Source organism: Mesorhizobium bavaricum, assembly GCF_056781655.1.
This window is the reverse complement of sequence record NZ_CM165566.1, coordinates 681468-737348: the sequence shown is the minus strand read 5'-3', so window position 1 is coordinate 737348 and position 55881 is coordinate 681468. Positions and strand designations below refer to the sequence as shown.

Sequence of the window (55881 nt, the reverse complement as noted above, 5' to 3'; positions counted from 1 at the left end):
GCGCTGCGCGCGGCGCTCGAACGCGACCCGCGCCAGCCGGACGCGGTTCCCTCCACCAAGGGATCGTTGAAGGGGTAAGTTATGGCCATCTATGTCGTGATGGAGCCACCCGGCCGCGGCGAGAAGGTCGACGCAACGCGCTTTGTCCGCGATGGCTTCGCCTGGCTGGGTTTTCTGGTGCCGCCACTATGGTTCGCCTGGCATCGGCTGTGGATCGAGGCGGGGCTCGCCTTCGTCATTATGGGCCTGCTTTCGATGCTTGGCGAAAAGCTCGGCCTTGGGCTGGCCGGCTCGCTGTTGTCGCTGCTCGTCTCACTTTATGTTGGGTTGGAGGGGCAGGGGTTGCGAATCGCGGCGCTCCGCCGGCGCGGTTGGCATGAATGGGGCGTGGTCGAGGCCGGCAGCCTCGACGAGGCCGACATACGCTATGCGTTGGAAGCCGAGGCGCTTCCCGATCATGCCGCACCGGCGCCGCGGATCGTCCCGGATGCGGCCCTCGCACGGCCCTCGCAGCCGGGCATGGCGCTGGGGCTGACCCACATTCCGGGAAGACCCTGACATGCGGGTTGCGATCATCGATTACGGTTCGGGCAATCTACGCTCGGCCACCAAGGCCTTCGAGCGCGCCGCGCGCGAAGCCGGCATATCCGCTGAAATCGACCTGACCGCCGACGCGGAACGGGTCCGCAGCGCCGACCGCATCGTCCTGCCGGGTGTCGGCGCCTATGCCGACTGCGCGGCCGGCTTGCATGCCGTCGACGGCATGTGGGAAGCGGTGGAAGAAGTCGCCAACGTCAAGGGTCGGCCTTTCCTGGGCATCTGTGTCGGCATGCAACTTATGTCCGAGCGCGGCCTGGAAAAGACCGTTACCGACGGCTTTGGCTGGATCGCCGGCGACGTCAAGGAGATCACGCCGGCAGATCCGGCGCTCAAGATCCCGCAGATCGGCTGGAACACGATCGAACTCAAGCGTGAGCATCCACTGTTTTCCGGCATCCCGACCGGGCCGGACGGTTTGCATGCCTATTTCGTCCACTCCTACCATCTCGATGCGCGCAAGCCCGACGAGGTTCTGGCGGTCGCCGACTATGGCGGCCCGGTGACGGCCACTGTCGCCCACGACAATCTCGTCGGCACGCAGTTCCATCCCGAAAAGAGCCAGGCGCTGGGCCTGGCGTTGATCACCAATTTCCTGCGCTGGAGGCCTTGAGGCGTCATGAGCAAGAAGGGCTACTGGATGGCGATGATCGATGTCCGCGATGCCGATATGTACAAGCAATACATCGAGGCGAATGCCGTCGCCTTTGCGAAATATGGCGCGAAATTCCCCGTCCGGGCCGGCCGCTACGAGAATCCGGAAGGACCAACCGGAAACCGCCACGTGCTGGTCGAGTTCGAATCCTACGACAAGGCGGTCGAATGCTATCATTCGCCCGAGTATCAGCATGCCTCGAAGTTTCGGCTTGCCGCCTCTGCCGGTCATTTCGTCATCGTTGAAGGCGCCTGAACCGATGATCCTGTTTCCAGCCATCGATCTCAAGGACGGCCAATGCGTGCGCCTGAAGCACGGCGACATGGCGACCGCGACCATTTACAATGACGACCCGGCCGCCCAGGCAAAAGCCTTCGAGCAACAGGGTTTCGAATGGCTCCATGTCGTCGACCTCAATGGCGCCTTCAAGGGCCAGAGCGTCAACAGCGCGGCGGTTGGCGCCATCCTCAAGGCGACGAAGAACCCGGTTCAGCTTGGCGGCGGTATCCGTACGCTGGAGCAGATCGAAGACTGGCTCGATCGCGGGTTGGCCCGCGTCATCCTCGGCACGGTTGCGGTGCGTGACCCCGATCTGGTCAAGCAGGCCTGCAAGGCGTTCCCGGGCAAAGTGGCCGTCGGTATCGATGCCAAGGGCGGCAAGGTCGCCGTCGAGGGCTGGGCCGAGGCGTCGAGCCTCGGTGTCATCGAACTGGCTAAGAAATTCGAGGGCGCCGGCGTCGCCGCCATCATCTACACCGACATCGACCGCGACGGCGTGCTGACAGGCATCAACTGGGACGCCACAATCGACCTCGCCGAGGCCGTGTCCATCCCCGTCATCGCGTCCGGCGGGCTCGCTTCGATCGCCGACATCGTGCGCATGACCATGCCCGATGCGCAAAAGCTCGAAGGCGCGATCTCCGGCCGGGCGCTCTATGACGGCCGCATCGATCCGGCCGAGGCTCTGGCGATCCTGCAAGGCAGGCCGGAGACGCGGCCGTGAAGATCTCCATCATCCTGGCCTCCTATGACAGTGGCCACTACCATGGCGGCATGGGCCAAGGCCCGGACGCGCTGATATCGGGCGGTCTCGTCGATGCCTTGACCATGGCCGGTCACGACGTCGCGGTCGAGGATATCGGCAGGGTCGGAGATGCCCAGGAGCGCGAGATCGCCACCGGCTTTGCCGTCTGCAACGCGGTCGCGACGGAGGTTCGCCTTGCCCGTGACAGCGGTCGCTTTCCCATCGTTCTCGCCGGAAATTGTCTGACCAGCGCCGGCGCCGTCGCCGGCGAGGGTGCCGATGCGATCATCTGGGCCGACCAGCATGGCGACCTCAACACGCCCGAGACATCGATATATGGCTTTCTCGACGGCATGGCGCTGGCGACTGTGCTCGGCCTTTGCTGGCGTCCGATGGCGGCGGCCATTCCCGGCTTCCACCCGATCGATCCGTCACGTTGCGTGCTCCTCAACGCACGCGATCTCGATCCGGCGGAAAAACAGCTTCTCAAGACATTGCCGATCGTTCGAACGGAGTGTCCCGGGATGGCCCAGGCGACCGAGAGACTGAAGGCCGCCGGCGCCAAACGCGCGCACATGCATCTCGATCTGGACGTGCATGATCCGGAGGACCTGCAGGCGAACCGCTACATCAGTTCCGGCGGGCCGAGCCCGGAACAGTTGCGCGATGCGGCTTGTGCCATGGCGCTTGCGGTGCCGGTGGTCGGCATAACTGTTTCCGCCTACGATCCGGCTTTCGATGCGCAGGCCGATGTTCCGCCGCTGGTCGGCCTGTTGCTCAACGATCTCATCGCAACGATAGAGGGAAGGTGATGCTGAAAGCCCGTGTCATCCCCTGCCTCGACGTCAAGAACGGCCGTGTCGTCAAGGGCGTCAATTTCGTCGATCTCATCGACGCCGGCGATCCGGTCGAGGCGGCCAAGGCCTATGACGCAGCCGGCGCCGACGAGCTCTGCTTCCTCGACATTACGGCTTCATCGGACAATCGCGAGACCATCTTCGACGTCGTCGCCCGCACCGCCGAACAATGTTTCATGCCGCTGACCGTCGGCGGCGGCGTGCGCCAGGTCGCCGACATCAGGAAGCTGCTGCTGGCCGGTGCCGACAAGGTGTCTATCAACACTGCGGCGGTGAAGAACCCTGATTTCGTCGCCGAGGCGGCCGACAAATTCGGCAACCAGTGCATCGTCGTCGCCATCGACGCCAAGAAAGTGTCCGGCGCCGGCGAAGCCGATCGCTGGGAGATCTTCACCCATGGCGGGCGCGAGAAGACCGGCATCGACGCGGTCGAATTCGCTCGGCTGATGGTCGATCGCGGTGCCGGCGAGATCCTGCTGACCTCGATGGACCGTGACGGCACCAAGGCCGGTTACGACATTGCGCTGACCCGCGCGATATCGGACGCGGTGCGTGCGCCGGTCATCGCTTCCGGCGGGGTGGGCACGCTCGATCACATGGTCGAAGGCATCCGAGACGGCCATGCCGGCGCGGTGCTGGCGGCTTCCATCTTCCATTTCGGCACCTACACGATAGGGCAGGCCAAGGCGCATATGGCCCAGGCCGGTCTGCCGATGCGGCTGGACTCAACAAATAATCGGACCTAAAGCATGATCTCGAAAAGTGGGAACCGGTTTTCGGGAAAGATCATGCTTAAACAAGCAGATAGATGACGGCATGACCGAGTTTTCACTCTCCGATCTGGAAAAAATCGTCCGGGAACGCGCCCATTCCGATGATCCGGACTCGTGGACGGCGAAGCTGTTCGCGCGCGGCATCGACAAGGCGGCGCAGAAGCTCGGCGAAGAGGCGGTCGAGACGGTGATTGCCGCCGTCAAGGGCGACAAACAGGCCCTCGTTTCGGAAAGTGCCGATCTTATGTATCATTGGCTCGTCGTTCTCGGCCTTTCAGGGGTCCCGCTGAGCGATGTGTTCAAGGAACTCGAAAGCCGCACCGGGCGTTCGGGCATTGCCGAGAAGGCGTCACGGCCCAAGGGCTGACCGCGAGGAGGGCAGATATCTCGATGGATCAGCTCGCGCCAACCGAGAAATATTCCCCCTTTCGTTTCTTCTCCGCCGAGCAATGGTCGCAGTTCCGCGCCGATACGCCGCTGACGCTGAGCGAGGATGAATTCCGCCGCCTGCGTTCGCTCAACGACCCGGTCGACCTCGAAGAGGTCAAGCGCATCTATCTGTCGCTGTCGCGGCTTTTGTCCGCGCATGTCGAAGCAAGCCAGCTGCTGTTCAGGCAACGCCAGGCCTTCTTCAACGCGGTGGACGTGGTCAAGACGCCGTTCATCATCGGCATTGCCGGCTCGGTCGCGGTCGGCAAGTCGACCACCGCTCGCGTGCTGAAAGAGTTGCTGGCGCGCTGGCCGTCGAGCCCCAAGGTCGATCTCATCACCACCGACGGCTTCCTGCTTCCCAACGAGGTCCTGCGCCGCGAAAACCTGATGGAGCGCAAGGGCTTTCCCGACAGCTATGATGTCGGCGCACTGCTGCGCTTCCTGTCGGGCATCAAGTCGGCGCAGCGCAATGTCCGCGCGCCGGTCTATTCGCACCTGACCTATGACGTCATTCCCGGCGAGTTCGTCACCATCGACCGGCCGGACATCCTGATCTTCGAAGGCATCAATGTCCTGCAGCCGGGCAAGCTGCCGCAGGACGGCAAGATCGTGCCGTTCCTGTCGGACTTCTTCGACTTCGCCATCTATATCGATGCCGACGAGAAGTTGATCCACCAGTGGTACACCGCGCGCTTCATGCGGCTGCGCGAGACCGCCTTCCGCAATCCGGATTCCTTCTTCCACCGCTATTCGCAGCTCTCGGAGGATTCGGCCCGCGCCATCGCCGAAGGCCTGTGGACCAACATCAATCTGAAGAATTTGCGCGAGAACATCCTGCCGACGCGGGCTCGCGCCGACCTCATCCTGCGCAAGGGCGCCGACCACCTGATTGAGGAAGTGGCGCTCAGGAAGCTGTGAGGGAGGTCTATCGGCCTTCTTCCGAGACTTCGTTCGTCGCGGCGGGGATTGGTTTCGTCACCCGCCGCAGCGTCAGATTGATGCGCCCTCCGTTCTTCAGCAGCGCCGAGGTCGAGGGGTAGATGCGGTCGACGCCGTGAAAGCTGAGGCGCCCTTCGCCGCCGAGCACCACGACGTCGCCGCTTTTCAGCCTGAACGACTTCGTGCCGCCCTCACGCGTCGTCTGGCCGACCCTGAACAGACAGTCGTCGCCCAGCGAAATGGAAACCACGGGCGCCGAAAAATCGGCCTCGTCGCGATCCTGATGCAGGCCCATTTTTGCTTCCGGCGTATAGAAATTGACCAGGCAGGCCTCGGGCGGGTGCGGGTAGCCCGACACCTGCCGCCACAGGTCGAGCAGCCCGTCCGGAATCGGCGGCCATGGCGATCCGGTCACCGGGTGTGTCGGCTGGTAGCGGTAGCCGCCTTCCTTGTCCGTGACCCAGCCGAGCGGCCCGCAATTGGTCATGCGCACGCTCATCTCCTTGCCGGTGCGCGGCATGGCCGGTACGAACAGCGGCGCTTGCTGCACGATGCTTCTGACATCCTCGACCAGCGCTTCCTGTACGGTGCGTGACAGGTAGGCCGGCATGTGGCGGACGCCTTTGGGCAGGACGAGCATGAGGTCGGTCGACAATCCGGATTGATGCTTTGATCGCGAAGACTGCCATACAGGAGCGCTGATAACGACCCGAAAACGTTGGGGCGGGCGGCTCAGTCGTCGCCGACGCGGCCGCGGAGTTTCTTGATCGTGCCGCGTCCGGCCTTGCTTTTCAGCCGCCGCTCCACCGCGCCTTTCGACGGCCGCGTCTTCTTGCGCGGCGGCGGTGGCGGTTCGGCGGCCTTGGCGACCAGTGCCGTGAGCCTTGCCCGGGCGTCCGCCCGGTTCTGTTCCTGGGTGCGGAAGCGGCCAGCCTCGATGACGATGACGCCGTCCTTGGTGGCACGCTGGCCGGCAAGCTTGATCGTCCGCTCGCGCACGCGCTCGGACAGGCCCGCTGCGTTGGCCGCGTCGAAGCGCAGCTGCACCGCCGTCGCCACCTTGTTGACGTTCTGGCCGCCGGGACCGGACGAGCGGATGAAGTCCTCGTGCAGGTCGCCCGGGTGGATCACCGCATCGTCGGCAATGATGATGTTGTCGTCGCTCGCCATGCCGCAGTCATGGCGCGGCGGACTGAAAAAGAAAAGGCCCGATCGAGACCGGGTCTTTCAAAGACAGGCTGAGCGCAACGGCGTGATTACTCCGCCGCTTCCTGCATGCGCGGCGCCGCACCCAGCACCACGGCGTCGACATGGCTTTCGAATTTCTCGAAGTTGACGGCGAACATGCCGACCAGCCTTGCTGCCTGCCGGTCATAACCGGCCTTGTCGGCCCAGGTCGACCGCGGGTCGAGAATGGCGCTGTCGACGCCCGGAACAGCCACCGGCACCTCGAAGCCGAAATTGGCGTCGGTGCGGAACGCGGTTGCGTTCAGCGAGCCGTCGAGTGCAGCGGCAAGCAATGCCCGCGTCGCCTTGATCGGCATCCGCTTGCCGGTGCCGTAGGCGCCGCCGGTCCAGCCGGTGTTGACCAGCCAGCAATCGGCATCATGGCGGGCGATCAGCTCACGCAGCAAATTGCCGTATTCCGATGGATGGCGCGGCATGAATGGCGCGCCGAAACAGGTCGAAAACGTCGCTTCGGGTTCGGTCACGCCCTTTTCGGTTCCGGCTACCTTGGCGGTGTAGCCGGACAGGAAATGATACATCGCCTGCGCCGGGGTCAGTCGCGCGATCGGCGGCATCACGCCGAAGGCATCGGCGGTCAGCATGATGATGTTGTTCGGATGACTGGCGCGTCCCGTCTTGCTGGCATTGGGGATGAAGTCGAGCGGGTAGGCGCAGCGCGTGTTTTCGGTGAGCCTTGCGTCGTTGAAATCCGGCACGCGGTTCGCGTCCAGCACGACATTCTCCAGCACGGTGCCGAAGCGTTGCGTGGTGGCGAAGATTTCCGGTTCGGCTTCCGCCGACAGCTTGATCGTCTTGGCGTAGCAGCCGCCTTCGAAATTGAAGATGCCGTGCGGCCCCCAGCCATGCTCGTCGTCGCCGATCAGCGTGCGCGACGGATCGGCCGAAAGTGTCGTCTTGCCGGTTCCCGACAGCCCGAAGAAGACGGCTGCGTCCCCGGTCGGCCCTTCATTGGCCGAGCAATGCATCGGCATGACGCCCTTCGCCGGCAACAGATAGTTGAGCATGGTGAACACCGACTTCTTCATCTCGCCGGCATAGGAGGTGCCGCCGATCAGCACGATCTTGCGCGTCAGGTCGACGGCGATCACAGTTTCGGTGCGGCTGCCGTGACGGACGGGATCGGCGCGGAACGACGGCAGGTCGATGATCGTCATCTCGGGCACGAACTGCTCGAGTTCCGCGACGTCCGGACGGATGAGCAGATTGCGGATGAACAGCGAGTGCCAGGCAAACTCGGTGATCACCCTGGTGGGCAGCTTCAGCTCCTCATCGGCGCCGCCAACCAGATCCTGCACGTAAAGATCCTTGTCCGCGGCATGGGCGCGGAAATCGGCTAGCAGCGTATCGAACTGGCCAGGCGAGATTGCCTTGTTGTTGTCCCACCAGACATGCGGCTCGGTGGCGCCGTCGCGGACGACGAATTTGTCCTTGGGCGAGCGGCCGGTGTGTTGGCCGGTCTCGGCGACCAGCGCGCCATGCGCGGTGAGCCGGGCTTCGCCGCGCCGGATCGATTCCTCATAAAGGGAAGCCGCACCGAAATTATAGCGCACCACGCCGGTGGTTTTCAGGCCGATATGATCGATCGCGCAGGCAGAATTGCGTTTGCCGACTTCCGACATCAGGTGTCCCTCTTCGATTTTCCGCATCTTTGCCGGCAGGTTTCCGGCATGCCTACAACGCAGGCTGAGATTGTCAGAACCAGAAAAGGCAAATGATATCAAATCATTAATCGATTTAAATATTTTGAAAGTTGTTTAAATCGTTTATATGTGCAAAAAGTTTCGCGGTTGCCCAAAGGATTGGCGGTGTTCGTTCGTCCAATCCATATCGAGGTAGGATTGTGGCCGCCGGCACGCCGCGCGTGACAGCGGACAAGGCCTATGCCACATTTTGTACCTAATTTGTCCTGCAAAAGCCCCTTCTCTACGAAAGAAGGGACAGCTCATGAGGGAGCCGCTTGAAATGGCAACAATCGCGCTTGTCGATGACGACCGCAACATTCTGACGTCGGTCTCGATCGCCCTCGAATCCGAGGGTTATCGCGTCGAGACCTACACGGATGGTGCGTCTGCGCTGGAAGGGCTGGCGGCACGCCCGCCGAATCTTGCCATCCTCGACATCAAGATGCCGCGCATGGATGGTATGGAGCTGCTGCGGCGCATGCGCCAGAAGTCCGACCTTCCGGTCATCTTCCTGACCTCCAAGGATGACGAGATCGACGAATTGTTCGGCCTCAAGATGGGCGCCGACGATTTCATCCGCAAACCGTTCTCGCAGCGTTTGCTGGTCGAGCGCGTGCGCGCGGTACTGCGCCGGGCCAGTGCCCGCGAGGCCGCGGCCAAGACGCCCAGCCAGCAGGCCCGTTCGCTCGAACGCGGCCAGCTTGTCATGGACCAGGAGCGCCACACCTGCACCTGGAAGGGCGAGCCGGTGACGCTGACTGTCACCGAGTTCCTGATCCTGCATTCGCTGGCGCAGCGTCCCGGTGTCGTAAAAAGCCGTGATGCGCTGATGGATTCGGCCTATGATGAACAGGTCTATGTCGACGACCGCACCATCGACAGCCACATCAAGCGGCTGCGCAAGAAGTTCAAGGCCGTCGACGACGACTTCGAGATGATCGAAACTCTTTACGGAGTCGGATATCGGTTCCGCGAAGCGTAAGCTGATGCATGTCGCCCAAAAGTGGTCCCGGTTTTGGGACAACGACATGCATCAAGGCAAAGACTAGGCGGGAGCTGCTATTCGATGGCAGTGGAAGCACAGCGAAGCAGACCGGCGGGCGCTGCCAGGCGGCCGTCGCGCATCATGCCGTCATTCGTGTCGAAAATCACGGTGCCGATGCGCCGCTTCCTCGGCCATCATATCTTTTCCAGCCTGACGCGGCGCATCCTCTTCCTCAACCTCGCCGGGTTGGCCGTCCTGGTCACCGGCATCCTCTATCTCAACACCTTCCGCGACGGGCTGATCGACGCCCGTGTCGAAAGCCTGATGACCCAGGGCGAGATCATCGCCGGCGCCATCGCCGCGTCGGCGACGGTCGAGACGGATTCGATCAGCATCGACCCGGAAAAGCTGCTCGAGCTGCAGGCTGGCGAAAGTCTCGGGCCGGGCTCGGACCAGCTCGATAATCTCGACTTCCCGATCAACCCGGAGCGTGTCGCGCCGGTGCTGAGAAGGCTGATCTCGCCGACCCGGACCCGCGCCCGCATCTATGACCGCGACGCCAATCTGCTGCTCGATTCGCGCCATCTCTATTCGCGCGGCCAGATCCTGCGCTACGACCTGCCGCCGGTCGAAGAGGAAGAGCCCGATCTGGTCGAGCGCATCCAGAAGTTCGTCTTCGATTTCTTCCGCAACACCGAGCTGCCGGTCTATCACGAACAGCCGGGCGGCAATGGCGCCGCTTTCCCGGAAGTCGTCAAGGCGCTCACCGGCAGCCCGTCGACCATCGTGCGCGTCTCGGAACAGGGCGAGCAGATCGTTTCGGTGGCGGTGCCGATCCAGCGCTTCCGTGCCGTTCTCGGCGTGCTGATGCTGTCGACGGAAGGTGGCGACATCGACAAGATCGTCGCCGCCGAGCGCAAGGCGATCCTGCGCGTCTTCGGCATCGCGGCCCTCGTCACCGCCATCCTGTCGATGCTGCTCGCGTCCACCATCGCCAATCCGCTGCGCCGGCTGTCGGCGGCGGCGGTGCGGGTGCGGCGCGGCGTCAAGAGCCGCGAGGAAATCCCCGACTTTTCCGACCGCCAGGATGAGATCGGCAATCTGTCGATCGCCATACGCGACATGACCAACGCGCTCTACGCCCGCATCGAGGCGATCGAAAGCTTTGCCGCTGACGTCTCGCACGAATTGAAGAACCCGCTGACGTCGCTGCGCAGCGCGGTGGAAACCTTGCCGCTGGCCAAGAACGACAATTCGCGCGGCCGGCTGATGGACATCATCCAGCACGATGTCAGGCGGCTGGACCGGCTCATCACTGATATTTCCGACGCCTCCCGTCTTGATGCCGAGCTGGCGCGTGAAGATGCCGGCACCGTCGACCTGAAGAAATTCATCACCGATCTCGTCGCCGTTTCGCGTGAAGCCACGCGCAACAAGAAGGCCGTCGAGATCGAATTCAAGGTCGCCAAGCTGCCGCAGGGCGTCAAAGGCTATGTGGTCGTCGGCCATGATCTGCGCATCGGCCAGGTCATCACCAACCTGATCGAGAACGCCCGTTCCTTCGTTCCTGAAGACCATGGCCATATCAGCCTGTCGCTGGCGCGCGCCGGTAAGTTCAACATCGTCACCGTCGACGACAACGGTCCCGGCATCCGCGCCGACAACATCGACCGCATCTTCGAACGCTTCTACACCGATCGGCCGGCCGGCGAGGCGTTCGGCCAGAATTCGGGCCTTGGCCTGTCGATATCCAGGCAGATCGTCGAGGCCCATGGCGGCACCTTGACCGCCGAAAACATCCCCGGCACCAAGCCCGGCGAAATCAAGGGTGCGCGCTTCGTCGTGACACTGCCGGCCGAAGCATGATCCCGAAAAGTGGAAGCCGGTTTTCGGACAGGACCATACTTCATCCAAAGGGCATGATCGGCAAGCCTGATCCAGTTGCGCAGCCTGAAAACATTCACGGAACCGCGATCCTGATCGGCGAGCGTGGCGTCCTTATCACCGGGTCGTCCGGCGCCGGCAAGACGACGCTGGCACTGACACTCTTGGACCATTGCCGCGCGCGCGGGCTGTTCTCGCGGCTGATCGGTGACGACAGGCTGCTTGCCGCGGCCCGCACCGGGCGGCTGGTCTGTCGCGTGCCGGCGACCATCGCCGGTCTCGCCGAAATACCTGGATTCATGCCGCGCCCGCTGCCGTTCGAGCCGGGCGGAGTGATCGACTTGCATGTGAGGCTGGTGCCAAAGGCAGACATGGCCCGTTTCCAGGAGGAAATCAGCGACCCGGTCGCAGGCTGCCCGGTGCCGCGTATCGACCTTGCCGAGCGCAACGCCGCCACAGCCTTGCCCGCCGTGATGGCGCGGCTGTCGATCGCGCCTTTTCTATGATCCGCTCGGGATTTTTTGCTGCAATGCGTCAAAATGGCATGGGCCGGCGCAATTTTGGGCTTGTCAACGGGCCGCGCGTCGACAAGATAGCGCTCCCGCCGCCTGGAATGGCTGGCGAGCATAAAATGCGCCTGTGAAGCGGCGATGACGGGAGCCACCAAAGAATGATCGGACTCGTGCTTGTAACGCACGGTCAACTGGCCGCCGAGTTCCGACATGCCGTGGAACATGTCGTCGGGCCACAAGACAATTTCGAAACCGTGGCGATCGGCGCCGATGACGATATGGAGCAGCGTCGCCGTGACATCGTCGACGCCGTTGCCCGTGTCGACACCGGAACGGGCGTCATCGTGCTGACCGACATGTTCGGTGGCACGCCCTCCAATCTTGCGATTTCGGTGATGGAGTCCGGCCGCACCGAGGTGATCGCCGGCATGAACCTGCCGATGCTGATCAAGCTCTCCTCGATCCGCAAGGGCGACAACATGGCGGCCGCGCTTGACGAGGCGCAGGCGGCCGGCCGCAAGTACATCAACGTCGCCAGTCAGCTTTTGAGCAGCAAATGAACGCGCTGTCCCCGGAACAAGATCAGATCGTCCGGGACTTCCCCATCATCAACCAGCGCGGCCTGCATGCGCGCGCCTCGGCGAAATTCGTCCAGCTGGCCAGCGGCTTCGACGCCTCGGTGCATGTCGAGAAGGACGGCGTCAAGGTCGGCGGCACCTCGATCATGGGCCTGATGATGCTGGCGGCAAGCCCCGGCTACTCGATCCGTGTCACCGCCAGCGGGCCGGAGGCACTGCAGGTCATCGACGCGCTGGAGCAGCTGGTGGCATCCCGTTTCGGCGAGGAAAGCTGATCCTCTACATCGCCAAAGCATGTCCGATGGACATGCAGGGATAAAGATTTCTTTATATCCCATTGTCGTCCAAGCGGCGATCTGCTAGTCAGGCCGGCAATTCGCGCCCTTCGACGCGCCGACCGGCGTGGGCGCATCCGCAACCAATTCGCAGCACAACCATTCGCATCGGAGCACTGCCATGACGGGTAGCAAGGACTATGTGGTCGCCGACATCTCGCTTGCCGGCTGGGGCCGCAAGGAAATCGAGATCGCCGAAACCGAAATGCCGGGCCTGATGGCCAGCCGCGAGGAATTCGGCGACAAGAAGCCGCTGAAGGGCGCGCGCATCACCGGCTCGCTGCACATGACCATCCAGACGGCGGTGCTGATCGAGACGCTGAAGGCGCTCGGCGCCGACATCCGCTGGGCTTCCTGCAACATCTTCTCGACCCAGGACCATGCGGCCGCGGCCATCGCCGAGTCCGGTATCCCGGTGTTCGCCGTCAAGGGCGAGTCGCTCGAGGAGTACTGGGACTACACCGACAAGATCTTCCAGTGGGCCGACGGCGGCACCTCCAACATGATCCTCGATGATGGCGGCGACGCCACCATGTACATCCTGATCGGCGCCCGCGCCGAGGCCGGCGAGGACGTGCTGTCCAACCCGCAGAGCGAGGAGGAGGAATACTTCTACGCCCAGGTCAAGAAGCGCCTGAAGGCCTCGCCCGGCTTCTTCGCCAAGCAGAAGGCGGCGATCCGCGGCGTCACCGAAGAGACGACCACCGGCGTCAACCGGCTTTACCAGCTGCAGAAGAAGGGCCTGCTGCCCTTCCCCGCCATCAACGTCAACGACTCGGTCACCAAGTCGAAGTTCGACAACAAATATGGCTGCAAGGAATCGCTGGTCGACGGCATCCGTCGTGGCACCGACACCATGATGGCCGGCAAGGTAGCGGTCGTCTGCGGCTATGGCGACGTCGGCAAGGGCTCGTCGGCCTCGCTCAAGGGCGCCGGCGCCCGCGTCAAGGTCACCGAGGTCGATCCGATCTGCGCCCTGCAGGCGGCGATGGACGGTTTTGAAGTCGTCACCCTGGAAGATGCGGCGCCCACCGCCGACATCGTCATCACCACCACCGGCAACAAGGATGTCGTCACCCTCGACCACATGCGCTCGATGAAGGACATGGTGATCGTCGGCAACATCGGTCACTTCGACAACGAGATCCAGGTGGCCTCGCTGCGCAATCTGAAATGGACCAACGTCAAGCCGCAGGTCGACATGATCACCTTCCCGGATGGCAAGCGGATGATCCTCCTGTCGGAAGGCCGGCTGCTCAATCTCGGCAACGCAACCGGCCACCCGAGCTTCGTCATGTCGGCCTCCTTCACCAACCAGGTGCTGGCCCAGATCGAGCTGTACACCAAGAGCCCGGCCAGTACGAGAACCAGGTCTATGTGCTGCCCAAGCATCTCGATGAAAAGGTCGCGCGCCTGCATCTCGACAAGCTTGGCGCCCGTCTGACCGAACTATCGGGCGAACAGGCCGCTTATATTGGCGTGACCCAGCAGGGGCCTTTCAAGCCGGAACACTACCGCTATTAACCAAAGCTAAAATTACTACCAGATATTGATGCCGGGCGATTGACTTTTCGCCCGGCTTTATTTTTGCGCGCCATCGCCTTCACGGCGATTCGGCGAGGGTTTATTGTCAGGTGATTCGCGGCGCTTCCGGCCCGAGAGGGGATCAGAGAGGCACGCATCAGGGCGGTCTTGCATTCAGGCGGCGGAGAGGACCAAGACATGCCGGGGCAACACCCGCACAGAGCGGGACGGGCCGTTTCCGGCGGCCAAGACGATTCGGGGGTCACTGGCTCCGCCCTGCAAGGCGGAGGCCTGTCATTGCGCGCCCGCGCGGGGCTGTTCCTTGCTACGTCCGCGTTTACCGGTCCCTTGGCCAATGCGGTCGCGCATGCCGAAGCCGCTGGCGTGACCACGGCCGGGTTGTCGATCAGCACGATCGAGGTCATGCAGCTTGCGGTGTTTGTCGGCGTGACCGGCGCCGCACTTCTGTCGGCCATCGTTCTCATCCGTGAAAGAGCCCGCACCTCGGCGGAAAATGTCGAACTCAGGAGCCGCCTCGCCGACATCAACGCGACCCTGCGCCGCTCGGAGGCGCTGCTCAATCTGCGCGACCAGCGCGTGGTTGTCTGGGCCGCGGAAAACAAGAAGCCCGAACTCATCGGCACATTGCCCGTCGAAAGCGGCGCTCCCGAGGACCGGGCCGCTTTCCTCGCTTTCGGTCGTTGGCTGATGCCGCGTTCGGCTGCGGCGCTCGAACATGCCGTCGCGGGATTGCGCGAAAAGGCAAAACACTTCGACCTCGTCATCGAATCGCAGGCCGGCGCGCCGCTCGAAGTGCACGGCCGCAAGAGCGCCGCACATGTGCTCGTGCGTTTCGTCTCGCTCTCGGAGACGCAGCGCAGCCAGGCAAGGTTGAAGATCGAGAACCAGCGGCTGGCGGCCGATCATGACACGATGATCGGCCTGCTCGACGCGCTGAACATGCCGACATGGCTTCGCAGCGAGGATGGGCGGCTGAAGTGGGTCAACCAGGCCTATGCCGATGCGGTCGAAGCCGAAAATGCCGAAGCCGCGGTTCGGGAGGCAAAGGAGTTCCTCGGCGGCCAGGCACGCGATGCGATTGCCGCCCAGCACAAGACGCATCCGGTCTTCGAGCAGTCGCTTTCCACCGTGATCGAAGGCGACCGCCGTGTGTTCGCGGTCACCGATTTCGCCGGCGCGGATGGCTCGGCCGGCCTTGCCTGCGACACCAGCGCCATCGAGACCGTCCGCGGCGAGTACGAACGAACCGTCAGGAGCCACGCAGACACGCTCGATCAGCTCAATACGGCGGTCGCCATTTTCGACACCGACGAGAAGTTGCGGTTCTTCAACCAGGCTTTCCAGAAATTATGGGGTCTCGACAGCGGTTTCCTGCACAGCGCTCCCGACAATGCCCTGCTGCTCGACCGGCTGCGCAGCTCGGGCAAGATCGCCGAGCAGCCGGAATGGCGCCGCTGGAAGGAAGGCCTGCTCGGCGCCTACCGCGCCGTCGAATCGCAGGAACATTGGTGGCATCTGCCGGACGGCAAGACCATACGCGTCGTCGCCAACCCGCAGCCCAAGGGCGGCGTCACCTGGGTGTTCGAGAACCTGACCGAGAAGATGGACCTCGAAAGCCGCTACCAGACAGCGGTGCGGGTGCAGGGCGAGACACTCGACAATCTTGCCGAAGGCGTGGCGGTGTTCGGCCCCGATGGCAGGCTTCGGCTGTCGAACCCTGCTTTTGCCAAGCTCTGGGGCTTGAGCGGCGAAGCGGCCAAGCCCAATGTGCACGTTTCCGCGATCCGCGACCTTTGCGATGGGCAGGCGGCGAACAGTCCCTGGCCGGGCTTCGTAGCCGCCATCACCGGGTTCGACGACGAACGCCGAGACCGCCACGGCCAGACCGAACTCAACAACGGCAATGTGCTGAGCTACGCCATGATCCCGTTGCCCAACGGGCAGGTGATGATGACCTTCGTCGACGTCACCGACAGCGTCAACGTCGAGCGGGCGCTGAAGGACAAGAACGAGGCGCTGCAAAAATCCGATCAGCTCAAGAACGAATTCGTCCAGCACGTCTCCTACGAATTGCGCTCGCCGCTGACCAACATCATTGGCTTCACCGAACTGCTGTCGCTGCCGGCGACCGGCCCGCTGACGCAGAAGCAGCGCGAGTATGTCGAGCATGTCAGCTCGTCCTCCTCGGTCCTGCTCACCATCGTCAATGACATCCTCGACCTGGCGACGGTGGACGCCGGCATCATGCAGCTCGACATTTCCGAGGTGCAGGTTGGTCGTACCATTGCGGCCGCGGCCGAACTGGTGGCCGACCGGCTGGAGGAGCATTCGATCAGGCTTGCGGTCGACGCCGCCGCGGCGCCGAAGACATTCCATGGCGACGAGATCCGCGTCCGCCAGATCCTCTACAATCTGCTCAGCAACGCCGCCAACTACGCGCCGGAAGCCAGCACCATCCGGCTCACTTGCCGCCGTCTGGCGGACGGGGTGGAATTCTCTGTTCATGACGACGGCCCCGGCATGCCGCCGGACCTGCTCGATTCGGTGTTCCGGCGTTTTGAGCCGCGCGCCAATGGCGGCCGCCGGCGCGGCGCCGGTCTCGGCCTGTCAATCGTCAAGAGCTTTGTCGAGCTCCATGGCGGCAGCGTTCGCATCGAAACCGGCAAGGACAAGGGCACGACCGTTATCTGCACCTTCCCCGACATGCCGGGCATCCGCGCCGCGGCCGAGTAGCGCGCTCGATGATCGGATTGGTGCTGGAGCGTTTACTCGCCGACGAGACACAGACAGCGCGGCTGGGCGAGGATCTGGCGTTGTCGCTGCGTCCAGGCGACGTCCTGGCGCTCAAGGGCGACCTCGGCGCCGGCAAGTCGACCTTGGCGCGGGCGTTGATCCGGGCCTTGGCCGGCGATGCCGGTCTCGACGTTCCGAGCCCGACCTTCACGCTGGTGCAAAGTTACGACACCCGCGTCCCGGTCCATCATTTCGATCTCTACCGCCTGTCCTCGGCGACTGAAATCGATGAGCTGGGTTTCGAGGAAGCCCTGGCGCAAGGCGCAGCCCTGGTCGAATGGCCGGAACGGGCGGAAAGCTATCTGCCGAAAACCTCGGTTTTGATCGAACTGGTCCAGCATGGCGAGGGCCGGCTGGCCCGGCTGTCGGGCGAGGGCGCCGTCTTCGATCGCGCGGCGCGCTCGCTGGCGATGCGCGCCTTTCTCGAAAGTGCCGGCTGGGGCGAAGCAAGGCGGCGCCATTTCATCGGCGATGCCTCGGCCCGCTCCTACGAGGTCGTCTCGCTTGAGGGCGCGGAGCCGCGTGTGCTGATGAATTCGCCGCGGCTGGTGCTCGGCCCGCCGGTCCGCGACGGCAGGCCCTATGCCGAGATCGCCCACTTGGCGCAATCTGTTACGGCTTTCGTCGCTATCGACCGCGCCTTGCTGGCTCAAGGTGTCAGCGTGCCCGTGATCCACGCCAAGGACCTCGAACAAGGTTTCCTGCTCACCGAGCATCTGGGTTCAGAGACCTTTCTCGACAGCGATGGCCTGCCGGTGGCCAAACGCTACGCGGCCGCGGCCGAGCTGTTGGCCATGATGCATGGCAAGGCATGGCCGGAGCGGATTGAGGCAGCGCCCGGCGTTTTCCACGACGTGCCACCCTTCGACCGCGATGCCATGATGATCGAGGCCAGTCTTTTGGTCGACTGGTATGTGCCGATGATTACCGGAAAGCCGGCAAGCGAAGCCTTGCGGATTGGCTTTGACAGGGAATGGAACGCGCTCCTCGACCGGCTGAAGGGCCGCGAATACACGCTGATGCTGCGCGATTTTCATTCGCCCAACATCATCTGGCGTGGCGACCGCGCCAGGCATGATCGGCTGGGCATCGTCGATATCCAGGACGCACTGATCGGGCCGTCCGCCTATGATGTCGCCTCGCTCGCCATGGACGCGCGTGTGACGATATCGCCCGAGATCGAGCGAGAGACGCTCGACGCCTATGTCGCGGCGCGCCACGCGGCCGGCACTTTCGACGAAGCAAGTTTTCTGGAATCCTACGCAATCATGGCGGCGCAGAGAAACTCCAAGATCCTCGGTATCTTCGTCCGCCTCGAAAAGCGCGACGGCAAGCCCTATTATCTGAAGCACCTGCCGCGCATTCGCGACTATCTGCGCCGGGCGCTGTCTCATCCAGCGCTGGCCAGCCTGCGGGAGTTCTACAACGCCAACGGTTTGCTGGAGGAGTGAGCACTGTGAAAGCAAGACCGGACACTGCGATCGTGCTCGCCGCCGGGCTTGGCAAGCGCATGCGGCCGATCACCGACACCATTCCCAAGCCGCTGGTCAAGATCGCCGGCAGGACGTTGCTCGACTGGGGCCTCGACAGCCTGGCCGCCGCCGGTGTCGGCAAGGCCGTAGTCAACGTCCATTATTTTCCCGAACAGATCATTGCCCATGTCGCCGCGCGCGACGCGCCACGGATCATCATTTCCGACGAGAGCGAAAAACTGCTCGATTCCGCCGGTGGCATCGTCAAGGCGTTGCCGGAGCTGGGCGGGCGGCCCTTCTACATCCTCAACGCCGACACCTTCTGGATCGACCAGGGTCCCCTCAATCTCGGCCGCCTTGCCCTTGCGTGGGACGCGGCGAAAATGGATATTCTGCTGATGCTGGCGGATCTCCATCAGGCGACCGGACACTGCGGCAGCACCGATTTCCTGGTGGCGCCGGACGGCGCCCTGCGGCGGTCGAAGGGCGATCCGGCGGGCCTGATCTATGCCGGGGCGGCGATCGTCCATCCGCGCCTGTTCGAGAATGCACCGGCCGGGCCGCACTCGATCAATGCCTATTTCGACACGGCCATAGCCGCCGGCCGCCTGTTCGGCATGCCGATGCATGGCCATTGGATCACCGTCGGCACGCCCGATGCCATTCCGCTCGCGGAAGCGGTGGTCGCCGACGCGTTAACCGAGTCGCAATGAGCGGCTCGAGCCGCGTTTTCTCAATTCCCTCCGGAGCGCCGTTTCTGCCGACGCTTGCCGAGGCGCTGCTTGCCGGCCGTCTCGTTCCGGGGTTTCGGTTCGATGGCGACCCGCTCGCTCTGGCCGATGTCACCATCTATGTGCCGACGCGCCGTGCCGCGCGCGCCTTGCGGGGTGTCTTCGTCGACAGCCTCGCGGCACGTGGCGGCGGCGGTTCGGCGATCCTGCCGGTCATCCGGCCACTGGGCGAATTCGACGAGGATGAAGCCGCATTCGAGACCGAGGCGTCGGCGGCAATCGACCTTGCTCCGCCGATCGCGGCAACCGAACGCCTGTTGTTGCTGGCGCCACTGGTGCGCGCCTGGAAGCGCCAGTTGCCGGCGCATGTCGCGGCACTCTTCGCCGAGGAGATCGTCATCCCGGCCTCTACCGCCGACGCGATCTGGCTGGCGCGCGATCTCGCCCGGCTGATGGATGAAATCGAGACCGAAGGCACGGACTGGGCCAAGCTTACCGATTTGGTGACCGGCAACCTCGCCGGATGGTGGCAGGTGACGCTCGAATTCCTCGGCATCGTCACCGACGCCTGGCCGAAATTCCTTGCGGAGCGCGATCGCTCCAACCCGGCCGCGCATCGCAGCGCCCTGATCCGCGCCGAGGCCGCGCGGCTGCAACGCAGTCCGCCCGCCAGGCCGGTCATTGCTGCCGGGTCCACAGGCTCGATACCCGCCACGGCCGAACTGCTTGCCGCGATCGCCCGCTTGCCCGGCGGCGCCATCGTGCTGCCCGGTCTCGACCGGACGCTGGACGAAGCGTCCTTCCAGGCAATCGCCGCGCCCGGCGCACGTCCGGCCGTGCTCGGCCACCCGCAATACGGTCTCGCCAGGCTGATCGGCAAGATCGGCGTGTTGCGCGGCGATGTCGAGGAGATCGGCGCGGCCGAGCCTCAACTGGCGCTTCGTGCCGCCCTCGTCGGCGAAGCCCTGCGGCCGGCTGAAACCACAGAGCTATGGGCCGAAACACGCGCCGGATTCTCAGTGCCCGATATCGCCGGAGCCTTCGCCGGCGTGACCCTGCTCGAAGCGGCCAGCGAACGCGATGAAGCCGTGGCCATCGCCGTCGCGCTCAGGCGCGCGATCGAAGAGCCGGGTCAGAGGGCGGCTCTGGTCACCGGCGATCGTGCGCTCGCGCGGCGCGTTTCGGTCGAGCTCAAGCGCTTCGGCGTCGTCGCCGACGATTCCGGTGGCACGCCGCTCGCCAACACCCCGGCGGCCAGCCTGATCAGGCTGGCGCTCGAGGCGGTGTTCCGCCCAGGCGATCCGGTTGGCCTGCTGTCGCTGCTCAAGCATCCGCTGCTCGGCCTCGGCCTGGAACGCGCTGATGTGCGCCATGCGGCGGAGCTGGTCGAACTGGTGGCGCTGCGCGGCGGCACCGGCCGCCCCGATATCGTTTCGCTGCCGGAACTGTTCGAAACCCGCCTCACCGGCCTCGGCAGCGACAGCCGGCGGCCCTTCTGGTTTTCCCGGCTGACCGTGCGCTCCATCGAAGGCGCGAGGAATTTGCTCGAGCGTCTCGCACAGGCGCTGGCACCGCTCGCGGCGTTTCGCGGCCACGCGGACGCCAACCTTGCCGCGCTGGTCAAGGCAAGCGTTGAAGCGCTCGAAGATCTCGGCCGCGCCGCCGATGGCGGCCTTGGCGCGCTCTATGCGGGTGACGCCGGCGAAAAGCTTGCCGAATTGCTGCGTGGGCTGGTCGCGGCGTCTGCACCGCTGTCCTTCATCGCAGACGAGTGGCCCGACGTGCTGGCGGCGCTGATCGCGCCTGAAACGGTCAAGCCTGCACAAGGCACCGACAGGAACATCGCCATCTGGGGCGCCCTGGAAGCGCGCTTGCAGGATGTCGAAACGCTGGTCATCGGCGGGCTCAACGAGGGCGTATGGCCGCGCAAGCCCGAGAGCGACCGCTTCATGTCGCGGCTGATGAAGACCGGCATCGATCTCGAACCGCCCGAACGGCGCATCGGCCTTGCCGCGCACGACTTCCAGATGGCGATCGGCGCGAAGAAGGTGGTGCTGGCCCGCTCGGCGCGTGCCGGCGACGCACCGGCCGTGCCGTCGCGCTGGCTGCAGCGCCTGCTCACCTTCATCGGCAACGACCAGGCGGCGGAGCTGCGCCGACGCGGCGACGAGCTGCTCGCCTGGGCACGCGCGCTCGATACCGGCCCGAAGCGGGATTTCGCGCCACGGCCGCAGCCGAAGCCGCCTTTGTCGGTGCGCCCAAGCCATTTCTCGGTCACCGAGATCGAGACCCTGCGCCGTGATCCCTACGCCGTCTATGCACGAAAAATCCTCGGCCTGATGCCACTCGATCCCGTCATCCGCGACCCCGGCGCTGCCGAGCGCGGCACGCTGTTTCACGCCATCCTGCACCTGTTCTCGGCGCGCGTCGCCGATCCGCGCGCACCCGACGCGCTCGCCGGCCTCATCGCGGCCGGCCGCGCCTGTTTTGCCGAAGCAGCACTTCCGGCCGATGTCGAGGCCGTGTGGTGGCCGCGTTTCGAAAAACTCGCCGCCAACATCATCGAGTGGGAGCGCACGCGCGCTGACGCAGTGATGCGGCGTCATGCCGAGGAGCGCGCCGGCAAGACCGTCGTCGGCCAGTCCGGGGTGACACTGTCCGGTTACGCCGACCGGGTCGACCTGTTGGCCGGCGGCATGGCCGACATACTCGACTACAAGACAGGCTCTTCGCCGTCCAAGGCGCAGGCGCACACGCTGCTTGCGCCGCAACTGGCGTTGGAAGGCGCGCTGCTCAGGCGCGGCGCCTTCAAGGATCTGGGCGTGCGCGAACCCTCGCAACTGGCCTTCGTGCGGCTGAAGCCGAATGGCGAAGTGTTCGAGGAATCCATCCTCGAACACAACCGCCAGCCGAAGACCGCGACCGATCTTGCCGAAGACGCCTGGGCGAGGCTGGAAAAGCTTCTGATCCACTATGCCGACCCGGCGACCGGCTATCTGTCGCGCGCGCTGCCATTTCGTGAAGGCGAGACCGATGGCGACTACGACCATCTCGCCCGCGTGCTCGAATGGTCGGCCGGCGGCGACGCCGGTGACGAGGGAGGGGAGGCGTGAAGAAAGCCTATCCCATCCCCAGCGACACCGCGAGCAGCCAGGCCCGCGCCGCCGACCCCGGGAATTCCGCATGGGTGTCGGCCAATGCCGGCTCCGGCAAGACCCATGTGCTGGCCCAGCGCGTCATCCGGCTGCTGCTGCGCGGCACCGATCCGTCGAAGATCCTGTGCCTGACCTATACGCGTGCCGCCGCCGCCAACATGTCGAACCGGGTCTTTTCGACACTGTCGGAGTGGACGACGCTGGGTGATACGGATCTGGCGTCGAAGGTCGAGGCGCTGGAAGGGCGTCGGCCCGATCTTGGGACCATGCGCCGGGCGCGGCGGCTGTTCGCCGAGGCGCTGGAAACGCCCGGCGGGCTGAAGATCCAGACCATCCACGCCTTCTGCGAATCGGTGCTCCACCAATTCCCGCTGGAGGCCAACATCCCCGCCCATTTCGAGATGCTCGATCCGCCGATGGAAGCGTCGCTGTTTGCCGCCGCACGCCGCGATATGATTTCCGGCACGGCCGCCGGCGACATGGATCTGGCCGAGGCCTTTGCCACCATTCTCGATCGTGGCGGTGAAGCCGGGCTCGACGCCTTGCTGGGCGAGATCGTGCGCAAGCGCGACGGCTTGCGCAATTTCATCGACACGATCGGGCGCGACGGCACGCGTTTCCAGGCGCTGTTCGATGAATTCCACTTCCGCCCCGGCCAGACAGCCGAAGGCATAGCGGCATCAATCTGGCCGTTGCCGGGCTTCCTGCCCGACTATTTTGCCGGCTTTGCCCAAGCCGCGGATGCCACCGACGCCAGGGCAGTGCTGAACAACATCCTGCCCTATGCGCGTCTGGCTTTCGCCGAAAGCGACCCGGTTCGCCGTCTGCAACTGCTTGCGAGGGCCTTCCTCAAGACCGATGGCGATGCCTACGATCCGGCCAAGGCGTTCAAGAAGGCGCTGGTCGACCGGTTGCCGGATCTGGCGGAGCGCTACCTTTCGACTGCCAAGGCCATCGTCGAAAGCGTCGACAGGCTGGCCCTGTTCCGGATGCTGGAAGGCACACGCGCCGCGCTGACCATCGCCGACTGGCTGATCGCCCGCTACGAGGTGTTGAAGCGCAGCCGCGGCTTTCTCGACTTCAACGACCTGATCACCCGCACGGTCAATCTTCTGGCGCGCCCCGATGCCGGCCCCTGGGTGCAATACAAGCTCGACCAGGGCATCGACCACATCCTGCTCGATGAGGCGCAGGACACCAGCCCCGATCAATGGGAGGTGGTGAAGCGGCTGGCGGAAGAATTCTTTGCCGGCTTCGGCGCCCGCGACAGGGTCCATCGCACGGTCTTTGCCGTCGGTGACGAGAAGCAGTCGATCTATTCCTTTCAGGGTGCCGCCCCAGACTCCTTCGCCGACAGCCGGCTGTTGTTTGCGGGACGGGTGCGCAACGCCGAGGCATCCTTCGCCGACCTCAAGCTGACCTGGTCGTTTCGCTCGACCGACGACGTTCTGACCGCGGTTGACCGCGTCTTCGCCGATCCCATCGTGCGGCGCGGCATCAGCCATGATCCCGATCCGCTGCGTCACCAGGCGATTCGCACCGACGCGCCGGGCTATGTCGAGGTCTGGCCATCGGTTGGTGCCGACGTCCTCGACGAGCCCGACGACTGGACCCAGGCCATCGACCATGCCCATGCGCCGGCGGTGCGCGTTGCCGAGAATGTCGCGGCCACCATTGCCGGCTGGATCGGCAATGGTGAGATCATCGAGGGCCGCGGCAAGCGGCTGCGGCCGGGCGACGTGTTGGTGCTGGTGCGCAAGCGCGACCGCTTCGTCCACGCGTTGACCCGGGCGCTCAAACGCCGCGACATTCCGGTCGCCGGCGCCGACCGGCTGAGCCTGCCCGGCCACATCGCGGTCAAGGACCTGATCGCACTCGGCCATCTCCTCATCCAGCCGCAGGACGATCTGTCGCTCGCCGCTGTCCTGCGCAGCCCGATCTTCGATCTGCCGGAGGAGACGCTTTTCGCGCTCGCCGCGGAGAGGCCGTCCGGCCTTTCATTGATTGCGTCTCTGCGCGCCCGCGCCGGCGAAAGCGAGGATTTGGCGGCGATTGTCGCCCAGCTCGACATCTGGACGAACGAATCCGCCTTCAAGCCGGTGTTCGAGTTCTATGCCGGCCTGCTGGCGCGCGATGGCGTGCGCCGGAAGATGATCGCGCGGCTCGGGCCTGAAGCCGGCGATATTCTCGACGAGTTCCTGAGTTTCTGCCTTGCCGAGGAACGAACCGGCCTGCCAGGGCTGGAAGCCTTCCTGTCGACGCTCGAAAACGCCGGCCCCGAGATCAAGCGCGAGATGGACCAGACCCGCGACGAGGTCCGCGTCATGACCGTGCATGCGGCCAAGGGCCTGGAAGCGCCGGTCGTGTTCCTGGTCGATGGCGGCTCCGCCCCGTTCAGCGACCAGCATCTGCCAAGGCTGATGCCGTTCGACGGTTCGGGCACATACTGGGACGGCAAGGGCTATCTCTGGCGCTCGGCCAGCGATGTCGCCAACGGCTTTTCGAAGGCAGCGGCGGTGCGGGCACGGGAACTCGCCGACGACGAATACCGCCGTCTGCTCTACGTCGGCATGACCCGGGCCGAGGACCGGCTGGTCGTCTGCGGCTATCACGGCAAGCGGGCGCCGAACGCCGGCACCTGGCATTCAATCGTCAGCCGCGCGCTGATTGGCGCTCCCGAGAGCGAGGAGCGGCCGCATCCCGCCGGCGGCGACCCCGTGCATCGTTTTCACGTCACCAAGCTGCCGCCCGTCGCTTCGGTCTCCGGCGAGCAGGCACGGCAGGCGCACACTTTCGGGCCTTTGCCGGCGACCCTGTTCCGGCCCTTGCCGCCTTTCGAGGATTTGCCGCGTCCGCTGTCGCCATCCGGCGCTTCGGCGCTCATCGACGAAGGCAAGGAAGCGGTGGTCGACAAGGCTTCGCCGGTATTGGACGCCGATGCCGAGCCGGGCTTTGCCGTGCTGCGTGGGCTCGCCCTGCACAAACTGCTGCAGATGCTGCCCGGCATTGCCGAGGACGAACGCGAGGGCGCCGCGGAACGGTATCTCGCCCGAACGGGTGCAGACTGGCCCGCGTCAGAGCGTAAAAAGGCCTTTGCGTCGGTCACCCTCATCCTCGCCGATCCGCGCTTCGGTCGGCTGTTCGCGACATCGTCGCGTGCCGAGGTCGCCATCATGGGCAGCCTGGAGGTCAAGGGCAAAAAGCGCTCGATTTCCGGCAAGATCGACCGGTTGGCGGTGACGCCGGACGCGGTTTCGATCGTCGACTACAAGACCAACCGGCCGGCGCCCGGCTCTCTGGCCGAGGTCCCGCCGGCCTATGTCCTGCAGCTCGCGCTCTATCGCGCCCTGCTGCAGCCGCTTTATCCCGGGCGCGCGGTCCAGGCGGCCCTGCTGTTCACCGAAGCACCGCGGCTGATCGAACTGCCGGCCAACACCATGGATGACGCCCTTGCTCGACTCACAGGAGCGTGACACAACACCTGCTTGAAGAAGGGCGCGATCACCACCACATTTGGTGCGACGAAAACTTTCGAAAGGATTTTCCGCATGACCACCGTGAAGGTCGACAAGAGCAATTTCCAGGCCGATGTGCTTAACGCCAGCGTACCGGTCGTCGTCGATTTCTGGGCGGAATGGTGCGGTCCCTGCAAGATGATCGCTCCGGCGCTCGAAGACATCGCCACCGAACTCGGCGCCAAGGTGAAGATCGCCAAGCTGAACATTGACGAGAATCCCGAACTTGCCGCGCAGTTCGGCGTGCGCTCGATCCCGACGCTGATGATCTTCAAGGGCGGCGAAGTGGCCGACATGAAGGTCGGCGCAGCACCCAAGACCGCGCTGTCGCACTGGATCTATGGCAGCCTCGCCTGATCCTTCTGAAATTCCTGATATCAAGCCCGGCCCCGCGCCGGGCTTTTTGTTGGCGTCATCGGTGAGCCGCTCTGGCCCTCACATCGGCGCACTCCATGTCTTCTGTTGGCAGCAGAAGCAGGGAGAAACGCTATGACCGGATCCGCCAAGGCCACCGTCTTCATCGACAATGAGCGTGTCATCGTCACCGAGTACCGCTTCGCGCCCGGCGACAACACCGGCTGGCATCGCCATGGTCATGACTATGTCGTCGTGCCGCTGATGGACGGCAAGGTGAAGCTTTTGACCAAGGACGGTGAATCCTTTGCCGAGATGAAGAAGGGCGCGCCCTATTTCCGCAAGGAAGGCGTCGAACACGACGTCATCAACGCCAATGAGGGCGAATACGCCTTCATCGAGATCGAGTTGAAGTAACCCGCGAAAGCCATCAGGTGCGATTACCAGTCGGCGATACGATCGCCGCCGGCGAACTGCGCGCTTTTTCCGGTATACTCGAACAGCTCGATCTTCACGCCGTTGGGGTCGCGAATCCAGGCCTGGTAGGTATCATCGCAGGCCAGTTTCTTTGCCGTGACGTCGACGCTCTTCGACCTGATGTGGGCGATCGCTGCGTCGATGTTCTCCACTTCAAGGCAGAAGTGGTTGATCTGGTTCAAGTCGCTGTAACTTGCCCCGTCCTTGTGGAACACCTCGACATGGCTGCGACCGCCACAATCGAGGTAGAACCCGAAAACCTTGCCGTCGCGCAGGAAATTGAACTGGGTGTCCATGCCGAGGACGTCACGGTAGAAGCTTCGCGTCGCCTCCAGATCATTCGCGAAGATGCAGACGTGAGCGACCTGCCTGACCTTGATCATGACTGCTCCTTGCGGTGATCGCCGAACGCCGACCTCAGGTCGGGGGCGTGCCATTCTCGGCCAGGACGGCGCCGGCCAGATAAAGCGAACCACCGATCAGGATGCGCGGCGGCGGGCCATCCCAGGTGTCGCGCAGCAGCATCAGCGCGCTGGCGACGGAACTCACCGGTTCGGCCGTCAGTCCGGCTTCCGTCGCGCGGATCGCCAGTTCGTCGTTCGGTACGCCGGCCTCGCTGAGGCTCACCGGCACCGTGTAGACATGCCGGGCGAGTCCCTTGAAAGCGCGGAAATAGCCGCTCTGGTCCTTGGTGTTGATCATGCCCGAGATGAGGAAGAGCGGACGTGGGTTCTTTTCTTCCTGCTCGGCCATCGCCTCGGCGATGACAACGCCGGCGCCCGGATTGTGGCCGCCGTCGAGCCAGATGTCGGCTCCCTTCGGCGCAAGTTCGGCCAGCCGGCCCTGCGCCAGCTTCTGCATCCGGCCGGGCCAGGCGACATTGATCATCGCCTTCTCGGCGGCGCGATGGCTGATCTCGAAGCCGGCTGCCTTGACCGCGGCGATCGCCGCCGCCGCGTTGGCGAACTGGTGGCGTCCGGGCAGCCGTGGCGGCGGCAGGTCCATCAGGCCGTCTTCGTCCTGATAGACCATGCGGCCGTTCTCCTCGAAGGCGAGGAAATCCTGGCCGTAGACGAAGGCCGGACACTCAAGCCGCTCGGCAGTCTCGATCAGCACCTGCAGCGCCGTCTCGCTTTCCTGCGCGCCGATGACCACCGGGCAGCCGCGCTTGATGATGCCGGCCTTTTCGGCGGCGATCAGTTCGACTCGGTCGCCGAGATAGGCTTCGTGGTCGAGCGACACCGGCATGATCACCGATACGGCCGGTTCCTTGACGACATTGGTGGCGTCGAAACGGCCGCCAAGCCCGACCTCGATGATGGCCACATCGGCCGGATACTCGGAAAACAGCAGGAAGGTGACGGCGGTGAGGATCTCGAAAACGGTGATCGTCTCGCCTTCATTGGCCCTCGCGACGCGGGCGATGGCATCGGCGAACACCCTGTCGTCGACCAGCCTGCCGCCGCCATCGGCGGCCAGCCGGTAGCGCTCATGCCAGTTGACCAGGTGCGGCGAGGTGTGGACGTGGACGCGGTAGTCCGCCGCTTCGAGCAGTGCGCGCGAAAACGCGGCACACGAGCCCTTGCCGTTGGTGCCTGCGATGTGGATGACCGGCGGCAGCCGGTCCTGCGGGTTATCAAGCCGCTCCAGCAGCCGCGAGATGCGGTCGAGCGAAAGGTCGAAACCCTTCGGGTGAAGCGCCATCAGGGCTTCGATTTCGCGGTCGGCAGCAAGCGTCGTCATAATGGGAATCCTAGCGCATGACCCCGAAAATCGGAATCGATTTTCGGAAAGGATCATGTGCAATCAAGAAGCTACAGCGCGCGACGGATCGCGCGCAATCGCGGTTCGCGGCGAAGAATGTCGCGTCAGGCCTGTGGACGTGCCTCCGCCGGAATTGTTGCCGGCGGCAGGATTTCCGGCTCCAGCGGCTTTTGCTCCTCCGGCATCTTGAGCAGCATCTTCAGGAGCCGTGCGATGGTCTGGCGCATCTCCAGGCGCGACACCACCATGTCGACCATGCCGTGTTCCATCAGGTACTCGGAGCGCTGGAAGCCGTCGGGCAGTTTTTCCCGGATGGTCTGTTCGATGACGCGTGGTCCGGCAAAGCCGATCAGCGCGCCGGGCTCGGCGATGTGCACGTCGCCCAGCATGGCATAGGAAGCGGTGACGCCGCCGGTGGTCGGATTGGTCAAAACGACGATGTAGGGCAGGCCGGCTTCCTTCAGCCGGTCGACGCCGACCGTGGTGCGCGGCAGCTGCATCAGCGACAGGATGCCTTCCTGCATGCGGGCACCGCCGGAGGCGGCGAACAGGATCAGCGGCCGCTTGCGCTGCAAAGCGACTTCGAAGCCGTGCACGATGGCGTCACCGGCGGCCATGCCGAGCGAACCGCCCATGAAGGCGAAGTCCTGCACCGTCACCACCACCGGCAGGCCTTCGACGGTTCCCAACGCATTGATGATCGCGTCTTCGAGGCCGGTCTTGGCCTTGGCGTCCTTCAGCCGGTCGACATAGCGCTTCTCGTCGCGGAACTTCAGCGGATCCTGCATGACCTTGGGGTTGTCCAGGGTCTCGTACTTGCCGTCGTCGAAGAAAAACCTCAGCCGCTCCTTGGCAGAGATCTTCATGTGATGGCCGGAGGAGGGGATGACGAACTGGTTGGATTCCAGATCCTTGTGGAACACCATCTCGCCGGTCTCCGGATCCTTGATCCAGAGATTTTCGGGCATGTCGGTGCGCCGGCCGAGCATCGAATTGATCTTCGGGCGAACGTAGTTGGTGATCCAGTTCATCGCTTCGGCTCCTGTCCTGACGAAGAGTCCCGGTTTTGGGATAACGGCATGCACAAAACCAGAGGTAGGAAAACTATTCGGCGGCAGCAAGGCGGGCCGAACGCACGCCTTGGGCAAGGCCGCTGACCAGCGTGGCGACGGCCTCGGCCGGATCGGCGGTCTTTTCGCCCTTCGGTCCCAGCACATTGGCCACCGCATTGACGATCGCGGTGCCGACGACGACGCCGTCGGCATTGGCGCCGATCACCCGCGCCTGCTCGGCGGTCTTGACGCCGAAACCGACGCAAACGGGCAGGTCGGTATGGCCCTTGATGCGCTTGACCGCCGCCGCCACCTTGCCGGTGTCGGCCAGCGCAGAGCCGGTGATGCCAGTCATCGACACATAGTAGACAAACCCCGACGTGTTCTGCAGCACCTTGGGCAGGCGCTTGTCGTCGGTCGTCGGCGTCGCCAGCCGGATGAAGTTGATGCCGGCCTTGAGCGCCGGAATGCACAGCTCCTCGTCCATTTCCGGTGGCAGGTCGACGACGATCAGCCCATCGATGCCGCTGGCGATCGCGTCCTTGAGGAAGCGGTCGACGCCATAGATGTAGATCGGGTTGTAATAACCCATCAGCACGATCGGCGTTTCATTGTCACCGGCGCGGAATTCCGACGCCATCTTCAGCGTCTTGACCAGCGTCTGGCCGCCTTTCAGCGCCCTCAGGCCCGCCGCCTGGATCGCCGGGCCGTCGGCCATCGGATCGGAGAACGGCATGCCGAGTTCGATGATGTCGGCGCCTGCCCCGGGCAGCGCCTTCATGATCGACAGCGATGTGTCGTAGTCGGGGTCGCCGCCCATGAAATAGGTGACGAGTGCCGGGCGGCCCTCGGTCTTCAGCTTCGCCATGCGGCGGTCGATGCGCGTGGTCATGATCAGATCTCCATGCCCAGCATGCTGGCCACCGTGTGCACGTCCTTGTCGCCACGGCCGGACAGGTTGACGATGACGATCTGGTCCTTGTCCATGGCCGGTACGATCTTCACCGCATGCGCGATGGCGTGCGCCGATTCCAGCGCCGGGATGATGCCTTCGACGCGCGTCGTCAGCTTGAAGGCCTCCAGCGCCTCGTCGTCGAGGATCGGCACATATTCGACGCGGCCGGAATCGCGCAGCCAGGAATGTTCCGGGCCGACGCCTGGGTAGTCCAGCCCGGCCGAGATCGAATGGCCGTCCATGATCTGGCCGTCGGAATTCTGCAAGAGATAGGTGCGGTTGCCGTGCAGCACGCCAGGCGCGCCGGCGTTCATCGAGGCGCAATGCTCGATGCCGTCGAGGCCGCGGCCACCCGCCTCGATGCCGATGATGCGCACCTCCTTGTCGTCGAGGAAGGGATGGAACAGGCCAATGGCGTTCGAGCCACCGCCGACACAGGCAATGATGGTGTCCGGCAGCCGGCCTTCCTGTTCGAGGATCTGCGCGCGCGCCTCGGTGCCGATCACCGACTGGAAGTCACGCACCAGTTCCGGATAGGGATGCGGGCCGGCGGCGGTGCCGATCAGGTAATAAGTGTCCTCGACATTGGTCACCCAGTCGCGCAGCGCCTCGTTCATGGCGTCCTTCAGCGTGCCGTGGCCGGCGGTTACCGGCCGCACTTCGGCGCCGAGCAGCTTCATTCGAAAGACGTTGGGGCTTTGGCGGGCGACGTCGGTGGCGCCCATATAGACGACGCAGGGAAAGCCGAAGCGGGCGGCAACCGTGGCCGACGCCACGCCATGCTGGCCGGCACCCGTCTCGGCGATGATGCGCTTCTTGCCCATGCGCTTGGCCAGCAGGATCTGGCCGAGGCAGTTGTTGATCTTGTGCGAGCCGGTGTGGTTCAGGTCCTCGCGCTTGAAGTAGACTTTGGCGCCGCCCCCGAGGCCCTTCGCCGAGGAAACCTCGCGAAGATGTTTGGTGAGGCCTTCCGCGAAATAGAGCTTCGACGGCCGCCCGGCATAGTGGGTCGAGAGGTCGGTGAGTTCAGCCCTGAAATCCGGATCGTTTTTGACCTCGTTCCAGTGCCGTTCCAGGTCGAGGATCAGCGGCATCAGCGTTTCGGCAACGAAACGACCGCCGAAGATGCCGAACATGCCCTGTTCGTCGGGTCCGGTGCGGAAAGAATTGGGTGTCGCCGGCTTGTCCATCGCCGATCTCCTGGTCTCGATGTGGGAGCATGTCCTTGTCGGAAAACCGGTTCCCACTTTTCCGGGACATGCTCTGGTTTGAGCCGGTCAGGCGGCGCGGTTATCGCGCGCTGCCCTGACGGCCCGGAAAAATTGTTCGATCAGCGCCGGATCCTTGACGCCCGGCGCGCTTTCCACGCCTGAGGAAATGTCTATTCCGGGCGGGTTGGCAAGCCGAAGGGCATCGCCGATGTTGGCGGCGTTGAGCCCACCGGAAAGCATGTAATCGACGCCTGCGTCAAGGCCGGCGAGGATGTGCCAGTCGAAGGCGACGCCATTGCCGCCCGGCAGCTCAGAGCCCTTTGGTGGCTTGGCGTCGAAGAGGAAGTGGTCGGCAATGCCGATAAACGGCTTTACCCTCTCCAGGTCGGCAGCCTCGCTGACCGAGACCGCCTTCATGACCGGCAGGTTGTAGCGGGCCTTCAACTCGGCCACCCGGTCAGGCGTTTCCGAGCCGTGCAATTGCAACAGATCAGGCTGCATCGCCGCCACGATCTCGTCCAGGAACGCATCGCTGGCATCCACGGTGACGGCGACCGCTTTTGCCTTGCCCTGCGCCGCCTCGCGCAAGCGGCCAGCCTCGGCGGGTTCGACATAGCGTGGGCTTTTGGCAAAGAAAATAAAGCCGACATGGCTGGCGCCGCCGGTCAGCGCCGCGGCCAGTGCCCCGTCGGTCTTCAAGCCGCAGATCTTGATGTCGAGCGCCATGGCGCGGGAATTGGCACGAAAAGCGAAAAGAGTCGAGAAAAAGCATGCTGTTTGCCGGCGCGGCCAAAGGCGCTACCTATTGATGGACGGGATACAAGGCGGGAGCAAGATCATGGCCGACAGAACCGTTGCCGAACTCAGGCAAAAGATCGCGCAGGCGCGCGAGGTCATCACCCATCTGATGGACAAGGCCGCCTTCAACGGCGCCGAAGCGCATCGCGCGCTCGATTATTTCGGCGGCGATGAATTCGACAGCAACTTCCTGCCGTGGCCGCATCATGGCGATGCGGGGCTGCGACCAGAGGAGCTCAACGCGGCGAATGACGACTGACCGTCGTCCGAAACTACTCGAACACAATCGCCTGCAGCGCGCCGCCATTACGCTTCAGCCATGCCTTGCAGCGCTCGGTGTCGGGGCAAAGCTGCTCGCACAATTTCCAGAATTTCGGACCGTGGTTCATCTCCTTGAGATGCGCCACCTCATGCGCGACGAGGTAATTGATCACCGGCGACGGCGCCATCATGATGCGCCAGGAAAACGACAGGTTGCCGTCGGAGGTGCAGGAGCCCCAGCGGCTCGACGTGTCCTTGAAGCGGATCGCCTTGGCGCGCTTGCCCAAAGACTGCGTGTGTTTCACCACCAGCTTCTCGATCTCGCGCTTGGCCTCGCGCTTGAGGAAATCGGCGATGCGGCGCGGCAGGTGCACGCGGTCGCCATGCACGATCAAGAGCGGACCGCGCTCGTCGCGCGACACGGTGACGGTGCCGCGTTTCGAGGGCTCATGGACGATGCGATGCGGCACGCCGCGCACCGGAATCTTGATGCCGGGCCGCACCTGCGGCCGGCTGGGCACCTTGGCCAGCCGCTGTTCCAGCCACTCCTGATGGCGGTCGAGGAACTTTTCCACCTCGCCCCGGCGCAGGCCCGGCGGCACGGTGATACGCAGGCCACGCCCACCGGAATCGATGCGCAGCGTCAGCCGCCTTGCGCGGTCGTTCTGGACGATCTTGAGCGGCAATGAGCGGCCGGCAACGACGTGCTCGCGCTCTTCGACAGGCGCGGGCTTGGGCTTTGTCAGATTGCGGAAGAAGCCGAAAGACATGGCCGGACGATACGCGATTCGAGGAAAACGAATAGAACAAAAAAGAAACGGCGCCGCTTGCGCGACGCCGTTTTTTCACGATGTGGCCTGTCGCCGGGCCTCAGTCGTCAAGCAGGTTCGAGCCCTTGCCACGCTTCGTGGTTGTCGTGCCGGTGCTCGGATCGGTCTTCGCCGGCGCCGTCGACTTGTTGCGGTTGGCCATGAAGCGGTCGAACTCGTCCTGGTCCTTGGCACGGCGCAATTCGCGAGCGTATTCGTCGAACTGGGTCAGCATCTCGTCAAGCTTGCGGCGCTCTTCGTTCAGGCGCTCAAGTTCCTTTTCGCGCCAGTCGTCGAAAGCGACGTTGCCGGTGCGGGCGGAACCATTGCCCCAGCGTGCGGCCTTGTCGGAACCGCGGCGGCAGCCGGCGAAGATGCCGTCGGTCGCGCGGTTGACGTCACGCTTGAAACCATCGAGGCGGTCGCCCCAGATGATGTAGGCAAGCATGGCGAAGCCGAGTGGCCAGAACACCATGAAACCGATCACCATCAACGCGATGGTTGCCGGCGTCCACGCCGGACGGATCAATGCAGATGTGTTCATTTTCTCCCATTCCTTCGGTTGGAGACAGCCAAACCCGGCTGCGTGGAATCGAAATGGGATGGAGAAAACGGCGATTCAAGACAACGTCCGCCGAAACCGGACAAGCACCTGAAATAATTATCGCTTTTTGAGCGTATCGAGGAAAAGCACGACCAGGCAGGAAGAACAGTGGCAATGCCGCCGGCGGTCCATGGTTTGGAGCATCGGCAGGGAAGCCATGCCTTCAAAAATCCAGCGGCGCGTTGTCGACGACCTCCTTCATGACGAAGAACGTCCTCGTCTGGCGAACGCCGGGCAATGCGATCAACTGATCCCCGTGGATCCGGTTGAAATCCGCCATGTCACCGACCCTGATCTTCAGAAAATAATCGAAGTCGCCTGCCACCAGGTGGCAATCAAGAATGAATTTCAGTTTCGCGACGGCCTTCTCGAACTCCGCGAAACTCTCCGGCGTGGAGCGGTCGAGGACGACGCCAACCATCACCAGTGCGCCTCTGTCGACTTTCTGCGGCGTCACCACTGCCCTGACATGGCTGATGTAGCCTTCATCGAACAAGCGTTGCATGCGGCGGTGGCAGGTCGCCGGGCTGACAACAACCGACTGCGCCAGCTCCGCATTGGTCAACCGCCCATTGTCCTGGAGCAGGCGCAACATTTTGAGGTCGATCCGGTCGAGCGACGCCTTCATGAAAGCTTCTTCCGTTATCGAGGCATTTTATCGAAGTAATATAACATTCTGGCGTCAAAAAATCAGATTTCAGGCATTTTCTGCCCAGTCTTAGAGAGCACCTTTCAAGTGAAAAATGATAGTGTTTCCAGCATCAAAATCACAATCAGAGGAGGATCTCTCATGTTGGAGAAGTTCGAACGCTATCCGCTCACATTTGGACCGACCCATATCGAGAAACTGGGTCGGCTCAGCGCTCATCTCGGCGGGAAGGTCGATCTCTACGCCAAGCGGGAAGATTGCAATTCCGGCCTCGCCTTCGGCGGCAACAAGCTGCGCAAGCTCGAATACATCGTTCCCGACGCGATCGCCTCAAACGCCGATACGCTGGTTTCGATCGGCGGCGTTCAATCCAACCATACGCGCATGGTGGCAGCCGTCGCAGCGAAGATCGGCATGAAATGCCGCCTCGTGCAGGAAAGCTGGGTGCCCCACGAGGACGCCGTCTATGATCGCGTCGGCAACATCCTTTTGAGCCGGATCATGGGCGCCGATGTCCAGATGGTCGATGAGGGCTTCGACATCGGAATCAGGGAAAGCTGGGAACAGGCGATCGCGGATGTGAAGGCCAAAGGCGGCAAACCTTATCCGATTCCGGCCGGGGCTTCGGTACATAAATATGGCGGCCTGGGCTACGTTGGCTTCGCCGAAGAGGTGCGCGCCCAGGAAAAGGAACTCGGCGTTGCCTTCGACTACATCGTCGTCTGTACCGTCACCGGCTCTACTCATGCCGGCATGGTGGTCGGCTTCGCCAAGGACGGCCGCGAACGCAAGGTGATTGGCATCGACGCATCGGGCACCCCGACGCAGACCAAGGCGCAAGTGCTTGAGATCGTGAGGAACACCGCAGCTTTGGTCCAACTCGACAAGGAACTCAATGCGGACGACGTCGTGCTCATCGAGGACTATGCCTACCCAGCCTATGGTGTCCCCTCGCAGGAGACGAAGGACGCAATCCGCCTCTGCGCGCGCCTTGAAGGCATGATCACCGATCCGGTCTACGAGGGAAAATCCATGCAGGGCATGATCGATCTCGTGAACAAAGGCTATTTTCCTGCCGGATCCAAGGTGCTCTACGCCCACCTCGGCGGCGCTCCGGCCATCAATGGGTATGCTTATGCATTCCGTAACGGCTGAGTGCATTCAGATGCGGCGCGGCTGCGCGGAATCGGGGCGGGGGAACGGCGATTCAGGATAATGTCCGCCAAATGCGGACAAGCGGCTGAAATGATTGTCGCAGTTTGAACTCTTCGAGGAAGAGCACGACCATGCCGGCGACCAGGCCCCAGAACGCGGCGCCGACGCCGAACAGCGTCAGCCCCGAAGCAGTGACGGCGAAGGTGACCGTGGCGGCCATGCGGTGACCTTCGTCCTTGAGCGCGATCGACAAGGCGTTGGCAAGCGGCGCCATCAGCGCGAGACCCGCCACCAGTACGATCAGGCTCTGCGGCAGGACGGCGAAGATCGCCACCAGCGAAGCACCGAAGATGGCAAAGACAAGATAGGCGAGCGCATAGAACGGGCCGGTCTTCCAGCGCTCGGCGGGGTCGGGGTGGACGTCCGGCCCGGTGCAGATGGCCGCCGAAATCGCCGCCAAATTGGTGGTCGATCCGCCAAACGGAGCCGACAGCAGCGAAAACAGGCCGGTGACGCCAATCAGCGGACCGGGCTCCGGGTGATAGCCGGCGGCGCGCAGCACGGCGAGGCCGGACAGGTTTTGGGAAGCCATGGTGACAAGATAGAGCGGCAGCGCCAGGCCGATGATCGCCGCGGCACTGAACTGTGGTGCGATCAGCGTGAGCGTCGACAGTTCCGGCGTCGGCAAGCCACCGACGCGGCCGGTCAGGAAAGCGGCGAGGCCGCCGCCGACCAGCACCACCAGCACCGACACCGACGGATTGAACAAGCGAATGACAAAGAAGGCCGCGATCAACGGCAGAATCAGCCAGGGATCGGCAGGGATGGCCTTGACCGCGTTGATGGCGAAGCTGACGAGGATGCCGGCCAGCATGCCCGATGCCACCGACGGCGGTATCCTGGCGATCAGCCGCGTCAGCGGTCCGAACAGGCCGGTGGCGATCAACAGGATGCCGGTGACGATGAAGGCGCCAACTGCCTCGCCCATCGAGAAGCCGCTCGACGCGGCGATCAGCGCCAGCCCCGGTGTCGACCAGGCTGTGATGACCGGCATCTTCGTGCGCCAGGACAGCCACAGGCATTCGATCGCCATCGCCAGGCAGATGGCCGTCACCCAGCTCGCCGTCTCGATCTGCGTCGCGCCGACCGCCTTGGCGGCGGCGATGACGATGGCCAGTGTGCCGCCAAAGCCGACGATTGCCGCGACAAAGGCGGATATCGGAATGGAAATGCGCATCAGTTTCCCCTCTGCGCCATGGCGCCGACGGCCCGCACCAGCATGTCGAGATCCTGGGGGCGCGACAGGCGATGGTCGCCGTCGGGGATCAGCGACAAGGTCACGTCGTCGGCCGGCAGCAGGCTGACCAGCTTCAGCGCGTGGCTTGCCGGCACGTCCGCATCGGCCAGTCCCTGCAAGATGTGCACCAGGCAATGCGTGTCGATCGGACCTGTCATCACCCGGTTGTTGCGTCCATCTTCGATCAGCGCTCGCGTGTAGATGTAAGGCTCGGTGGAATAGTCGGACGGCTCCGCGAAGAAACCCTTTTCGGCGAGGTCGCGCTTCTGCGCCTCGGTCAACACCGGTTCGACCAGCTCGGCGGTGAAGTCCGGCGCTGGCGCCAGCAGCACAAGGCCGGCGACGTTTGCGTCGCCCGCCTTGCGCAATTCCTGCACCATGCGCAACGCGATCCAGGCGCCCATCGAGGAGCCGACCAGGATCTGTCTGCCCGTGGTGAAATGCCGGAACACGGCAAGGCTCTGCGCAAGCCATGTCGAAATCGTGCCATCGGCAAAGGCGCCGCCGGATTCGCCATGGCCGGAATAGTCATGGCGCAGGAAGGCGCGGCCTTCTCTAGCGGCCCAGTCCGACAGCGTCTGCGCCTTCGTGCCCAGCATGTCCGACTTGTAGCCGCCGAGCCAGACGATGCCGGGCGCGGCACCTGTCGTATGGCGCACCGCGATGCTCGATCCGTCGACGTCCAGAAAGACAGGGGGCGTGTCAGTCATGGGTTTTTCCTCATGCCGGTCTTTTTGGCACAGGGCGTCTTGTGGCACAGCCAGAGGCGTGGCGAAAAGTGCTGGCGATCTTTCTTTGTTTGGTGCAGGCCAGCGATCAGGGTGATTTCTTGTCAATGCTGTGCTATTGACTTCGCCCGCGCGCTTACCACATTGGCGCGTCCACGCATCAAGACTGACAAACCCCGAACGAAACGGCCAAGGAGACCACGACCATTCGCAGACCTTTCAAAGCAGCGGCGCCGACCAAGGATGGCCCGCGCTCCAACCGTGATATCCGGGTTCCCCGGGTCCAGCTTATCGACGCCGAAGGCCAGAACCGCGGCGATGTTTCCATCAACGACGCATTGCTGCTCGCCGAAGAGGCTGGGCTCGATCTCGTCGAGATATCGCCCAATGCGGTGCCCCCCGTCGTAAAGATCCTCGATCTCGGCAAGTTGAAATACGCCAACCAGAAGAAGGCGGCCGAGGCGCGCAAGAACCAGAAGGTCATCGAGATCAAGGAGATCAAGATGCGCCCGAACATCGACAGCCATGACTACGAGACCAAAATGAAGGCGGTTCGCCGCTTCTTCGAGGAAGGCGACAAGGTCAAGCTGACATTGCGTTTCCGTGGCCGCGAGATGGCGCATATGGAACTCGGCATGCAGCTTCTGAACAAGGTCCGCGAGGAAGTGGCGACCATTGCCAAGGTCGAAGCGGAACCGAAGCTCGAAGGCCGCCAGATGATGATGGTGCTGGCGCCGCGCTAGATCACGATGACGTCAGGTCCGTCATCGCGCTCTAAATCCGCCTGAATTGTGCTACAGGGCGTCCCGGCGATCGGCGGGACGCCTGTTTCTTGGCCAAGCTGCGATCGCCGGCTAAGCTCTTCGACGATCGGATTCCTCCCTTGGACAAAGAACTCAAATACGGGCTGGGTCACTACCAGCGCACGCGCAGGATAGTGCTTGCCGTGCTCGTAGTGGTGCTGTTTGCAGCGCTGCTGTTCGGGCAATCGACCTTCCCGCCCGACACGCCGATGCATGAGTCGATCGAGATGTTCGGCGTGCTGCTGATTTTCCTGGGTATCTGCGGGCGCCTTTGGGCGACGCTTTACATAGGCGGGCGAAAATCTTCCGAGGTGGTGACAGGCGGACCCTACTCGATCACCCGCAACCCGCTCTATGTCTTCTCGACCGTGGCGGCGGCCGGGGTCGGCGCACAGATCGGCTCACTTTCCGGCATAGTTCTCTTCGCTGCCCTGTGCGCGGGCGCCTTCCACATCGTGATCCTGCGCGAGGAGAAATTCCTCAAGGAAGCGCTTGGTGCTCCATATCAGGCCTATCTGCAGCGGGTGCCGCGCTTCTTCCCGAAATTGTCGCTCTACCAGGAGGGCGACACAGGCAGCTTCAAGCCGCGCCTGTTGTTGACCACGCTGCTCGACGGCCTCGTGTTCCTCGTCGCGCTACCGGCCTTCGAGCTGATCGACGGCGCCCAGCAGTCGGGCATTTTGCCGGTATTGTTTACGCTCCCCTGATCGGGGACGGAGCCTTCGCATTCCGGGCGCATGACCCCGAAAATCGCGATCGATTTTCGGAAAGGATCATGCGCATAAATCAAAGTGCCGCTGCGTCCTATGTTCGTCGAGTGGTGGCCTGGCGAAGCCGGGACGGAGAGGTTTTCGTGGCGCGCTAGCATTCGCTGTCAAAGGGTGCCTGACAGGCTTCGTGTCGCGGACCGTCTCGCGCCCTTTTCTTGCAGGCACTCCTGGCTTCGCGGCTGTCGTCCCCCTCTCCATCCCGGCTTTGCCGGGGCACCTCTTCCCCGCTTTGCGGGGTGAGGAACCCAGACCCTGCAACCGTTCAGCCCCTTTTGCCGGTCAGCGTCATGTCGAAGTCGACGATGTTGGAATAGATCGGCGTGCCGACATCCATGCCGTAGCGTGACCTGAGCACCTTGCCGGTGACATGGAATTTTATCGTGCCGGCCTTGAGGCCGCCAAGCTCGGCGGTGAACTTTTCCGGAAACGTCTTGCCGCGCGCCGTCAGCCGCCCGCTGACGAGGGCCGTGGTGTCGCTGGTGCGGGTCACACTGGTCGAGCGAAACTGGATTTCAGGGCTGTTGGCGGTGTCGAACACGGCATCGGAGCGCAGGAAGGCATCAATGCGACTCTGGCCGGTGCCGACGCTTTCGGGAAAGATGGTGAAGTTGACCTGCGAGCGGGCGACGTCGCTGTTGTCGATGCGGATCGAGCCCTTGAAGCGGGCGAAGGCGCCATTGAGGCCGCCGCCACCGACCTTGCCGATGGAAAAGCGGATGCTGGAGCTGGCCGGGCTGATCGCGTAGCTGCCGGCGGCATCGCCAAGCGCTATTGCCGCTGAAACCGGCATGGCAAGGCAAACGGCGACCGCCGCAAATCCGAGGATGCGCGTGTACATGGGGGTGTTCCTTGTTGGAGGCAGCGCATTTCCTGCGCGCCCTTCACCTCAATGAACGAATGACCCGGCCGCTCTATTCCATGTCGGGATCTGACGAAGGCGTGATCATGCGCGTGAGCACATCATCCCTGAGCTGGAAATGATGACGCAGCGCTGCCGCGACATGCAACACGACCAGGGCGATACCCGCATAGGCAAGATACCAGTGCGCTGACGCCCAGAAACTTTCGGCCGCATCCGATTCGGCCAGCGGCAGGTTCGGCATGACGAAAAGATTGAACGGCATCGAGGGGATCTCCAGCATCGACACCGACACCAGCGCCCAGCCGGACAAAGGCAGGGCGAGCTGAAACGCGTAGAGCGCAAGGTGGGCGAGCGGCGCGGCCCGGCGCTCCAAGGTTCCGACCGAGCGCGGCAGCGCCGGCGCCGCATTGCCGAGCCGCCAGGCGACGCGCAGGACCACCAGCCCAAGCAGCAGAAAGCCGAAGGACTTGTGCAACTGGATCAGTTCGAAGGCGGTGCGCTGGCTGGTGAGCCGCACCATGATAAAGCCGAGCCCGAACTGGCCGACGAAGATCAGCGCAATCAGCCAGTGAAGAATGATCGAGCCCCAGCCGTAGCGGGTCGTGCTGTTGGTGATTGTTGCCTGCATGTGAGGTGAACGAATGCCAGGTTGGCTTTCTTCCAGCGCACTTTACCCCTCCCACAAGGGGGAGGGTGGTCGCGGCTCATCCGCTCACCTTGAAAAAGTCGACGAAGGCCCTGAGCGCCGGCCGCATCTGGCGGCGGCTGGGATAGTAGACGAAGAACCCGTCGAAGGGCGGGCACCAGTCCTCCAGCACGCGGATCAGTCGGCCGTCGGCGAGCGGCGTGCCGACATATTCCTCGAAGACGAAGGCGAGCCCGGCACCATCGACGGCCGCCCGGGCGATCAGATGGTCCTCGTCGAGGACAAGCGGTCCCTGCACGGCCATCTCGATCGCCTCGCCGCCCTTCTCGAACTCCCACTGGTAGAGGATGCCACTGGAGAAGCGGAAGCGGATGCAGCGATGATCGGCAAGGTCGCGCGGATGATGCGGTCTCGGCATGGCCGCGAAATAGGATGGCGCGCCGACCACCGCGCCGCGAATGTCCGGCCCTATGCGCACGGCGATCATGTCGCGCTGCAGGCTCTCGCCGAGCCGCACACCGGCATCGAAACCGCCCTCGACGACATCGGTGAAGCGGTCCTCGATGACGATCTCCAGCACAATATCGGGATAGGCCGCGGCAAAGGCGCCGAGCCGTGGCGTCAGCACCAGATGTGCTGCCGTGCGCGGCACGCTGAGCCGCAGATTCCCGGCCGGCCGGTCGCGCGACTCGACCGCCGTCTCCAGAGCCAGGTCGATCTCGGAAAGGGCCGGCCGCAGCCGCTCCAAGAGTTGCGCGCCTTCTTCCGTCGGCGCGACGCTGCGGGTGCTGCGCGCCAGCAGCCGCACGCCGAGCCGCGCTTCCAGGCTGGAGACCGCATGGCTGACCGCCGATGGCGCGATGGCCAATTCCCTGGCCGCGCCGCGAAAGCTGCCGCATTGGGCAACGGTTGCCAGCACCGCCAGTTGGGAGAGATGCGCTCGGTTCATTGATCTATTTTTTGGAACAGCCCGTGCAAATGAGAGACGATTATCGAACAGAAAGCAAGGCGCTATCTCTGTCGCATCAGAACAAGGAGATGCCTGATGCGAACCCGCAAGCTAGGAACTGAATTGAACGTCTATCCCGTCGGCCTCGGCTGCATGGGCATGAGCTTCGTCTATGGCGGCCAGCCGGAGGCCGAGGCGATCGCCACGTTGCACCGCGCCGTCGACATCGGCGTCAATTTCTTCGATACGGCGGAAGTCTATGGCCCCTACGAGAACGAGATCCTGCTCGGCAAGGCGCTGAAGTCGGTTCGTGACAAGGTGACCATCGCCACCAAATTCGGCTTCAAGATCTTGGAGGAAGGCACCGGCATCGACCGGATGGCCGGCGTCGACAGCCGTCCCGAGCACGTCAAAGCCGTCGCCGAGGCCTCGCTGAAGCGGCTCGGCACCGATGTCATCGATCTCTACTACCAGCACCGCGTCGACCCCAACGTGCCGATCGAGGATACGGTCGGCGCCATGGCCGAACTGGTTCGCGAGGGCAAGGTGCGCGCGCTTGGCCTGTCGGAGGCGAGTGCCACTACCATACGCCGGGCGCATGCCGTGCATCCGATATCGGCTGTGCAGAGCGAATACTCGCTGTGGAGCCGCGATCCGGAAGACGAGGTGTTCGCCGTCTGCCGCGAACTCGGCATCGGCTTTGTCCCCTACAGCCCGCTCGGCCGTGGTCTTTTGACCGGCACCATCGCCAAACCCGAAGCTTTGAGCGACGGCGACTGGCGGCGTGGCCTGCCGCGCTTCCAGGCCGACGCCATGGCCGCTAATGCCGCTGTCATCGCCACGCTGGAGAAGACGGCGGCTGAAAAGGGCGTGACCTCGGCGCAGCTGGCGCTGGCCTGGGTGCTGCACCAGGGCGATTTCATCGTGCCGATCCCCGGCGCGCGAAAAATCCGCCATCTCGAGCAGAACACGGCGGCGGCCGCGATCGAGCTGAGCGCGGCTGAGGTGCAAGCCATCGGCGATGCCCTGTCGCCGGATAAGGTCACTGGCAAGCGCTACACCGAGGAGTTGTTGGCGCTGGTCAATGGGTGAACCTGCCTTCACCCTCCCTACAAGGGGAGGGTGAACATTCACCAAGGCAGAACCGTAATCTCCGGCCAGTTGGCCTTCGCGCGGGCACCCTTCGTCTGGTGCGTCTGCCGGTTGTCCATCGCCCGGTTCGGGGTGATGCGAAACGAGAAGATGTCGTCGAGGCCGAACGGCGCAACGAGGTCAAGCTGCCCTTCCACGTCGAAGCGGACGCCGACCGCGTGGGTTTTGGAGGCGAAGTGGCGGACCGAGTCGCTGGAACTCGTGTAGCGCGGGCACGGTTGTCCGAACTTCAGGGGATACCAGAGATGAACCCGCGCCTGATTGCGAATTTCGACCGGCAGCGGCAGCCCCGCAAAGACCGGAGCGGCAGCAGCAATCACGCCGTCCTCGGCCTCATATGACAGGTCGCTCTCATCGAAATAGAACAGGTCGACATCCTTGATGCCGTAACCCAATGGCTTACCCGTCAGATGGTTCCAGACGGCATTGTAGAGCGCGCCGGAAACCAGCAGCCAGTCGGGCAAGGCAAGACGACGCGCCCTACCCAGGGCGTCACTCAGCAACGCATCTCTCGACACGATGTCGAGAAACGCCGCACGTTGTGCTTCGAACGGCAGGCCGGAATAGCGCAAATGGTCCATCACCCTTTGGAGGGCGATTCGCCGCTTGCCCGCAATCCCTCAAGTCCTGAGCACGCCACCCGTCTGCTTGCCGACATTCTCGACGATGCGCCTGGCCAGAGCCTCGAAATCCTCATCGGTCAGGGTCTTCTCGACCGGCTGGATCGACACCTCGATGGCGATCGACTTCTTGCCCTCGCCGAGCGATGCGCCTTCGAAGATATCGAAGACCGAAACGCCTGATATCAGCTTCTTGTCGGCGGCCAACGCAGCACGGATCAGCGTTCCGGCCTCGACCGTCCTGTCGACAACGAAGGCGAAATCGCGCTTCACCGCCTGGAAGGCGGAGAGTTCCAGCTTCGGCTTGGTTTTCGTCGGCTTGGCTTTCGGCTCCGGCACGGCATCGACGAACACCTCGAAGCCGCAGAGTGGTCCGGAGACATCGAGCCCTTCCAGCGTCTTCGGATGGAACTCGCCGAAGGTGCCGAGCACGGTTTTCGGGCCGAGCTTGATGGTGCCGGAGCGGCCGGGATGATACCAGGCCGGACCGCCGGCCTCGACCTGCAATCGGTCGACCGGCGCACCGCAGGCTTCGAGTGCGGCGATCGCGTCGGCCTTGGCGTCGAACACGCCCACGGTGCCTGAATTGCCGGCCCAATTGCGGCCTGAGCCGTCGAGTTTGGCCGTCCCGCGCCGCACGCCGGCGGCCACGCGCCGCTGCTGGTCGGCGCCGTCGCCCTCATAGGTGCCCGACACTTCGAACAGGGCGACGTCGCCGATGCCCCTGTCGGCATTGCGCTGGGCAGCGGCGATCAATCCCGGCAGCAGCGACGGCCGCATGTCGGACATGTCGGCGGCGATCGGGTTGGCGAGCTTCAGCGCCGTCTGGCCGCCGCCGAACAGTTCGGCGTGCCTTGCCGGAATGAACGACCAGGTGACGGCCTCCATCATGCCACGCACGGCGAGCGCGCGCTTGGCGGTGCGGGTGCGGACCTGCAGCGTGGTGAGGATTTTTGCATTGACCGCGTCATGCGCACCGAGCGGCTGCGGCGCGATGTTGTCGACGCCGTGGATGCGCATCACCTCTTCGACCAGGTCGGCCTTGCCATCCACATCGGGACGCCAGGACGGAACCTTCACATCGATGACATCGCCCGAGCCCTGCGGCTCGAAGCCGAGGCGCGACAGGATGTCGAGGCTTTCCGCTTTGGGCACCTCGATGCCGGTCAGCCGCTTCACTTCCGAAAGCGGGAAGGAAACGATCTTCCCGATATGACCGGCATAGCCGGCCACCTCGATTTCCGTCGGCGTGCCGCCGCAGAAATCGAGCACCAGCCTGGTCGCCAGTTCAACGCCGGGCACCATGAATTCAGGATCGACGCCGCGCTCGAAGCGGTAGCGTGCGTCGGTGATGATGCCGAGGGTGCGGCCGGTGCGGGCGGTGGTGATCGGATCCCAAAGGGCCGATTCGATCAGCACGTCTGACGTGTTCTCGTCGCAGCCCGAATGCTCGCCGCCCATGATGCCGGCGATCGACTCGACGCCGTCCTCGTCAGCGATGACGCACATCTCCGGGGTCAGCGTGTATTCGCGGCCGTCGAGCGCCTGTACCTTTTCGCCATCGCGCGCACGCCGCACGGTCAGATTGCCGGCAACCTTCTTGGCGTCGAACACATGCAGCGGCCGGCCGCGGTCGAAGGTGACGTAGTTGGTGATGTCGACCAGCGCGCTGATCGGCCTCAACCCAATGGCGATCAGCCGCTGCTGCAGCCATTTCGGCGACGGGCCGTTCTTGACGCCACGCACCAGCCGCAACGCAAAGCCCGGGCAGAGTTCAGGCGCTTCGATCGTCACCTTGACCGGCGTCTCGCCAGTGCCGGGGATCGCTCCGATCGCAGCGCTCTTCAATGTACCAAGCCCGCTCGCCGCCAGATCCCTGGCGATACCGTAGACGCTGGTCGCATCCGGCCGGTTGGGCGTCAGGTTGATCTCGACGAGCGGATCGTCGAGATGCGCATAGCTGGCGAAGCTGGTGCCGACAGGCGCATCGGCCGGCAGATCGATGATGCCGTTGTGCTCGTCGGAAAGCTCCAGTTCGCGCTCGGAACACATCATGCCATGGCTTTCGACGCCTCTGATCTTGCCGACCGTCAGCGTCACGTCGATGCCGGGCACATAGGTGCCGGGCGCGGCAAAGGCGCCGATCAGGCCCGCGCGCGCGTTGGGTGCCCCGCACACCACTTGCACCGGCGCCTTGCCGTCGCCGGTGTCGACGGTAAGCACCCGCAGCCGGTCGGCATCAGGGTGCTGCACAGCGGTCAGCACCTTGGCGATGACGAACGGTTTCAAGCTCGACTTGTCGTCGACATGCTCGACTTCGAGGCCGATCGAGGTCAGCCGCTCGACGATCTCGTTGAGCGAGGCGTCGGTCTCGAGGTGATCCTTGAGCCAGGAGAGGGTGAATTTCATTGAACTGTTCCGTCTGGTCTTTTGACGCTTGTTTTCAGATGTCTAGGCAAGTCGTCGGACATGTGCACGAAGGGAAGCTGCTCGCTCACATAGGCATGCAGCGTCGGCCTGAAATCGGCCGGCATGTCCATGGCGCCGAGCATGAAATAGATGTCGTCCTCCAGCCGCTCGTCGACATAGGCGATGGGCGAGCCGCAGACGCCGCAGAACGAGCGCGTCACCGGCCCGTTCTCGTACATCTTCAGCGCTTTGCCGGTGAACGCGACCTGATCGACCAGGAAGCCGACAAAGGCCGACACCGGCGCGCCGCTCGCCCGCCGGCAATCGCCGCAATGGCAATAGCTGACGTGATGCGGTTCGGCCGAGGCCTCGAACCGCACGGCGCCGCAGCGACAGCCGCCGGCGTGGGGCGCTGTCATGCGCTCAGACCTCCGAACAGCGTCGGCATGTCGAGCGGCCTGAAACCGTAATGCGACAGCCAGCGGACGTCGGCATCAAAGAAGGCGCGCAGATCCGGCATGCCGTATTTCAGCATGGCGATGCGGTCGATGCCCATGCCCCAGGCAAAGCCCTGATATTCGTCGGGGTCGAGCCCGCCATGGCGCAGCACATTGGGATGCACCATCCCGCAGCCGAGGATCTCCATCCAGTCGGAGCCTTCGCCGAAGCGCACTTCGCCGGGCCTGGAGCGGTCGCACTGGATGTCGACCTCGAGGCTGGGTTCGGTGAACGGGAAGAAGGACGGCCGAAAGCGCATCTTGACCGAGGGCACTTCGAAGAAGGCCTTGCAGAATTCCTCAAGCACCCACTTCATGTTGGCGACATTGGCCGTCTTGTCGATCACCAGCCCCTCGACCTGATGGAACATCGGCGAATGGGTGGCGTCCGAATCCTGCCGGTAGGTTTTTCCAGGAATGACGATGCGGATTGGCGGCTTCTTCGTCTCCATGGTGCGGATCTGCACCGGCGACGTGTGGGTGCGCAAAAGCTTGCGCTCGCCCTTCTCGCCCGGCTGGAAGAAGAAGGTGTCGTGCATCTCGCGCGCCGGATGGCCTTCCGGGAAATTAAGCGCGGTGAAGTTGTAGTAATCGCTCTCGATATCCGGACCTTCGGCGATCGAGAAGCCGAGGTCGCCGAAGATCGCCGCGATCTCGTCGATGACCTGGCTGATCGGATGGATGCGGCCGCGCTCGGCAGGCGACTGCCGCACCGGCAACGTCACGTCCACCTTTTCGGCGGCCAGGCGGGTGGTGATCGCCACGTCCTTCAGCTCGAGCTTGCGGGCCGTCAGCGCCTCGGTGACACGGTTCTTGAGGCCGTTGATAACAGGGCCCTTGAGCTGGCGCTCCTCGGCGGTCATGGCGCCAAGCGTCTTCAGCATCTCGGACACAGTGCCCTTCTTGCCGAAGGCAGCGATGCGCACGGCCTCGATGGCCGGTTCATCGGCGGCCGACGCGATGTCGGCAAGCAACGAGGCTTCCAGGGCTTCAAGATTTCCAGCAGTGGCGTTCACGGCGAAGCTCTCTCGATTTGGCGACCGACACCATTTGGGTTCGTCGTCACCATTTTGGTTACATCAGGCATAAGAAAACCCGCGCCAGCCGTGCCAGCGCGGGTTCCCCAAATCAGAATTTCGAATGCTTGGGAAGCGCTGGTCTTAGGCGACAGCGCTTTCAAAAGCATTCGGCGTGGTGTTCTTCAGATATTCGAGCGCGACCTTGGCCTTGGCCACCAGTGCGGCGAAAGCCTGCGGCTCATGGATGGCCATGTCCGACAGGATCTTGCGGTCGATCTCGATGCCCGACTTGTTGAGGCCGTCGATGAAGCGGCCATAGGTCAGGCCGTGCTCGTGCGTCGCGGCGTTGATGCGCTGGATCCACAGCGCACGGAACGAGCGCTTGCGGTTCTTGCGGTCGCGATACGCGTACTGCATCGACTTTTCCACCGCCTGCTTGGCGATGCGGATGGTATTCTTACGGCGGCCGTAGAAGCCTTTCGCGGCTTTCAGGACCTTCTTGTGCTTGGCGTGCGAGGTGACGCCTCTCTTTACGCGTGCCATGTCATGATCTCCTTAAAACGTGTCCGGACCGAATGCCTTAGAGGCCGTTCGGCAGAAAATTCTTGATGACCTTCTTGCCATCCGGTTCAGCCAGAACCATCGTGCCGCGGGCATTTCGAATGAACTTGTTGGAACGCTTGATCATGCCGTGACGCTTGCCGGCCGCAGCCGACAGGACTTTACCCGTACCTGTGATCTTGAACCGCTTTTTGGCGGCGGATTTGGTCTTCATCTTGGGCATTTTGCTACTCCGTATTGTTGGCGCACTATCGCGCTTCTTGTTCGCTTCGGGCCGACCAAAGCCCGAAAAGCAAATGAAACCGCCACGGCATGCCCTGCCGGGCGGTTTTCTTGAACGGCGGTCCTATACGTCAAAGCAGGCGGCTGTGCAACACCCACTGCGCCGCTCCACACTTCGTGGGGCGAGGAAACCTGGCATCCGCATTGGCTTTTCCGCCGATTTCGGGCAAACCTCGTCGCCTGCAATCGCTATGGAGAAGCCTGATGTTCCGATGGGGTGTGTTGTCGACGGCCAAGATCGGCCGCGAGCATTTGTTGCCGGCAATGGTCGAGGCGGAGAATGGCGTTCTGTCGGCGATCGCCAGCCGCGACCTATCGAAGGCCAAGGCACTGGCCGAACGCTTCGGCGCGCGCCACGCCTTCGGCTCCTATGAGGACCTGCTCGCCTCCAGCGAGGTCGACGGCGTCTACATCCCGCTGCCGACTTCCCAGCACGTAGAATGGACGGCCAAGGCCATCGAGGCCGGCAAGCATGTGCTGGTCGAAAAGCCGCTGGCGCTCGACGCCAAGGACATTCTCCCCTTGATCAAACTGCGCGATGCCAAGAAAGTGCTGGTCTGCGAGGCCTTCATGGTCATCTACCACCCGCAATGGATCAAGGTGCGCGACCTCATCGCCAGTGGCGCCATCGGTCGGCTGCGGCATGTGCAGGGCGCGTTCTCCTATTACAACGTCGACCCCAACAACATGCGCAACCAGCTCGATCTCGGCGGCGGCGCGCTGCCCGACATCGGCGTCTATCCGACAGTCTCGACGCGCTTTTCCACGGGCAAGGAGCCGCTGCGCGTGCAGGCGACGATCGAGCGCGACAAGAAATTCGGCACCGACATCTACTCCTCGATCCGTGCCGATTTCGGCGACTTCGAGCTGTCGTTCTACCTGTCGACGCAGATGGCGGCGCGCCAGGTGATGGTGTTCCATGGCGAGAAGGGATTCATCGAAGTGTTCTCGCCCTTCAACGCCGGCCTCTACGACCATCACCGCGTCGAATTGCACAACCAGAACCACACCGAAGCGCAAGTGTTCCGCTTCCCCGGCACGCAGCAATACCGCCTGGAGGTCGAGACCTTTGCGCGGGCAGCGCAGGGCGGCAAGGAACGCGTCTTCACGCTGGAGGAGTCCGTGCTCAACCAGAAGGTCATCGACGCCATCTTCCGCGCCGGCGGCAAGGACGGTTGGGAGGCCGTCTAGCCCTTTGTTTGACGCAATTCCGGACGGAAAGCCATTTCACACGTTTTCTGGAATTGATTCAGCCGGCTAATGGGGGAGAAAAGATGGCTGACGATGCGGATGTGATCATTGTCGGCGCCGGCCTTGCCGGGCTGGTTGCCGCCGCCGAGCTAGCCGAGGCCGGCAAGAAAATCATCATCGTCGACCAGGAGCCGGAACAGTCGCTCGGCGGCCAGGCGTTCTGGTCGTTCGGTGGCCTCTTCCTCGTCGATTCGCCCGAGCAGCGGCGCATGCGCATCCGCGATTCGCATGATCTGGCGCTCGAGGACTGGCTGGGCACAGCCGCTTTCGATCGCCCTGAGGATCTGTGGCCGCGTCGATGGGCCGAGGCCTATGTCGGCTTTGCCGCCGGCGAGAAACGCTCCTGGCTCATGCAGCGGGGCATAAAGTTCTTTCCCGTCGTCGGCTGGGCCGAGCGCGGCGGCGGCAATGCCGTCGGCCACGGCAACTCGGTGCCGCGCTTCCACATTACCTGGGGCACCGGGCCCGGCGTGCTTGACCCCTTCGTCCAGCGCGTCCGCGAAGCCGAGAAAAGCGGGCTGATCCGCTTCAAATTCCGATACCGCGTTAACGAATTGACCCGCACGGGTGCCACCGTCGACGGCGTGCGCGGCGACATCTTGCAGCCGAGCCCCGTTGAGCGCGGCCAAAAGAGCTCGCGCGACATATCAGGCGATTTCGAGCTCAAGGCGCAGGCGGTGATCGTCGCCTCCGGCGGCATCGGCGCCAACCATCAGCTTGTCCGGCAAAACTGGCCGCAGCGGCTGGGTGCGGCACCGAAGCGCATGATCACCGGCGTGCCTGACCATGTCGACGGCCGCATGCTGGCGATCACCGAAGCGGCTGGTGGCTCGATCATCAACCGCGACCGCATGTGGCACTATGTCGAAGGCATCAAGAACTGGGCGCCGATCTGGACCGACCATGCAATCCGCATCCTGCCTGGCCCGTCATCGCTGTGGCTCGATGCCAGGGGCAAGCGCCTGCCGGTGCCGCTCTATCCGGGCTTCGACACGCTGGGCACGCTCAGCCACATCATGAGTACCGGCTTCGACTATTCTTGGTTCATCCTGACCAAAAAGATCATCCAGAAGGAGTTCGCCCTATCGGGTTCCGAGCAGAACCCCGACCTGACCGGCAAGAGCTGGCGCCAGGTGCTCGGCCGCGCCACATCGGGCATTCCGGCTCCGGTGAAGGCGTTCATGGAGAAGGGTGAGGATTTTGTCGTCGAGGCGGACCTGCCAACGCTGGTCGCCCGCATGAACGCGCTGGCCGGCGGCGAGTCGCTGCTCGAACTCGCAACGGTCGAGCGCGAGATCCGTGCCCGCGACCGGCAGCTCGACAATCCGTTCTCCAAGGACATGCAGATCACCGCTCTGCGCGGCGCCCGCGCCTATCTCGGCGACCGGCTGATCCGCACGGCAAAACCGCACAAGATGCTCGACCCGGCAAACGGCCCGCTGATTGCGGTGCGCCTCAACATCCTGACCCGCAAGACGCTGGGCGGCCTGCAGACCGATCTCGACAGCCGCGTGCTGGGCGCCGACGGCCAGCCGGTCGCGGGGCTCTTTGCCGTCGGCGAAGCCGCCGGATTCGGCGGCGGCGGCGTACATGGCTATGCCGCACTCGAAGGCACGTTCCTCGGCGGCTGCATCTTTTCCGGCCGCAGCGCCGGCCGGGCGGCGGCTGCATCGGTGCAATAAGCTCGAACCGTCAGGCTATGTCAGAGCCAGATACCCTGCCCAAGGGCGGATACCGCCTCAGTGATCCGCGTAAAGCTGGCGCGAGCGCGGCCGACCGTGTGCCGGCCTCTCAGATAGCCGTGCACCAGCCCAGCTTCCTCGAACCAGTATGCCCGTCCGCCCGCGGCGATGACGCGGTCTCCATAGGCGTCGCCGTCGGAGGAGAGCGGGTCGCACTCGGCAGTGATCAGCACCGTCGGCGGCAGCTTGGAAAAGTCGCTGTCGGCAAGCGGGGCCAGTGTCACATCGCCACTGCGATCCTGACCGCCGGTGCGGATGTACTCGTAGAATTCGAGATCGCGCACGGTCAGCATCGGCGCCTCGGCATGCCTAACATAGGATCCCTTTGAGCGGTCGCCGCCGAGACCGGGATAGATCAGCATTTGGCCGATCGGCCTTTTCGCGCGATGGCGCGTCGCATGGCTGACGGCAGCGGCCAGATTCCCGCCAGCGCTGTCACCGCAGAGCACGATAGGGTGGGAGCGGGTGGTAGTGGCCCATTCGAAGGCGCTCATCACGTCGTCGAAAGCCGCCGGATGCAGGTGTTCCGGCGCCAGCCGGTAGTCGACCGAGATCACCTCAAAGCCGGTGCGGGCGCAGAGCTCGGCACAGACATCGTCATGGCTGTCCAGACCGCCGAGGATAAAGCCGCCACCATGGAAATAGAGCACCGTCGTCTCTGCCTGCGGCGCGGTTCGGTAGACGCGGATCGGGATGGCGTGCGTGGGCGTTGCAATGGCGGAGGTCTCGACCGCAACGCCGTCGGGATAGCCGGCGAAGAACTCGCGGCACATACGGTCATAGATCTCGCGCTGCTGTGCGATCGTGTAGTCGATCGTATCGGGCGGATAATAGGAATTGGTCCGCTCGATGAACGCCCAGGTCTCGGCGTCGATGAGGGTTCTGTAGTCGGTCATGGGAGCCGGCCTGCCGCTACTTCCCCTTCCACATAGGCTCGCGCTTTTCGGCGAAAGCACGAAAACCCTCCATATTGTCCTCGGAGCCATAGAGGGCATCGACGGTCGGCAGCTGGCGGCGCGTGACCTTGTTCATCGCGTCCTGGAAGGTGAGCGCTTCGGCTACGCGCGCCGTCTCCTTGATGGCGGCAAACACCAGCGGCGGGCCGCCGGCGAGCAGCCGGGCGACCTCCCAGACGCGGTCCTCGAGCTGCTCCTTGGGCAGCACTTCGTTGACCAGGCCCCACCGATGCGCCTCGGCGACATCCATCCAGCGGCCGGTGAGCAAAAGGTCCATGGCGACATGGTAGGGGATGCGCTTCGGCAGCTTGATCGTCGCCGCATCGGCCAGGGTGCCGGCGCGGATTTCAGGCAGCGCGAAGGAAGAATGATCGGAGGCGTAGATAAGGTCGCAGGACAGCGCCAATTCGAAGCCGCCGCCGACCGCCATGCCGTTGACGCAGGCAATGACCGGCTTGTTGAGGTCGCGCAGTTCCTGCAGGCCGGCGAAGCCGCCTACACCATAGTCGCCGTCGACCGCATCGCCGCCGGCCGCGGCCTTGAGATCCCAGCCGGCGCAGAAGAACTTGTCGCCGGCGGTCTTGACGATGGCGACGCGCAACTCCGGATCGTCGCGGAACGCCTTGAAGGTTTCGCCCATCAGCCGCGAGGTCTTCAGGTCGATGGCGTTGGCCTTGGGCCGGTCGAGCGTGACCTCGAGGATGGTGCCCTCGCGGCGGGTCGAGATGACGTCAGACATTCTTCTTGTCTCCCAGCACCAGCAGCGCGTCGGCGATCCAGGCGCCCTTGCCTTCGGTGCAGACGATCAGCGGGTTGATGTCGAGTTCCTCGATCTCGCCGGCATTCTGCTGCACGAAGGCGGCAATGCCCGAGATTGCGTCGATGGCCGCGGCGACGTCGGCTTTCGGCCGGCCACGATAGCCTTCGAGCAGCGGGAACAGTTTGAGGCCGCGCAACGCGGCCTCGATGTCGTCGCGGGTTGCCGGCAGCATCAGCGTGACGCTGTCGCGCAGCAACTCGACCAGCACGCCGCCGGTGCCCAGCGTCATCACCGCGCCGAACATCGGATCGCGGGTGAAGCCGACGATCAGTTCGGCGACACCATCGCGCACCATGCGCTCGACATAGAGGCCGGTGCCGAGCGGCAGCAGGTCATGCGCCGCCGTGCTGACGGATTCGGCATCCTTGAGGTTGAGCCGGACAGCACCAACCTCGGATTTATGGGTGACGCCCAACGCCTTCAGCGCCACCGGAAAGCCGAGCGCCATCGACGAGATCACCGCCTCGACCGCGTTGGCGGCGCGTTCGCCCTTGGGCACCGGCAGGCCGGCCTTGATCAGCCGCGATTTCGCCTCGGCCTCGTCAGGCGTTATGTGGTCACCGCCGGGCGCGCCGGAGGCGGACGTGTCGATCGGCTGCGCCTGCGGCTCGCGCCACGCCCAGCCGATGAAGGCAGCCGCCTGGGCGGCGTCCATCGCTTCGGAAATGCCGAACAACGGCACCATGCCACGCGCCATCAGCCCGGCAGTGTATTCCTCCGGCAGGTTTTCCGGCAGCGAGGACACGATCGCGCCCTGCGCCTTGTTGGTCTTCAGCGCCGATTCGAAGGCGCGCAGCGTCGCCCACCAGTCTGTGTCCGAGCAGCGGTCGGGGCGCGGGAAGTCGAGCACCAGCATGTTGAGGTCGAAGCCGCCCGACACCATGGCGGTGAAAGTGGCGGTCATCGCCGGCTCGTTGTTCCAGATGAAGGTGTGGTAGTCGAGCGGATTGGCCACCGCGACCAGCGGTCCGAGCGTCGATTTGACATGGGCGCGGTGCGTGCCGGTCAGTTCAGGGAAATTGACCCAGCGGCCTTCGGCACTGTCGGCCATGACAGATGCCTCGCCGCCCGAGCAGCTCATCGACGACAGACGATAGCCGGGCAGGGGTCCGGTGACGTGCAGCAGCTTCAGCGCCTCGATGAAAGCGGGGATCGAATCGACGCGGGCGATGCCCAGCCGCCTCAGGAAGGCGCCTGACGCCGCGTCCGAGCCGGCCAGCGAGGCGGTGTGCGAGACAGTCGCCTGTCGGGCCTGTTCCGAGCGGCCGACCTTCATGGCGATGATCGGCTTCTTCAGCTCGCGGGCTCGCGCCGCCAATCGCTCGAAGCCGGCTACCGAGTCAAAAGCCTCGATATGCAGGCCGAGCGACGTGACCCGCTCGTCCTCGATCAGGCCGAGCGCCATTTCGGACAGGCCGGTCTGCGCCTGGTTGCCGGCGGTCATCAGAAAGGCGATCGGCAGGCCGCGCTTCTGCATCGTCATGTTGATGGCGATGTTGGACGACTGTGTGATGATGGCGACGCCTTTGCCGCCCTCGGCCAGCCTGATGCCGCCATGCTGGTCCGGCCACAGGAGCGCGCCGTCGGCATAGTTGATCAGGCCATAGCAATTCGGCCCGATGATCGGCATCGAGCCGGCAGCAGCGACCAGTTCGCCCTGCAGCCGCTCGCCATCATCGTCATAGGCCTCGGTCTCGAGAAACCCGGCGGCAAAGCAGACGGCACCGCCGGCGCCACGCTCGGCCAGCGCCTTGATCACCTCGATGGTCAGGTGCCGATTGACCCCGACAAAGGTAGCGTCCGGGGCGCCGGGCAGATCGGCCACCGAACGATAGGCCTTGCGGCCGGCGACCTCGTCCTTGGTCGGGTGCACCGGCCAGATTTCGCCGGCAAAGCCCATCTTGATCGACTGAGCGACGACGGCCGCAGCCTGCGCGCCACCGAAGACGGCGATCGACTTCGGCCGCAGGAGACGTTCGAGTTTATGCATGTTCACTTTCTCGTTGGAGCACGATCTCAGGACAAACGAGATCGTTTGTCCGAGAAAACCGGATACCATCTTTCGGGATCATGCTCAGGCTCCAAACGGGCGCAGCAGCGCCCGCGAAATGATATGGCGCTGGATCTCGGACGTGCCTTCCCAGATGCGTTCGACGCGCGCGTCGCGCCAGATGCGCTCCAGCGGCAGGTCGTCCATCAGCCCCATGCCGCCATGGACCTGGATCGCTTCATCGGCGACGAAGGCAAGCATTTCGGTGGCCTTCAGCTTGGCCATGGCCATGTCCTGATCGGTGACGGTGCCCTGATCGTACTTCCAGCCGGCCTCGAACACCATCAGATCTGCGGCCTTCAGTTCGGTCGCCATGTCGGCGAGCTTGAACGACACGCCCTGGAACTTGCCGATCTGCTGGCCGAACTGCTGGCGCTGCGCGGCATATTCGACGGCATGGCCCAGCGCCCGCTCGGCGCGGCCGAGACAGGTGGCACCGACCTGCAGGCGCGTTGCACCGAGCCAGGAATTGGCGACGTCAAATCCCTTGTGAACCTCGCCAAGGACCTGGCTTGCAGGAAGCCGGCAATCGTCGAATTCGAGGATGGCGTTGGTGTAGCCGCGATGCGAGACGTTGCGATAGCCGTCGCGCACGGCAAAGCCCTTGGTCCCCTTGTCGACGAAGAAGGCGGTGATCTTCTTGCGCTTGCCACGCGGCGAATCCTC

General features: G+C 63.9%; 55 protein-coding genes and 1 pseudogene (2 of these 56 running past the window's edge). 29 read left to right on the top strand and 27 right to left on the bottom strand.

Annotation, left to right across the window (positions count from 1 at the left end; all coding sequences use genetic code 11):
• The 9 genes from hisB to coaA form a co-directional block, all read left to right on the top strand.
• Nucleotides 1–78, top strand: partial view of an imidazoleglycerol-phosphate dehydratase HisB gene (gene hisB / locus AC1RZR_RS03510; protein WP_481827652.1) — the 3' portion only. 522 nt of this gene lie to the left of the window's left edge; 78 of the gene's 600 nt are visible here — the last part of the coding sequence; its start codon lies off the left edge, out of view; it ends in the stop codon at nt 76–78.
• Nucleotides 79–81: 3 nt separating this feature from the next.
• Nucleotides 82–558 carry a DUF2628 domain-containing protein gene (locus tag AC1RZR_RS03505; RefSeq protein ID WP_477268123.1) on the top strand — a complete coding sequence of 159 codons (477 nt, stop codon included), beginning with the start codon at nt 82–84 and terminating at the stop codon, nt 556–558.
• A gap of 1 nt (nt 559) precedes the next feature.
• Nucleotides 560–1210, top strand: coding sequence for an imidazole glycerol phosphate synthase subunit HisH (hisH, locus tag AC1RZR_RS03500; RefSeq protein WP_481827651.1), 651 nt, complete (start codon nt 560–562; stop codon nt 1208–1210).
• Between the two features lie 6 nt (nt 1211–1216).
• Complete coding sequence (locus AC1RZR_RS03495; protein ID WP_481827650.1) at nt 1217–1507, top strand: DUF1330 domain-containing protein; 291 nt, start codon at nt 1217–1219, stop codon at nt 1505–1507.
• Between the two features lie 4 nt (nt 1508–1511).
• The gene (hisA, locus tag AC1RZR_RS03490; protein WP_379101068.1) at nt 1512–2255 is read left to right on the top strand and encodes a 1-(5-phosphoribosyl)-5-[(5-phosphoribosylamino)methylideneamino]imidazole-4-carboxamide isomerase; all 744 of its coding nucleotides are present in this window, start codon (nt 1512–1514) and stop codon (nt 2253–2255) included.
• Nucleotides 2252–3088, top strand: coding sequence for an arginase family protein (locus AC1RZR_RS03485; protein WP_481827649.1), 837 nt, complete (start codon nt 2252–2254; stop codon nt 3086–3088). Before hisA ends, AC1RZR_RS03485 begins: the two co-directional genes overlap by 4 nt.
• On the top strand, nt 3085–3879 hold the full coding sequence (gene hisF, locus AC1RZR_RS03480; RefSeq protein WP_481827648.1) for an imidazole glycerol phosphate synthase subunit HisF: 795 nt from the start codon (nt 3085–3087) through the stop codon (nt 3877–3879). The genes AC1RZR_RS03485 and hisF overlap by 4 nt, the downstream gene beginning before the upstream one ends.
• A gap of 70 nt (nt 3880–3949) precedes the next feature.
• Nucleotides 3950–4273, top strand: coding sequence for a phosphoribosyl-ATP diphosphatase (locus tag AC1RZR_RS03475; protein WP_481827647.1), 324 nt, complete (start codon nt 3950–3952; stop codon nt 4271–4273).
• A 23-nt stretch (nt 4274–4296) separates the two neighbouring features.
• Entirely contained in the window at nt 4297–5256 is a 960-nt protein-coding gene (gene coaA / locus AC1RZR_RS03470; RefSeq protein ID WP_379101078.1) for a type I pantothenate kinase, read from the top strand.
• A gap of 7 nt (nt 5257–5263) precedes the next feature.
• On the opposite strand, the gene AC1RZR_RS03465 is transcribed toward coaA, so the two are convergent.
• The 3 genes from AC1RZR_RS03465 to AC1RZR_RS03455 all read right to left on the bottom strand — a co-directional run bounded on the left by AC1RZR_RS03465 (nt 5264) and on the right by AC1RZR_RS03455 (nt 8144).
• Nucleotides 5264–5917 (bottom strand): alpha-ketoglutarate-dependent dioxygenase AlkB family protein, encoded by a 654-nt coding sequence (locus AC1RZR_RS03465; protein ID WP_481829009.1) that lies wholly within the window; start codon nt 5915–5917, stop codon nt 5264–5266.
• A gap of 92 nt (nt 5918–6009) precedes the next feature.
• Nucleotides 6010–6447 (bottom strand): alternative ribosome rescue aminoacyl-tRNA hydrolase ArfB, encoded by a 438-nt coding sequence (gene arfB, locus AC1RZR_RS03460; protein WP_481827646.1) that lies wholly within the window; start codon nt 6445–6447, stop codon nt 6010–6012.
• A gap of 86 nt (nt 6448–6533) precedes the next feature.
• Nucleotides 6534–8144 carry a phosphoenolpyruvate carboxykinase gene (locus AC1RZR_RS03455; protein ID WP_481829008.1) on the bottom strand — a complete coding sequence of 537 codons (1611 nt, stop codon included), beginning with the start codon at nt 8142–8144 and terminating at the stop codon, nt 6534–6536.
• Nucleotides 8145–8487: 343 nt separating this feature from the next.
• On the opposite strand from AC1RZR_RS03455, the gene AC1RZR_RS03450 reads away from it, so the two are divergent.
• From AC1RZR_RS03450 to AC1RZR_RS03390, 13 genes and pseudogenes are all read left to right on the top strand, one after another.
• Nucleotides 8488–9189, top strand: a complete 702-nt coding sequence (locus AC1RZR_RS03450; protein WP_013528337.1) for a response regulator transcription factor — start codon at nt 8488–8490, stop codon at nt 9187–9189.
• Between the two features lie 84 nt (nt 9190–9273).
• A complete protein-coding gene (locus AC1RZR_RS03445; protein WP_477268103.1) occupies nt 9274–11058 on the top strand; it encodes a stimulus-sensing domain-containing protein in 1785 nt (594 codons plus the stop codon).
• 53 nt (nt 11059–11111) lie between these two features.
• A complete protein-coding gene (locus AC1RZR_RS03440) occupies nt 11112–11582 on the top strand; it encodes an HPr kinase/phosphorylase (protein WP_477268101.1) in 471 nt (156 codons plus the stop codon).
• 164 nt (nt 11583–11746) lie between these two features.
• Entirely contained in the window at nt 11747–12148 is a 402-nt protein-coding gene (locus AC1RZR_RS03435) for a PTS sugar transporter subunit IIA (RefSeq protein WP_056589309.1), read from the top strand.
• Entirely contained in the window at nt 12145–12441 is a 297-nt protein-coding gene (locus tag AC1RZR_RS03430) for an HPr family phosphocarrier protein (protein ID WP_379101088.1), read from the top strand. Before AC1RZR_RS03435 ends, AC1RZR_RS03430 begins: the two co-directional genes overlap by 4 nt.
• A 181-nt stretch (nt 12442–12622) precedes the next feature.
• Nucleotides 12623–14025 (top strand): annotated as a pseudogene (ahcY, locus tag AC1RZR_RS03425) (adenosylhomocysteinase).
• Nucleotides 14026–14223: 198 nt separating this feature from the next.
• On the top strand, nt 14224–16779 hold the full coding sequence (locus AC1RZR_RS03420) for a sensor histidine kinase (RefSeq protein ID WP_481827645.1): 2556 nt from the start codon (nt 14224–14226) through the stop codon (nt 16777–16779).
• 8 nt (nt 16780–16787) lie between these two features.
• The gene (gene tsaE, locus AC1RZR_RS03415; protein WP_481827644.1) at nt 16788–18290 is read left to right on the top strand and encodes a tRNA (adenosine(37)-N6)-threonylcarbamoyltransferase complex ATPase subunit type 1 TsaE; all 1503 of its coding nucleotides are present in this window, start codon (nt 16788–16790) and stop codon (nt 18288–18290) included.
• Nucleotides 18291–18295: 5 nt separating this feature from the next.
• Nucleotides 18296–19024 (top strand): nucleotidyltransferase family protein, encoded by a 729-nt coding sequence (locus AC1RZR_RS03410; RefSeq protein ID WP_481827643.1) that lies wholly within the window; start codon nt 18296–18298, stop codon nt 19022–19024.
• Complete coding sequence (gene addB / locus AC1RZR_RS03405; RefSeq protein ID WP_481827642.1) at nt 19021–22155, top strand: double-strand break repair protein AddB; 3135 nt, start codon at nt 19021–19023, stop codon at nt 22153–22155. The genes AC1RZR_RS03410 and addB overlap by 4 nt, the downstream gene beginning before the upstream one ends.
• Nucleotides 22152–25670 carry a double-strand break repair helicase AddA gene (gene addA / locus AC1RZR_RS03400; RefSeq protein ID WP_481827641.1) on the top strand — a complete coding sequence of 1173 codons (3519 nt, stop codon included), beginning with the start codon at nt 22152–22154 and terminating at the stop codon, nt 25668–25670. Before addB ends, addA begins: the two co-directional genes overlap by 4 nt.
• A gap of 75 nt (nt 25671–25745) precedes the next feature.
• Complete coding sequence (trxA, locus tag AC1RZR_RS03395; protein WP_481827640.1) at nt 25746–26069, top strand: thioredoxin; 324 nt, start codon at nt 25746–25748, stop codon at nt 26067–26069.
• A 132-nt stretch (nt 26070–26201) separates the two neighbouring features.
• A complete protein-coding gene (locus AC1RZR_RS03390) occupies nt 26202–26483 on the top strand; it encodes a cupin domain-containing protein (protein ID WP_095083181.1) in 282 nt (93 codons plus the stop codon).
• 23 nt (nt 26484–26506) lie between these two features.
• Here the strand turns inward: AC1RZR_RS03390 and AC1RZR_RS03385 are convergent, their stop codons facing one another.
• The 6 genes from AC1RZR_RS03385 to AC1RZR_RS03360 all read right to left on the bottom strand — a co-directional run bounded on the left by AC1RZR_RS03385 (nt 26507) and on the right by AC1RZR_RS03360 (nt 32251).
• On the bottom strand, nt 26507–26926 hold the full coding sequence (locus AC1RZR_RS03385) for a VOC family protein (protein ID WP_481827639.1): 420 nt from the start codon (nt 26924–26926) through the stop codon (nt 26507–26509).
• A gap of 34 nt (nt 26927–26960) precedes the next feature.
• Nucleotides 26961–28286: a bifunctional folylpolyglutamate synthase/dihydrofolate synthase gene (locus AC1RZR_RS03380; protein WP_481827638.1), complete on the bottom strand. Its 1326-nt coding sequence runs from the start codon at nt 28284–28286 to the stop codon at nt 26961–26963.
• 125 nt (nt 28287–28411) lie between these two features.
• Nucleotides 28412–29338, bottom strand: a complete 927-nt coding sequence (gene accD, locus AC1RZR_RS03375; RefSeq protein WP_477268082.1) for an acetyl-CoA carboxylase, carboxyltransferase subunit beta — start codon at nt 29336–29338, stop codon at nt 28412–28414.
• A gap of 73 nt (nt 29339–29411) precedes the next feature.
• Nucleotides 29412–30251 (bottom strand): tryptophan synthase subunit alpha, encoded by an 840-nt coding sequence (gene trpA, locus AC1RZR_RS03370; protein WP_477268080.1) that lies wholly within the window; start codon nt 30249–30251, stop codon nt 29412–29414.
• A 2-nt stretch (nt 30252–30253) separates the two neighbouring features.
• Nucleotides 30254–31504: a tryptophan synthase subunit beta gene (trpB, locus tag AC1RZR_RS03365; RefSeq protein ID WP_481827637.1), complete on the bottom strand. Its 1251-nt coding sequence runs from the start codon at nt 31502–31504 to the stop codon at nt 30254–30256.
• A gap of 87 nt (nt 31505–31591) precedes the next feature.
• Entirely contained in the window at nt 31592–32251 is a 660-nt protein-coding gene (locus AC1RZR_RS03360; RefSeq protein WP_481827636.1) for a phosphoribosylanthranilate isomerase, read from the bottom strand.
• Nucleotides 32252–32363: 112 nt separating this feature from the next.
• Here AC1RZR_RS03360 and AC1RZR_RS03355 point away from each other — a divergent pair, with 112 nt between their 5' ends.
• Nucleotides 32364–32582: a hypothetical protein gene (locus AC1RZR_RS03355; RefSeq protein WP_481827635.1), complete on the top strand. Its 219-nt coding sequence runs from the start codon at nt 32364–32366 to the stop codon at nt 32580–32582.
• A gap of 13 nt (nt 32583–32595) precedes the next feature.
• On the opposite strand, the gene AC1RZR_RS03350 is transcribed toward AC1RZR_RS03355, so the two are convergent.
• The 3 genes from AC1RZR_RS03350 to AC1RZR_RS03340 form a co-directional block, all read right to left on the bottom strand.
• Nucleotides 32596–33354, bottom strand: a complete 759-nt coding sequence (locus AC1RZR_RS03350) for a M48 family metallopeptidase (protein ID WP_477268072.1) — start codon at nt 33352–33354, stop codon at nt 32596–32598.
• A gap of 100 nt (nt 33355–33454) precedes the next feature.
• Nucleotides 33455–33937, bottom strand: a complete 483-nt coding sequence (locus tag AC1RZR_RS03345; protein ID WP_481827634.1) for a DUF2852 domain-containing protein — start codon at nt 33935–33937, stop codon at nt 33455–33457.
• Nucleotides 33938–34160: 223 nt separating this feature from the next.
• Entirely contained in the window at nt 34161–34625 is a 465-nt protein-coding gene (locus tag AC1RZR_RS03340; protein ID WP_481827633.1) for an Lrp/AsnC family transcriptional regulator, read from the bottom strand.
• 162 nt (nt 34626–34787) lie between these two features.
• Here AC1RZR_RS03340 and AC1RZR_RS03335 point away from each other — a divergent pair, with 162 nt between their 5' ends.
• The gene (locus AC1RZR_RS03335; RefSeq protein ID WP_481827632.1) at nt 34788–35801 is read left to right on the top strand and encodes a 1-aminocyclopropane-1-carboxylate deaminase; all 1014 of its coding nucleotides are present in this window, start codon (nt 34788–34790) and stop codon (nt 35799–35801) included.
• A gap of 52 nt (nt 35802–35853) precedes the next feature.
• Here the strand turns inward: AC1RZR_RS03335 and AC1RZR_RS03330 are convergent, their stop codons facing one another.
• Both AC1RZR_RS03330 and AC1RZR_RS03325 read right to left on the bottom strand, forming a co-directional pair.
• Nucleotides 35854–37038, bottom strand: a complete 1185-nt coding sequence (locus AC1RZR_RS03330) for a benzoate/H(+) symporter BenE family transporter (RefSeq protein ID WP_481827631.1) — start codon at nt 37036–37038, stop codon at nt 35854–35856.
• Complete coding sequence (locus AC1RZR_RS03325) at nt 37038–37808, bottom strand: alpha/beta hydrolase (RefSeq protein ID WP_481827630.1); 771 nt, start codon at nt 37806–37808, stop codon at nt 37038–37040. Before AC1RZR_RS03325 ends, AC1RZR_RS03330 begins: the two co-directional genes overlap by 1 nt.
• 224 nt (nt 37809–38032) lie before the next feature.
• Between AC1RZR_RS03325 and infC the strand changes: the two genes are divergently transcribed.
• The gene (infC, locus tag AC1RZR_RS03320) at nt 38033–38569 is read left to right on the top strand and encodes a translation initiation factor IF-3 (protein WP_010912915.1); all 537 of its coding nucleotides are present in this window, start codon (nt 38033–38035) and stop codon (nt 38567–38569) included.
• A gap of 140 nt (nt 38570–38709) precedes the next feature.
• Complete coding sequence (locus tag AC1RZR_RS03315; protein ID WP_481827629.1) at nt 38710–39336, top strand: methyltransferase family protein; 627 nt, start codon at nt 38710–38712, stop codon at nt 39334–39336.
• Nucleotides 39337–39661: 325 nt separating this feature from the next.
• Here AC1RZR_RS03315 and AC1RZR_RS03310 read toward each other — a convergent pair whose 3' ends face one another.
• The 3 genes from AC1RZR_RS03310 to AC1RZR_RS03300 all read right to left on the bottom strand — a co-directional run bounded on the left by AC1RZR_RS03310 (nt 39662) and on the right by AC1RZR_RS03300 (nt 41856).
• Nucleotides 39662–40237, bottom strand: coding sequence for a YceI family protein (locus tag AC1RZR_RS03310; RefSeq protein ID WP_477268058.1), 576 nt, complete (start codon nt 40235–40237; stop codon nt 39662–39664).
• A gap of 73 nt (nt 40238–40310) precedes the next feature.
• Nucleotides 40311–40889: a cytochrome b gene (locus AC1RZR_RS03305; protein ID WP_477268056.1), complete on the bottom strand. Its 579-nt coding sequence runs from the start codon at nt 40887–40889 to the stop codon at nt 40311–40313.
• 76 nt (nt 40890–40965) lie between these two features.
• The gene (locus AC1RZR_RS03300; protein ID WP_477268054.1) at nt 40966–41856 is read right to left on the bottom strand and encodes a LysR family transcriptional regulator; all 891 of its coding nucleotides are present in this window, start codon (nt 41854–41856) and stop codon (nt 40966–40968) included.
• A gap of 96 nt (nt 41857–41952) precedes the next feature.
• On the opposite strand from AC1RZR_RS03300, the gene AC1RZR_RS03295 reads away from it, so the two are divergent.
• On the top strand, nt 41953–42948 hold the full coding sequence (locus AC1RZR_RS03295) for an aldo/keto reductase (RefSeq protein WP_477268052.1): 996 nt from the start codon (nt 41953–41955) through the stop codon (nt 42946–42948).
• A gap of 38 nt (nt 42949–42986) precedes the next feature.
• Here AC1RZR_RS03295 and AC1RZR_RS03290 read toward each other — a convergent pair whose 3' ends face one another.
• From AC1RZR_RS03290 to rpmI, 6 genes are all read right to left on the bottom strand, one after another.
• A complete protein-coding gene (locus AC1RZR_RS03290) occupies nt 42987–43589 on the bottom strand; it encodes a nucleotidyltransferase family protein (RefSeq protein ID WP_481827628.1) in 603 nt (200 codons plus the stop codon).
• Between the two features lie 39 nt (nt 43590–43628).
• Entirely contained in the window at nt 43629–46037 is a 2409-nt protein-coding gene (gene pheT, locus AC1RZR_RS03285; protein ID WP_481827627.1) for a phenylalanine--tRNA ligase subunit beta, read from the bottom strand.
• A complete protein-coding gene (locus AC1RZR_RS03280; RefSeq protein WP_379101142.1) occupies nt 46034–46456 on the bottom strand; it encodes a GFA family protein in 423 nt (140 codons plus the stop codon). The genes pheT and AC1RZR_RS03280 overlap by 4 nt, the downstream gene beginning before the upstream one ends.
• On the bottom strand, nt 46453–47550 hold the full coding sequence (pheS, locus tag AC1RZR_RS03275; protein ID WP_481827626.1) for a phenylalanine--tRNA ligase subunit alpha: 1098 nt from the start codon (nt 47548–47550) through the stop codon (nt 46453–46455). The genes AC1RZR_RS03280 and pheS overlap by 4 nt, the downstream gene beginning before the upstream one ends.
• A gap of 144 nt (nt 47551–47694) precedes the next feature.
• Nucleotides 47695–48096, bottom strand: a complete 402-nt coding sequence (gene rplT / locus AC1RZR_RS03270; RefSeq protein WP_023672281.1) for a 50S ribosomal protein L20 — start codon at nt 48094–48096, stop codon at nt 47695–47697.
• A 37-nt stretch (nt 48097–48133) separates the two neighbouring features.
• On the bottom strand, nt 48134–48337 hold the full coding sequence (rpmI, locus tag AC1RZR_RS03265; RefSeq protein WP_006201248.1) for a 50S ribosomal protein L35: 204 nt from the start codon (nt 48335–48337) through the stop codon (nt 48134–48136).
• A gap of 263 nt (nt 48338–48600) precedes the next feature.
• On the opposite strand from rpmI, the gene AC1RZR_RS03260 reads away from it, so the two are divergent.
• Nucleotides 48601–49587, top strand: a complete 987-nt coding sequence (locus AC1RZR_RS03260; RefSeq protein WP_477268043.1) for a Gfo/Idh/MocA family protein — start codon at nt 48601–48603, stop codon at nt 49585–49587.
• 83 nt (nt 49588–49670) lie between these two features.
• A complete protein-coding gene (locus tag AC1RZR_RS03255; protein WP_481827625.1) occupies nt 49671–51329 on the top strand; it encodes an FAD-binding dehydrogenase in 1659 nt (552 codons plus the stop codon).
• A gap of 20 nt (nt 51330–51349) precedes the next feature.
• On the opposite strand, the gene AC1RZR_RS03250 is transcribed toward AC1RZR_RS03255, so the two are convergent.
• The 4 genes from AC1RZR_RS03250 to AC1RZR_RS03235 all read right to left on the bottom strand — a co-directional run.
• On the bottom strand, nt 51350–52285 hold the full coding sequence (locus tag AC1RZR_RS03250) for an alpha/beta hydrolase (RefSeq protein ID WP_481827624.1): 936 nt from the start codon (nt 52283–52285) through the stop codon (nt 51350–51352).
• A gap of 16 nt (nt 52286–52301) precedes the next feature.
• The gene (locus AC1RZR_RS03245; protein ID WP_477268037.1) at nt 52302–53084 is read right to left on the bottom strand and encodes a carnitinyl-CoA dehydratase; all 783 of its coding nucleotides are present in this window, start codon (nt 53082–53084) and stop codon (nt 52302–52304) included.
• The gene (locus AC1RZR_RS03240) at nt 53077–55155 is read right to left on the bottom strand and encodes an acetate--CoA ligase family protein (protein ID WP_481827623.1); all 2079 of its coding nucleotides are present in this window, start codon (nt 55153–55155) and stop codon (nt 53077–53079) included. Before AC1RZR_RS03240 ends, AC1RZR_RS03245 begins: the two co-directional genes overlap by 8 nt.
• Nucleotides 55156–55239: 84 nt before the next feature.
• Nucleotides 55240–55881 carry the 3' portion of an acyl-CoA dehydrogenase family protein gene (locus tag AC1RZR_RS03235; RefSeq protein WP_477268033.1) on the bottom strand. Its footprint extends 522 nt past the window's final position, so only the last 642 of its 1164 coding nucleotides appear in the window; its start codon lies off the right edge, out of view; it ends in the stop codon at nt 55240–55242.

Excerpts from the sequence above, each read along its gene's own strand:
- AC1RZR_RS03505 (WP_477268123.1), top strand. The coding sequence starts at position 82 with ATGGCCATCTATGTCGTGATGGAGCCACCCGGCCGCGGCGAGAAGGTC.
- hisH (WP_481827651.1), top strand. The coding sequence starts at position 560 with ATGCGGGTTGCGATCATCGATTACGGTTCGGGCAATCTACGCTCGGCC.
- AC1RZR_RS03495 (WP_481827650.1), top strand. The coding sequence starts at position 1,217 with ATGAGCAAGAAGGGCTACTGGATGGCGATGATCGATGTCCGCGATGCC.
- hisA (WP_379101068.1), top strand. The coding sequence starts at position 1,512 with ATGATCCTGTTTCCAGCCATCGATCTCAAGGACGGCCAATGCGTGCGC.
- AC1RZR_RS03475 (WP_481827647.1), top strand. The coding sequence starts at position 3,950 with ATGACCGAGTTTTCACTCTCCGATCTGGAAAAAATCGTCCGGGAACGC.
- coaA (WP_379101078.1), top strand. The coding sequence starts at position 4,297 with ATGGATCAGCTCGCGCCAACCGAGAAATATTCCCCCTTTCGTTTCTTC.
- AC1RZR_RS03465 (WP_481829009.1), bottom strand. The coding sequence starts at position 5,917 with ATGCTCGTCCTGCCCAAAGGCGTCCGCCACATGCCGGCCTACCTGTCA.
- arfB (WP_481827646.1), bottom strand. The coding sequence starts at position 6,447 with ATGGCGAGCGACGACAACATCATCATTGCCGACGATGCGGTGATCCAC.
- AC1RZR_RS03455 (WP_481829008.1), bottom strand. The coding sequence starts at position 8,144 with ATGTCGGAAGTCGGCAAACGCAATTCTGCCTGCGCGATCGATCATATC.
- AC1RZR_RS03450 (WP_013528337.1), top strand. The coding sequence starts at position 8,488 with ATGGCAACAATCGCGCTTGTCGATGACGACCGCAACATTCTGACGTCG.
- AC1RZR_RS03445 (WP_477268103.1), top strand. The coding sequence starts at position 9,274 with ATGGCAGTGGAAGCACAGCGAAGCAGACCGGCGGGCGCTGCCAGGCGG.
- AC1RZR_RS03440 (WP_477268101.1), top strand. The coding sequence starts at position 11,112 with ATGATCGGCAAGCCTGATCCAGTTGCGCAGCCTGAAAACATTCACGGA.
- AC1RZR_RS03435 (WP_056589309.1), top strand. The coding sequence starts at position 11,747 with ATGATCGGACTCGTGCTTGTAACGCACGGTCAACTGGCCGCCGAGTTC.
- AC1RZR_RS03430 (WP_379101088.1), top strand. The coding sequence starts at position 12,145 with ATGAACGCGCTGTCCCCGGAACAAGATCAGATCGTCCGGGACTTCCCC.
- AC1RZR_RS03420 (WP_481827645.1), top strand. The coding sequence starts at position 14,224 with ATGCCGGGGCAACACCCGCACAGAGCGGGACGGGCCGTTTCCGGCGGC.
- tsaE (WP_481827644.1), top strand. The coding sequence starts at position 16,788 with ATGATCGGATTGGTGCTGGAGCGTTTACTCGCCGACGAGACACAGACA.
- addB (WP_481827642.1), top strand. The coding sequence starts at position 19,021 with ATGAGCGGCTCGAGCCGCGTTTTCTCAATTCCCTCCGGAGCGCCGTTT.
- trxA (WP_481827640.1), top strand. The coding sequence starts at position 25,746 with ATGACCACCGTGAAGGTCGACAAGAGCAATTTCCAGGCCGATGTGCTT.
- AC1RZR_RS03390 (WP_095083181.1), top strand. The coding sequence starts at position 26,202 with ATGACCGGATCCGCCAAGGCCACCGTCTTCATCGACAATGAGCGTGTC.
- AC1RZR_RS03385 (WP_481827639.1), bottom strand. The coding sequence starts at position 26,926 with ATGATCAAGGTCAGGCAGGTCGCTCACGTCTGCATCTTCGCGAATGAT.
- AC1RZR_RS03380 (WP_481827638.1), bottom strand. The coding sequence starts at position 28,286 with ATGACGACGCTTGCTGCCGACCGCGAAATCGAAGCCCTGATGGCGCTT.
- accD (WP_477268082.1), bottom strand. The coding sequence starts at position 29,338 with ATGAACTGGATCACCAACTACGTTCGCCCGAAGATCAATTCGATGCTC.
- trpA (WP_477268080.1), bottom strand. The coding sequence starts at position 30,251 with ATGACCACGCGCATCGACCGCCGCATGGCGAAGCTGAAGACCGAGGGC.
- trpB (WP_481827637.1), bottom strand. The coding sequence starts at position 31,504 with ATGGACAAGCCGGCGACACCCAATTCTTTCCGCACCGGACCCGACGAA.
- AC1RZR_RS03360 (WP_481827636.1), bottom strand. The coding sequence starts at position 32,251 with ATGGCGCTCGACATCAAGATCTGCGGCTTGAAGACCGACGGGGCACTG.
- AC1RZR_RS03355 (WP_481827635.1), top strand. The coding sequence starts at position 32,364 with ATGGCCGACAGAACCGTTGCCGAACTCAGGCAAAAGATCGCGCAGGCG.
- AC1RZR_RS03350 (WP_477268072.1), bottom strand. The coding sequence starts at position 33,354 with ATGTCTTTCGGCTTCTTCCGCAATCTGACAAAGCCCAAGCCCGCGCCT.
- AC1RZR_RS03345 (WP_481827634.1), bottom strand. The coding sequence starts at position 33,937 with ATGAACACATCTGCATTGATCCGTCCGGCGTGGACGCCGGCAACCATC.
- AC1RZR_RS03340 (WP_481827633.1), bottom strand. The coding sequence starts at position 34,625 with ATGAAGGCGTCGCTCGACCGGATCGACCTCAAAATGTTGCGCCTGCTC.
- AC1RZR_RS03335 (WP_481827632.1), top strand. The coding sequence starts at position 34,788 with ATGTTGGAGAAGTTCGAACGCTATCCGCTCACATTTGGACCGACCCAT.
- AC1RZR_RS03330 (WP_481827631.1), bottom strand. The coding sequence starts at position 37,038 with ATGCGCATTTCCATTCCGATATCCGCCTTTGTCGCGGCAATCGTCGGC.
- AC1RZR_RS03325 (WP_481827630.1), bottom strand. The coding sequence starts at position 37,808 with ATGACTGACACGCCCCCTGTCTTTCTGGACGTCGACGGATCGAGCATC.
- AC1RZR_RS03310 (WP_477268058.1), bottom strand. The coding sequence starts at position 40,237 with ATGTACACGCGCATCCTCGGATTTGCGGCGGTCGCCGTTTGCCTTGCC.
- AC1RZR_RS03305 (WP_477268056.1), bottom strand. The coding sequence starts at position 40,889 with ATGCAGGCAACAATCACCAACAGCACGACCCGCTACGGCTGGGGCTCG.
- AC1RZR_RS03300 (WP_477268054.1), bottom strand. The coding sequence starts at position 41,856 with ATGAACCGAGCGCATCTCTCCCAACTGGCGGTGCTGGCAACCGTTGCC.
- AC1RZR_RS03295 (WP_477268052.1), top strand. The coding sequence starts at position 41,953 with ATGCGAACCCGCAAGCTAGGAACTGAATTGAACGTCTATCCCGTCGGC.
- AC1RZR_RS03290 (WP_481827628.1), bottom strand. The coding sequence starts at position 43,589 with ATGGACCATTTGCGCTATTCCGGCCTGCCGTTCGAAGCACAACGTGCG.
- pheT (WP_481827627.1), bottom strand. The coding sequence starts at position 46,037 with ATGAAATTCACCCTCTCCTGGCTCAAGGATCACCTCGAGACCGACGCC.
- AC1RZR_RS03280 (WP_379101142.1), bottom strand. The coding sequence starts at position 46,456 with ATGACAGCGCCCCACGCCGGCGGCTGTCGCTGCGGCGCCGTGCGGTTC.
- rplT (WP_023672281.1), bottom strand. The coding sequence starts at position 48,096 with ATGGCACGCGTAAAGAGAGGCGTCACCTCGCACGCCAAGCACAAGAAG.
- rpmI (WP_006201248.1), bottom strand. The coding sequence starts at position 48,337 with ATGCCCAAGATGAAGACCAAATCCGCCGCCAAAAAGCGGTTCAAGATC.
- AC1RZR_RS03260 (WP_477268043.1), top strand. The coding sequence starts at position 48,601 with ATGTTCCGATGGGGTGTGTTGTCGACGGCCAAGATCGGCCGCGAGCAT.
- AC1RZR_RS03255 (WP_481827625.1), top strand. The coding sequence starts at position 49,671 with ATGGCTGACGATGCGGATGTGATCATTGTCGGCGCCGGCCTTGCCGGG.
- AC1RZR_RS03250 (WP_481827624.1), bottom strand. The coding sequence starts at position 52,285 with ATGACCGACTACAGAACCCTCATCGACGCCGAGACCTGGGCGTTCATC.
- AC1RZR_RS03245 (WP_477268037.1), bottom strand. The coding sequence starts at position 53,084 with ATGTCTGACGTCATCTCGACCCGCCGCGAGGGCACCATCCTCGAGGTC.
- AC1RZR_RS03240 (WP_481827623.1), bottom strand. The coding sequence starts at position 55,155 with ATGCATAAACTCGAACGTCTCCTGCGGCCGAAGTCGATCGCCGTCTTC.